The organism is Sphingomonas sp. 37zxx, from assembly GCF_000786205.1.
Lineage (GTDB): Bacteria > Pseudomonadota > Alphaproteobacteria > Sphingomonadales > Sphingomonadaceae > Sphingomonas.
This window is the reverse complement of record NZ_JROH01000022.1, coordinates 1-54,178: the sequence shown is the minus strand read 5'-3', so window position 1 is coordinate 54,178 and position 54,178 is coordinate 1. Positions and strand designations below refer to the sequence as shown.

51 protein-coding genes, 1 other RNA gene and 1 pseudogene are annotated in these 54,178 nt (G+C 64.1%); 16 read left to right on the top strand and 37 right to left on the bottom strand.

The window, feature by feature from the left end; translation table 11 throughout:
* Window positions 1-218 precede the first annotated feature (218 nt).
* Window positions 219-869: a TrmH family RNA methyltransferase gene (locus QU44_RS10440; RefSeq protein WP_231621706.1), complete on the bottom strand. Its 651-nt coding sequence runs from the start codon at window positions 867-869 to the stop codon at window positions 219-221.
* 186 nt (window positions 870-1,055) lie between these two features.
* On the bottom strand, window positions 1,056-1,925 hold the full coding sequence (galU, locus tag QU44_RS10435) for a UTP--glucose-1-phosphate uridylyltransferase GalU (protein ID WP_033922082.1): 870 nt from the start codon (window positions 1,923-1,925) through the stop codon (window positions 1,056-1,058).
* Between the two features lie 121 nt (window positions 1,926-2,046).
* Between galU and QU44_RS10430 the strand changes: the two genes are divergently transcribed.
* The 3 genes from QU44_RS10430 to wecC all read left to right on the top strand — a co-directional run bounded on the left by QU44_RS10430 (window position 2,047) and on the right by wecC (window position 4,897).
* Complete coding sequence (locus QU44_RS10430) at window positions 2,047-2,415, top strand: hypothetical protein (RefSeq protein WP_131601072.1); 369 nt, start codon at window positions 2,047-2,049, stop codon at window positions 2,413-2,415.
* A 66-nt stretch (window positions 2,416-2,481) separates the two neighbouring features.
* The gene (gene wecB / locus QU44_RS10425; protein WP_033922080.1) at window positions 2,482-3,606 is read left to right on the top strand and encodes a non-hydrolyzing UDP-N-acetylglucosamine 2-epimerase; all 1,125 of its coding nucleotides are present in this window, start codon (window positions 2,482-2,484) and stop codon (window positions 3,604-3,606) included.
* On the top strand, window positions 3,596-4,897 hold the full coding sequence (gene wecC / locus QU44_RS10420) for a UDP-N-acetyl-D-mannosamine dehydrogenase (RefSeq protein WP_033922079.1): 1,302 nt from the start codon (window positions 3,596-3,598) through the stop codon (window positions 4,895-4,897). The genes wecB and wecC overlap by 11 nt, the downstream gene beginning before the upstream one ends.
* Before the next feature lie 3 nt (window positions 4,898-4,900).
* On the opposite strand, the gene QU44_RS10415 is transcribed toward wecC, so the two are convergent.
* The gene (locus tag QU44_RS10415) at window positions 4,901-5,950 is read right to left on the bottom strand and encodes a M48 family metallopeptidase (protein ID WP_156141086.1); all 1,050 of its coding nucleotides are present in this window, start codon (window positions 5,948-5,950) and stop codon (window positions 4,901-4,903) included.
* A gap of 436 nt (window positions 5,951-6,386) precedes the next feature.
* Here QU44_RS10415 and QU44_RS10410 point away from each other — a divergent pair, with 436 nt between their 5' ends.
* Complete coding sequence (locus QU44_RS10410; RefSeq protein WP_197054293.1) at window positions 6,387-6,632, top strand: hypothetical protein; 246 nt, start codon at window positions 6,387-6,389, stop codon at window positions 6,630-6,632.
* Window positions 6,633-6,789: 157 nt separating this feature from the next.
* Here the strand turns inward: QU44_RS10410 and QU44_RS17790 are convergent, their stop codons facing one another.
* The 5 genes from QU44_RS17790 to rpsU all read right to left on the bottom strand — a co-directional run bounded on the left by QU44_RS17790 (window position 6,790) and on the right by rpsU (window position 10,767).
* Window positions 6,790-6,936, bottom strand: coding sequence for a DUF2474 domain-containing protein (locus tag QU44_RS17790; RefSeq protein ID WP_081987974.1), 147 nt, complete (start codon window positions 6,934-6,936; stop codon window positions 6,790-6,792).
* Complete coding sequence (gene cydB, locus QU44_RS10405; RefSeq protein ID WP_033922078.1) at window positions 6,936-7,943, bottom strand: cytochrome d ubiquinol oxidase subunit II; 1,008 nt, start codon at window positions 7,941-7,943, stop codon at window positions 6,936-6,938. The genes QU44_RS17790 and cydB overlap by 1 nt, the downstream gene beginning before the upstream one ends.
* Window positions 7,943-9,472: a cytochrome ubiquinol oxidase subunit I gene (locus QU44_RS10400; protein ID WP_033922077.1), complete on the bottom strand. Its 1,530-nt coding sequence runs from the start codon at window positions 9,470-9,472 to the stop codon at window positions 7,943-7,945. Before QU44_RS10400 ends, cydB begins: the two co-directional genes overlap by 1 nt.
* A 283-nt stretch (window positions 9,473-9,755) precedes the next feature.
* Complete coding sequence (locus tag QU44_RS10395) at window positions 9,756-10,394, bottom strand: FKBP-type peptidyl-prolyl cis-trans isomerase (protein WP_033922076.1); 639 nt, start codon at window positions 10,392-10,394, stop codon at window positions 9,756-9,758.
* Between the two features lie 166 nt (window positions 10,395-10,560).
* Window positions 10,561-10,767, bottom strand: coding sequence for a 30S ribosomal protein S21 (gene rpsU / locus QU44_RS10390; protein WP_033922075.1), 207 nt, complete (start codon window positions 10,765-10,767; stop codon window positions 10,561-10,563).
* Window positions 10,768-10,998: 231 nt separating this feature from the next.
* On the opposite strand from rpsU, the gene QU44_RS10385 reads away from it, so the two are divergent.
* On the top strand, window positions 10,999-12,297 hold the full coding sequence (locus QU44_RS10385; protein WP_052134677.1) for an MFS transporter: 1,299 nt from the start codon (window positions 10,999-11,001) through the stop codon (window positions 12,295-12,297).
* Between the two features lie 3 nt (window positions 12,298-12,300).
* On the opposite strand, the gene QU44_RS10380 is transcribed toward QU44_RS10385, so the two are convergent.
* From QU44_RS10380 to QU44_RS10370, 4 genes and pseudogenes are all read right to left on the bottom strand, one after another.
* Entirely contained in the window at window positions 12,301-12,693 is a 393-nt protein-coding gene (locus QU44_RS10380) for a response regulator (protein ID WP_033922074.1), read from the bottom strand.
* Between the two features lie 65 nt (window positions 12,694-12,758).
* Entirely contained in the window at window positions 12,759-14,267 is a 1,509-nt protein-coding gene (locus QU44_RS18675; protein WP_231621705.1) for a hybrid sensor histidine kinase/response regulator, read from the bottom strand.
* Window positions 14,268-14,675: 408 nt separating this feature from the next.
* Window positions 14,676-15,092 (bottom strand): annotated as a pseudogene (locus QU44_RS18975) (tetratricopeptide repeat protein); the annotation flags it as partial.
* Between the two features lie 160 nt (window positions 15,093-15,252).
* Window positions 15,253-16,584, bottom strand: coding sequence for an EAL domain-containing protein (locus QU44_RS10370; RefSeq protein WP_231621704.1), 1,332 nt, complete (start codon window positions 16,582-16,584; stop codon window positions 15,253-15,255).
* A gap of 447 nt (window positions 16,585-17,031) precedes the next feature.
* Here QU44_RS10370 and cysD point away from each other — a divergent pair, with 447 nt between their 5' ends.
* Genes cysD through QU44_RS10355 form a run of 3 tightly spaced genes read left to right on the top strand, consistent with a single transcriptional unit; the run spans window position 17,032 to window position 20,608 of the window.
* Window positions 17,032-17,946, top strand: a complete 915-nt coding sequence (gene cysD, locus QU44_RS10365) for a sulfate adenylyltransferase subunit CysD (protein WP_033922073.1) — start codon at window positions 17,032-17,034, stop codon at window positions 17,944-17,946.
* Entirely contained in the window at window positions 17,946-19,883 is a 1,938-nt protein-coding gene (gene cysN, locus QU44_RS10360; protein ID WP_052134673.1) for a sulfate adenylyltransferase subunit CysN, read from the top strand. Before cysD ends, cysN begins: the two co-directional genes overlap by 1 nt.
* The gene (locus tag QU44_RS10355; RefSeq protein WP_033922071.1) at window positions 19,865-20,608 is read left to right on the top strand and encodes a 3'(2'),5'-bisphosphate nucleotidase CysQ; all 744 of its coding nucleotides are present in this window, start codon (window positions 19,865-19,867) and stop codon (window positions 20,606-20,608) included. Before cysN ends, QU44_RS10355 begins: the two co-directional genes overlap by 19 nt.
* A gap of 24 nt (window positions 20,609-20,632) precedes the next feature.
* Here QU44_RS10355 and QU44_RS10350 read toward each other — a convergent pair whose 3' ends face one another.
* Window positions 20,633-22,432: a sensor histidine kinase gene (locus QU44_RS10350; protein WP_052134672.1), complete on the bottom strand. Its 1,800-nt coding sequence runs from the start codon at window positions 22,430-22,432 to the stop codon at window positions 20,633-20,635.
* On the bottom strand, window positions 22,429-24,297 hold the full coding sequence (locus tag QU44_RS10345) for a putative bifunctional diguanylate cyclase/phosphodiesterase (RefSeq protein WP_081987975.1): 1,869 nt from the start codon (window positions 24,295-24,297) through the stop codon (window positions 22,429-22,431). Before QU44_RS10345 ends, QU44_RS10350 begins: the two co-directional genes overlap by 4 nt.
* A gap of 109 nt (window positions 24,298-24,406) precedes the next feature.
* Between QU44_RS10345 and QU44_RS10340 the strand changes: the two genes are divergently transcribed.
* Window positions 24,407-24,835, top strand: coding sequence for a cupin (locus QU44_RS10340; protein WP_231621703.1), 429 nt, complete (start codon window positions 24,407-24,409; stop codon window positions 24,833-24,835).
* A 56-nt stretch (window positions 24,836-24,891) separates the two neighbouring features.
* Here the strand turns inward: QU44_RS10340 and QU44_RS10335 are convergent, their stop codons facing one another.
* Window positions 24,892-25,143, bottom strand: coding sequence for a hypothetical protein (locus QU44_RS10335; protein WP_033922068.1), 252 nt, complete (start codon window positions 25,141-25,143; stop codon window positions 24,892-24,894).
* Between the two features lie 452 nt (window positions 25,144-25,595).
* Between QU44_RS10335 and QU44_RS10330 the strand changes: the two genes are divergently transcribed.
* On the top strand, window positions 25,596-26,030 hold the full coding sequence (locus QU44_RS10330) for a hypothetical protein (RefSeq protein WP_033922067.1): 435 nt from the start codon (window positions 25,596-25,598) through the stop codon (window positions 26,028-26,030).
* An 83-nt stretch (window positions 26,031-26,113) separates the two neighbouring features.
* Here QU44_RS10330 and ffs read toward each other — a convergent pair.
* The 5 genes from ffs to QU44_RS10310 all read right to left on the bottom strand — a co-directional run bounded on the left by ffs (window position 26,114) and on the right by QU44_RS10310 (window position 29,677).
* Window positions 26,114-26,211: signal recognition particle sRNA small type (gene ffs, locus QU44_RS17785), an RNA gene on the bottom strand.
* 59 nt (window positions 26,212-26,270) lie between these two features.
* The gene (gene bla, locus QU44_RS10325; RefSeq protein WP_033922066.1) at window positions 26,271-27,128 is read right to left on the bottom strand and encodes a class A beta-lactamase; all 858 of its coding nucleotides are present in this window, start codon (window positions 27,126-27,128) and stop codon (window positions 26,271-26,273) included.
* A 1-nt stretch (window position 27,129) separates the two neighbouring features.
* On the bottom strand, window positions 27,130-27,465 hold the full coding sequence (locus tag QU44_RS10320; protein WP_033922065.1) for a 2Fe-2S iron-sulfur cluster-binding protein: 336 nt from the start codon (window positions 27,463-27,465) through the stop codon (window positions 27,130-27,132).
* The gene (locus QU44_RS10315; RefSeq protein WP_033922064.1) at window positions 27,462-28,574 is read right to left on the bottom strand and encodes a cysteine desulfurase family protein; all 1,113 of its coding nucleotides are present in this window, start codon (window positions 28,572-28,574) and stop codon (window positions 27,462-27,464) included. Before QU44_RS10315 ends, QU44_RS10320 begins: the two co-directional genes overlap by 4 nt.
* On the bottom strand, window positions 28,571-29,677 hold the full coding sequence (locus QU44_RS10310; protein WP_033922063.1) for a cysteine desulfurase family protein: 1,107 nt from the start codon (window positions 29,675-29,677) through the stop codon (window positions 28,571-28,573). Before QU44_RS10310 ends, QU44_RS10315 begins: the two co-directional genes overlap by 4 nt.
* Window positions 29,678-29,790: 113 nt before the next feature.
* Here QU44_RS10310 and QU44_RS10305 point away from each other — a divergent pair, with 113 nt between their 5' ends.
* Window positions 29,791-30,447: an alpha/beta hydrolase gene (locus QU44_RS10305; protein WP_033922062.1), complete on the top strand. Its 657-nt coding sequence runs from the start codon at window positions 29,791-29,793 to the stop codon at window positions 30,445-30,447.
* A 4-nt stretch (window positions 30,448-30,451) separates the two neighbouring features.
* On the opposite strand, the gene QU44_RS10300 is transcribed toward QU44_RS10305, so the two are convergent.
* The 3 genes from QU44_RS10300 to QU44_RS10290 are packed head-to-tail and all read right to left on the bottom strand — an operon-like array spanning window position 30,452 to window position 31,943.
* Window positions 30,452-30,745 (bottom strand): hypothetical protein, encoded by a 294-nt coding sequence (locus QU44_RS10300; protein WP_033922061.1) that lies wholly within the window; start codon window positions 30,743-30,745, stop codon window positions 30,452-30,454.
* Between the two features lie 6 nt (window positions 30,746-30,751).
* Window positions 30,752-30,922, bottom strand: a complete 171-nt coding sequence (locus QU44_RS18495; RefSeq protein WP_033922060.1) for a membrane protein — start codon at window positions 30,920-30,922, stop codon at window positions 30,752-30,754.
* A gap of 58 nt (window positions 30,923-30,980) precedes the next feature.
* The gene (locus QU44_RS10290) at window positions 30,981-31,943 is read right to left on the bottom strand and encodes a threonine ammonia-lyase (RefSeq protein WP_033922059.1); all 963 of its coding nucleotides are present in this window, start codon (window positions 31,941-31,943) and stop codon (window positions 30,981-30,983) included.
* 149 nt (window positions 31,944-32,092) lie between these two features.
* On the opposite strand from QU44_RS10290, the gene QU44_RS10285 reads away from it, so the two are divergent.
* Window positions 32,093-33,325 (top strand): type III PLP-dependent enzyme, encoded by a 1,233-nt coding sequence (locus QU44_RS10285; protein WP_033922058.1) that lies wholly within the window; start codon window positions 32,093-32,095, stop codon window positions 33,323-33,325.
* Window positions 33,326-33,403: 78 nt separating this feature from the next.
* On the opposite strand, the gene QU44_RS10280 is transcribed toward QU44_RS10285, so the two are convergent.
* Both QU44_RS10280 and QU44_RS10275 read right to left on the bottom strand, forming a co-directional pair.
* Entirely contained in the window at window positions 33,404-34,582 is a 1,179-nt protein-coding gene (locus QU44_RS10280; protein ID WP_033922088.1) for a carboxynorspermidine decarboxylase, read from the bottom strand.
* A 55-nt stretch (window positions 34,583-34,637) separates the two neighbouring features.
* Window positions 34,638-35,843 carry a saccharopine dehydrogenase family protein gene (locus QU44_RS10275; protein WP_033922087.1) on the bottom strand — a complete coding sequence of 402 codons (1,206 nt, stop codon included), beginning with the start codon at window positions 35,841-35,843 and terminating at the stop codon, window positions 34,638-34,640.
* 57 nt (window positions 35,844-35,900) lie between these two features.
* On the opposite strand from QU44_RS10275, the gene QU44_RS10270 reads away from it, so the two are divergent.
* A complete protein-coding gene (locus QU44_RS10270) occupies window positions 35,901-36,929 on the top strand; it encodes an alpha/beta hydrolase (RefSeq protein ID WP_231621702.1) in 1,029 nt (342 codons plus the stop codon).
* A 141-nt stretch (window positions 36,930-37,070) separates the two neighbouring features.
* Here QU44_RS10270 and QU44_RS10265 read toward each other — a convergent pair whose 3' ends face one another.
* The 12 genes from QU44_RS10265 to QU44_RS10210 form a co-directional block, all read right to left on the bottom strand.
* Window positions 37,071-38,954, bottom strand: coding sequence for an XrtA/PEP-CTERM system amidotransferase (locus QU44_RS10265; RefSeq protein ID WP_033922057.1), 1,884 nt, complete (start codon window positions 38,952-38,954; stop codon window positions 37,071-37,073).
* A 41-nt stretch (window positions 38,955-38,995) separates the two neighbouring features.
* On the bottom strand, window positions 38,996-40,531 hold the full coding sequence (gene xrtA, locus QU44_RS10260) for an exosortase A (protein WP_052134666.1): 1,536 nt from the start codon (window positions 40,529-40,531) through the stop codon (window positions 38,996-38,998).
* Window positions 40,528-41,712 (bottom strand): TIGR03087 family PEP-CTERM/XrtA system glycosyltransferase, encoded by a 1,185-nt coding sequence (locus QU44_RS10255; RefSeq protein WP_033922084.1) that lies wholly within the window; start codon window positions 41,710-41,712, stop codon window positions 40,528-40,530. Before QU44_RS10255 ends, xrtA begins: the two co-directional genes overlap by 4 nt.
* Window positions 41,712-42,752, bottom strand: coding sequence for a FemAB family XrtA/PEP-CTERM system-associated protein (locus QU44_RS10250; RefSeq protein WP_033922056.1), 1,041 nt, complete (start codon window positions 42,750-42,752; stop codon window positions 41,712-41,714). The genes QU44_RS10255 and QU44_RS10250 overlap by 1 nt, the downstream gene beginning before the upstream one ends.
* An 8-nt stretch (window positions 42,753-42,760) precedes the next feature.
* Window positions 42,761-43,603: an XrtA system polysaccharide deacetylase gene (locus tag QU44_RS10245; protein ID WP_033922055.1), complete on the bottom strand. Its 843-nt coding sequence runs from the start codon at window positions 43,601-43,603 to the stop codon at window positions 42,761-42,763.
* 11 nt (window positions 43,604-43,614) lie between these two features.
* A complete protein-coding gene (locus QU44_RS10240; RefSeq protein WP_033922054.1) occupies window positions 43,615-44,661 on the bottom strand; it encodes an ExeA family protein in 1,047 nt (348 codons plus the stop codon).
* A gap of 33 nt (window positions 44,662-44,694) precedes the next feature.
* A complete protein-coding gene (locus tag QU44_RS10235) occupies window positions 44,695-46,320 on the bottom strand; it encodes a hypothetical protein (protein ID WP_033922053.1) in 1,626 nt (541 codons plus the stop codon).
* Window positions 46,317-47,237, bottom strand: a complete 921-nt coding sequence (locus tag QU44_RS10230) for an AAA family ATPase (protein WP_033922052.1) — start codon at window positions 47,235-47,237, stop codon at window positions 46,317-46,319. The genes QU44_RS10235 and QU44_RS10230 overlap by 4 nt, the downstream gene beginning before the upstream one ends.
* 10 nt (window positions 47,238-47,247) lie before the next feature.
* On the bottom strand, window positions 47,248-48,783 hold the full coding sequence (locus QU44_RS10225) for an XrtA system polysaccharide chain length determinant (RefSeq protein ID WP_033922051.1): 1,536 nt from the start codon (window positions 48,781-48,783) through the stop codon (window positions 47,248-47,250).
* Window positions 48,783-49,427, bottom strand: a complete 645-nt coding sequence (locus QU44_RS10220) for an XrtA/PEP-CTERM system exopolysaccharide export protein (protein ID WP_033922050.1) — start codon at window positions 49,425-49,427, stop codon at window positions 48,783-48,785. Before QU44_RS10220 ends, QU44_RS10225 begins: the two co-directional genes overlap by 1 nt.
* Window positions 49,428-49,522: 95 nt before the next feature.
* Entirely contained in the window at window positions 49,523-50,758 is a 1,236-nt protein-coding gene (locus QU44_RS10215; RefSeq protein ID WP_033922049.1) for a pyridoxal-dependent decarboxylase, exosortase A system-associated, read from the bottom strand.
* Window positions 50,755-52,263 (bottom strand): acyl-CoA ligase (AMP-forming), exosortase A system-associated, encoded by a 1,509-nt coding sequence (locus QU44_RS10210; protein ID WP_033922048.1) that lies wholly within the window; start codon window positions 52,261-52,263, stop codon window positions 50,755-50,757. Before QU44_RS10210 ends, QU44_RS10215 begins: the two co-directional genes overlap by 4 nt.
* 113 nt (window positions 52,264-52,376) lie before the next feature.
* Between QU44_RS10210 and QU44_RS10205 the strand changes: the two genes are divergently transcribed.
* Genes QU44_RS10205 through QU44_RS10195 form a run of 3 tightly spaced genes read left to right on the top strand, consistent with a single transcriptional unit; the run spans window position 52,377 to window position 54,149 of the window.
* The gene (locus QU44_RS10205; RefSeq protein ID WP_033922047.1) at window positions 52,377-52,649 is read left to right on the top strand and encodes a phosphopantetheine-binding protein; all 273 of its coding nucleotides are present in this window, start codon (window positions 52,377-52,379) and stop codon (window positions 52,647-52,649) included.
* Between the two features lie 10 nt (window positions 52,650-52,659).
* On the top strand, window positions 52,660-53,367 hold the full coding sequence (locus QU44_RS10200) for a hypothetical protein (protein ID WP_033922046.1): 708 nt from the start codon (window positions 52,660-52,662) through the stop codon (window positions 53,365-53,367).
* Window positions 53,355-54,149, top strand: coding sequence for a hydrolase 1, exosortase A system-associated (locus QU44_RS10195; protein ID WP_033922045.1), 795 nt, complete (start codon window positions 53,355-53,357; stop codon window positions 54,147-54,149). The genes QU44_RS10200 and QU44_RS10195 overlap by 13 nt, the downstream gene beginning before the upstream one ends.
* Window positions 54,150-54,178 lie beyond the last annotated feature (29 nt).

Below are 54,178 nucleotides of genomic sequence, written 5' to 3'. Positions count from 1 at the left end.
ACCGCCCCCGACCCGCTCACCCCCGACCTGCGAGCATTGGGCGTGCGGATCGTCGCCTGCCAGACCGGCCTGGCCGCGATCGGCCTGTCGCTCGACACGTTGGGCAGCGAGGTCGAAGCAGGCGGGCTGGTGTCGTTCCTCGCGGAGACCGGCGGGGACAGGCTGGTGGTGGTTTGAGCGACGGCGCTGCAGTTGACGCAAAAGGCAAAAATTTTGCATCACGGTTCTTGCATCAGGACGGTCGGCAGCGGCGTGGCACGCTCCCCTCGCCGATCGCGTAGCCTGTATTGGCTCTGATACTGGCGGCGCTGCTTAGCCACCTCGTAAAGAACAATTCCCGAGCTGGTGCCAAGGTTCAGGCTTTCGATCATACCAAACATGGGGATCGACACGCACCGTTCGCTTCGCTCGACCGCAAGATCGCTGATCCCCTTCGTCTCACTTCCAAACCAAACGGCGAGTTTGGCGTGCTCTGTGAAGTCGCCCTCGTGAAGGAACGTGTTTTCCTTGCCCTTCCGATGGGGTGACGTGACGATCGATACGAACCGGTTCTTTTCAAGGTGAGCAAGGCACTCTTCCGTGCTGTCGAACCGCTTTACAAAGGTCCATTTAACAGCGGACACTGAAAGCTTGGACAGCTTAGGCTCTTTGCGAAGGTCGTCCCAGTCATCAGGAAGTACCCGGCGAGGATCGATCACATACACCTTCTCGGCACCAAGGGCGTTCACGTTACGAATGACCGTCCCGATATTACGCGGGTTCTCGGGGTCCTCAATAACGACGATCAGATTTTTACAGCGGAAATCCCGTATCTCGTCGGCCCGCTTTCGCGCTGACCGTTTTTCTACTGGCATTTGCTCGGTCGTCACTTCCCAGCCCCTCAATCAATCTGGGAACACTACCGCAGGGTGACGCCGAATGCCACCAGCGGACCAAGTGATGCAAAACTCCCGTGCGCCGATGTCTGCCAGTCGAACGCCCCCTGCTCAGCAACCAAACCAAAAGCGGTGAGCCAAGGCCCACCGCTCCCAGCCAATCACCGCAACCGCTAAACCTTAGCCGAGCAACTGCTTGGCAAAGGCGCGGACCTTCGGGCCGATGTCATCGCGCGCCACGGCCAGCGCGAGGTTCGCCTGGATGTAGCCCGCCTTGTCACCGCAATCATAGCGATCGCCGCCGAATTTGAAGGCGTGAAACGGCTGCTTGCCGATCAGTTGCGCCATCGCATCGGTCAACTGGATTTCATTGCCCGCGCCCGGCCCCTGGGTTTCCAGGATCCGCATCACTTCGGGCTGAAGGATATAGCGGCCGGGGATCATCAGGTTCGACGGGGCGGTGCCGAGCTTTGGCTTTTCGATCAGGCTCTTCACCTCGACCAATTGGCCATCGACCGCGCCGGGCTCGACGATGCCATAGCGATCGGTCTCGTCGTCGGGCACTTCGTATCCGCAAACCACATTGCCGCCGACGCGGTTATACGCCTCGACCATCTGCTTCATGCAGCCGGGCTGGCCGACCATCAGTTCGTCGGCCAGGAAGATCGCGAACGGCTCGTCGCCGACGATGTCGCGCGCGCACCACACCGCATGGCCAAGCCCCATCGGCTCCTGCTGGCGGACATAGGCGACATTGCCCGGCGTCAGCCGCGTCGCATCGAGAATGTCGAGCGACTTGCCGCGCGCCTTCATCGTCGCTTCCAGCTCATAGGCGATGTCGAAATGATCCTCGATCGCCGACTTGCCCCGCCCGGTGACGAAGATCATCTGCTCGATCCCCGCCTCGATCGCTTCATCGACGGCATATTGGATCAGCGGCCGATCGACGACCGGCATCATCTCCTTTGGCACGGCCTTGGTCGCTGGCAGGAACCGGGTGCCAAGCCCCCCGACCGGAAACACGGCTTTACGTAGCGGCTTTTGCGACATGGACAATCTCCCGTTCACGAATGCCGGCTGCCCTACCGTGTGCGATCAGGCGAGGCAATCATGCCGATCAAAGCAGCGCCAAGGGGTGGCGAAAACGCGCTGCGCATGCGAAGGCGGCACGATGCAAATCGTCGCCCGAATGCTGTTCATCGTGCTGGTCATGGCGATGCTGTACCTTGCGCTCACGCCAGGACCGTTGGGATCGATCATCGCCGATGGCGAGCAGCGCCACGTGCTGGCGTTCACGATGCTGCCCTTGATCGGCAGCGTCGGGTGGCCGGGCCTGTCGTTACGCTTGCAGTTCGTGCTCTATGCGATGCTGGGGGGCACGATCGAAATTGCCCAGGAATGGATGGGTTTGGGCCGCGCGGGCGAATGGGCCGATTGGTCAGTCGATTGCCTTGCCACCGCCGCCGCGCTGCTCGTGGTGGGCATCATCAGGGGCAAGGTGTTTCCCAGACCGCCAGCTTCGGTTCCGGCGACCAAATAGCCTGTCGCGGCGCACGGCCTGAGTTCATTAGCGGATATTTCACCCACGCGCGCTAAATCCCGCCGCATGACCGATCGCCGCATCCTCATCGTCTTCGGCACCCGCCCCGAAGCCATCAAGCTGTTCCCCGTCGTCGCGGCGCTGCGTGCCATCCCCGGCCTTTCGGTCCGCACCTGCGTCACCGCGCAGCATCGCGGGCTGCTCGACCAAGTGCTGTCGATCGCGGGGCTGGTGCCCGACATTGATCTCGATTTGATGGAGCCGGGCCAGTCGCTCGACCGCCTCACCGCGCGGCTGCTGACCGGCCTTGGCGAGGTGATGGACGCCGAAAAGCCCGATCGGGTGATCGTCCAGGGCGATACCGCCACCGCGATGGTCGGCGCACTGACCGCTTATTATCGTAAAATTCCCGTCGCGCATGTCGAGGCGGGCTTGCGATCGGGCGACATCTATCACCCCTGGCCCGAGGAGGTGAACCGGCGAATCGTCGCGCCGATCGCCGACCTGCATTTCGCGCCCACCGAAACCTCGGCGGCAGCGCTTCGGGCTGAGAATATCGCGCCCGCATCGATCCACGTCACCGGCAACACCGTGATCGACGCCTTGCTGTGGACGCAGGCGCGGATCGCCGCCGATCCATCGCTGGCCGCCGCGCTTGATCCGCTCGCGGCGCGATTCGCGGGCAAGCGGATCGTGCTGGTCACCACCCATCGGCGCGAGAATTTCGGCGACGGCATGGCCAATATCGCGCGCGCGATCGCCCGTATCGCGCAGCGCGACGACGTCGCCATCGTCTTTCCGGTCCACCCCAATCCCAATGTCGTCGCGGTGATGGACGATTTGCTCGGCGATCGTCCCAACATCGCGCGAATCGAACCGCTCGATTACCCGCAATTCATTCGCGCGCTCGACATGGCGCATCTGGTGCTGACCGATTCGGGCGGGGTGCAGGAGGAAGCGCCGGCGCTGGGCAAGCCGGTGCTGGTGATGCGCGAAACCACCGAACGCCCCGAAGGCGTGACGGCGGGCACCGCCAAGCTGGTCGGCACCGGCGAAGACCGGATCGTTTCCGAAATCTTCAACCTTCTCGACGACAAGGGCGCTTATTCCGCGATGGCGCGCGCCCACAATCCGTTCGGCGACGGCCAGGCTGCGGCACGAATCGCTGGGGTGGTTGCCGATGCTTTCTGATGCCCAACTCACCGTCGCGGTGCTCGGCCTTGGCTATATCGGGCTCCCCACCGCTGCCGTGATCGCGCGCACCGGGGCCAAGGTGCTCGGCATCGACGTGTCGGCAACCGTGGTCGAGACGGTCAATTCGGGCCGGGTGCATATCGAGGAGATCGACCTCGACGGGCTTGTCTCAGGCGTGGTCGCGCGCGGTAATCTGCGCGCTTCGACCGCGATCGAGCCGGCGGACGTGTTCGTGATCGCGGTGCCCACCCCGTTCGGCGACGATCACGCACCCGACATCAGCTATGTCCTCGAAGCCGCGACGACCATCGCCGCCGCGCTGAAAGCCGGCGACGTCGTGATCCTCGAATCGACCTCGCCGGTCGGCACCACCGAAAAGGTCCGCGACCTGCTGGCGGGGCTTCGCCCCGACCTGAAGGTGCCGGGAATGACGCCGGGCACCCCAGACATCGCGATCGCCTATTGCCCTGAGCGCGTGTTGCCCGGTCGCATCCTGGTCGAGCTGATCGACAATGATCGAGTCATCGGCGGCATCACCCCGCGTTGCGCGCGCAAGGCGCTGCAATTCTACCGCCGCTTCGTGCGCGGTGCGTGCGTCACCACGACGTCGCGCGCGGCGGAGATGACCAAGCTGACCGAAAACGCCTTTCGCGACGTCAACATCGCCTTTGCCAACGAATTATCGGTGGTGGCCGAGGGCATGGGCGTCGATGTGTGGGAGGTGATCCGCCTCGCCAACCGGCATCCGCGCGTCAACATCCTGTCGCCCGGCCCCGGCGTCGGCGGGCATTGCATCGCGGTCGACCCGTGGTTCCTGGTGCATGGCGACCCCGAAAACACCCCGCTGATCCGCACCGCGCGCGAAGTGAACGATGCCAAGACCGGCTATACGATCGGCCGTGCCGAGGCACTGATCGAAAGCATGCCCGGCGTGCCGGTCGCCTGTTTGGGCCTGGCGTTCAAGGCCAATATCGACGACTTCCGCGAAAGCCCCGCGCTCAAGGTGGCACAGGCGCTGGCGCAACGGTTCGGCGATCGGATGCGGATTGTCGAGCCTTATGCGCAGGCGCTGCCCGCCGCGTTCGACGGCACCGGCGCGCGGCTGATCGACATCGACACTGCGATTGAGCAATGCCCGATCTTCATCGTGCTGGTCGATCACGACGTGTTCAAATCGGTGCCGCTCGAAGAGCGCGCAGCCAAGCGGGTATATGACACGCGCGGCATATGGCCCGATCAACCGACCGCACCTCAGCACGCAGCGCCGATGCTGGTGCGCGCGGGCTGAACCTTATCGCGCGCTGAGCAGCGCCCGCCAATCGCCGTCGAGCGGACGGGTTCGCACGCCGAGGATCGGTGGCGCGGCGGGATCGAGACGACCGGCGGCGATCGCCTCGCCTTCCTGCTGCATCCGCGCAGTCCGCTCACGCCAGCCTGGATGCGTCGCGCTGCGAAACCAGCCGCCGGCGTGTTCGGGTCCGAATTTGCGCCAGAATGTCGCGGCGGCAAGCGGCGGATAACCTGCATTCACCAGCAGATGGACGCTGAGTATATCCGCCTCCAGCTCGGTCTGGCGAAACAGGCGGGCGTTGCGCCCGACCCCCGATAGCAGCCCCCTGGCCACCCCCGACGCATCGAGCCGCTCGCGATGCCGCAGGATATTATGCGCGAGTTCATGCGCCACCAACACAGCAATTTCGGCATCGGGATATTGCTCGAACAGCCGCGACGAGATTTGCACCATCTCGCCATCGGCCTCGGCATTCACCGAATCGGATAGCTGCAGCTCAAATCGTGAGCGGCACACCGGCACCGGTTGCAGATCAGTGACCCGCAACTGCTCCTGGCGGCTGGTTTCAATTTTGACCGGCGCGCTGGGCGGATGTTCGGCGATCTCCGCGTACAGAGCGATCAACGGCGCGGTGGGCGGCGTGGCTGGCAGTGTTGCGATGTCGATCTGACCCCAGCGTATCAGCGCGGTATCCTTGTCGATCTTCCCGGCAGCGGGGCTACCATCGACCACCGCCAAAACCGCGACCGGCGTTGCAAAGCCGAAATATGCGCCGGCATCGCTGCGAACGTCGCCGCCATATTGTCCGAGGGCGTGGATCACCAAACCAGTGCCGGGAGCCTGCCGATCGCAAAGCGCGTGGTTGGCTCTGGCCAGCGAAAAGCCGATCGTCGCCAGGCGCAGGTCCATCGTGCGGATCGATTCGAATAGCGCCTGCTGGGTGGCACGCGGCGCGGATGACCCGTCTATTGCCGATACCGCAGCCGAATGAGAGCCGGGTATGCAAAGGGCGGTCACCATCACCCAGCGCCGCAGCGTCCACGCTCTCATGAAAGCCGCTCCACGCCACCTGCCTTCGAACCGCTATCCATCGCAGTGCGTGGTAGCCAGCGTTCGGCGCAATCACAAGCCGGGCTCCTGCCCGCTATAGCCAACGCACCTGTTCTCGGGGCTAAACTATCAACAATTTGTTACCGTCATGTTATCTGTCGTTACTATTTCTTTAACGCCGTCATGATCCGCCGGATCGCCAACAATGGCTGCTGCGCCATCGCGTCCAAAGCCGATCATTACGGTATCGAATAGGCCGAACCGTTCAGCCAGTTCCTTGCAATTCCTCAACCTTTATGGTCTATCGCCACCGTTGCTACACGGCAACAACGTGGCAACTTTCGCGGTTGCGTGTCGTTGTGCGCTTGCGAAGCGGTGTTGAGTATGCCACCGTAGAATTGCGTACTGACTGCGTTTAATACAAGGGAGTCTACCCATGCGTTTGGCCAAACTACTGACTGCTGCTTCGGCAGTTTCGCTTATTGCGTCGCCTGTCGTCGCTGCAACCAACACCGCCAGCAAGCTGTCGGTTTCGAAGTCGGTTCGCGCGTCGACGGCCGGTGACAAGTCGAACGAAGCCATTGCTGGCGGCGGCATCATCATCGGCGTTCTGGCAGCAGCTGCTGTCATCGCCGGTATCGTGATCGTCGCTGACGGTGATGACGATTCGGACAGCAACTAATCCTTGCTTATTTGAATGCTAGGACGGCGGCCCTCACGGGTCGTCGTTTTTGTTTGGCGTAACATCAGTATCAAATCATCGGTTCGCGCGATACCGCCGCGACCATTGTGCCTGTCCGATGGCGGGACAGATCAAGGCGATCCACTATCGCCCGGCTTCAACCGAGCCCCAGCCAGCCGCGAATAATCATCGCGACGATCCCCAGAAAACCGACGCTAGCGCCCCAGATCGCGGCCATCCAGGCCAACCGCTGCCAAAGCGGCCGAGCATCGCCGCCTGCCGCCCTGCTCTCATCGCGCCGCATCAGTGATACCCCTCGGTACCCACTTTGCCGCGAAACACCCAATAGGCCCAGCCGGTATAGATCAGGATCACCGGCACCAGCACCGCCGCCCCGGCCAGCATGAACAACTGACTCGATTCAGGTGCTGCGGCCTGCCAGATCGTGACGCTGTCGGGCACGATATAGGGGAACATGCTGATCCCCAGCCCGATAAAGCTCAAGGCGAACAGCCCCAGCGCCAGAAGGAATGGCCGCGCCTCGCGCCGCTGCTTGAGCGATCGGTAAAAGGCGAAGGCGAATATCCCGACCAGCAGCGGCACTTGCGCCGTCAGCAGAACGCCGGGATAGCCGAGCCAGCGCTGATAGTATTCATATTCCAGCGTCAATGTCGAAGCGCTCACCGCCGCAATCGCCGCCAATGTTAGCGCACCAAAGCGGGATGCGAGGCGGTAGGCACGCGCCTGCGTCCCTCCTTCGGTCTTCCAGATCAGCCAGGTTGCCCCCAACAGCGCATAGCCCGCGACCAGGCTTATGCCGGTCAACATGCTGAACGGAGACAGCCAATCGAGCCATGCGCCGCCATAGGCGCGGCCATCAACATCGATCCCCTGAAGCAGCGCCCCCAGCGCCACGCCCTGCGCGAAGGCTGCGATCAACGATCCAAAGGTAAATGCCAGATCCCACCAGCGACGATGCCCGGGGTCGCGCCAGCGCGCCTCGAAAGCAACGCCCCGAAAAACCAGCCCCAGTAGCATCGCGATGATCGGCGGATAGAGCGCGGGCATGATGATTGCATAGGCCAGCGGAAATGCGGCAAATAATCCGCCGCCGCCCAGCACCAGCCAGGTTTCGTTGCCATCCCATACCGGCGCTATCGAATTCATCGCCTGGTCGCGCTCTTCGCCGACACCGAACACCGGGAATAGGATGCCGATACCCAGATCGAAGCCGTCCATCACGATATAGGCGAAAATGGCAAAGGCGATGATGCCCGCCCAGATCGTCGCAAGGTCTGTGTTGACGTACATTATTCTGCCGGCTGCAACGCGCCGCGCTGCCCTCCCGAGGAACGACCGCCGCGTTGCCGCCCGCCCTGCTGCGTCGGCCCCGGCGTTATGCCGGCGCTGCGGATCGGCGCATCGTCCTGAATGTCGGGTTCGTTATCTTGCACGCCCTTCCCCATCAGCTTGAGGATATACCAGGTGCCGAAGCCGAACACGACGAAGTACACGACGACGAACGCGACCAGCGACGCCCCCACCGCCGGTGCCGCCAGCGGAGACACGCTGTCGGCCGTGGTCAGCAGGTTATAGACGGTGAAAGGCTGACGGCCGACTTCGGTCGTGACCCAACCGGCGATCACCGCGACGAAACCCGATGGCCCCATCACCATCGCCGCGCGATGCAGCCATGGCCAGTCGTACAACCTCTTGCGAAAGCGAGCAAAAAGGCTCCACAGGCCAAGCCCGAGCATTGCAAAGCCGATGCCGACCATGATCCGAAACGACCAGAACAAAATGGCCACCGGTGGTTCCCGATCATCGGCAACGGTATCCAGCCCGGCCAATGGCGCGTTCAGGTCGTGCTTTAGAATCAGCGACGAAACCTTGGGAATCTCGACCGCATAATCGATCCGCTTTGCAGCGGCGTTGGGGATACCGAACAGGATCAGCGGCGCACCATCGGGGTGGCTGTCATAATGCCCCTCCATCGCCATCACCTTGGCTGGCTGATGCTCGAGCGTGTTGATACCGTGCAAATCGCCTGCAAATATCTGGATGGGCGCAACGATCGCCGCCATCCACATCGCCATCGAAAACATCTTTCGCGCTGCCGCTTCCGAGCGGGGGAGTTCGGGGTGCGCCGAGGCGGCGGGGGGATCATTGCCCTCGACTTCGATCCGCCGCTTGCCCGCGCGTGCCTTGAGCAATTGATACCCGCCGACCGCACCGACGACGAAGGCGGTGGTCAGATATGCAGCGGTTACGGTGTGGAACAGGCGATAAGGGAAGCTAGGGTTGAAGATGATCGTCATCCAAGATCCCGCCGGCACGAACTGGCCGACATCGTTCATGGCGTAGCCGACGGGGGTGTGCATCCAGCTATTGACGCTGAGGATCCAGAACGCTGAGATGAAGGTGCCGATCGCGACCATGCAAGTGGCGGCGAAGTGCAGTTTCTTACCCACCCGATCCATGCCGAACAGCATGACGCCCAGGAAGCCGGCCTCGAGGAAGAAGGCGGTGAGCACTTCATACGCCATCAGCGGTCCGAGGATCGGGCCGGTGCGATCGGAAAAGACCGACCAGTTGGTGCCGAACTGATACGACATCACGATACCCGACACGACGCCCATCGCGAATGCGACGGCGAAGATCTTCACCCAGAATTTGAAGAGGTCGTGATACAGTTCCTTGCCGGTTTTCAGCCAAAGACCCTGTAATACCGCAAGGAAACTCGCCAATCCGATCGAGAAGGCGGGAAAGATGAAATGGAAACTGACAGTGAACGCGAATTGCATCCGCGCAAGGATAAGTGGGTCGAACGAATCGAACACGGCGATAGAACTCCGGGTCTGGCTGCCTGCTGCTCCGCAGGCGTGGCTTTCGCGGGTTCCGACTTTCCTATTTCGCGCTATCGATCGCGCCCCGTGTCCGGTCCCGTCGCCCCTATATGGGTGCGCCGCAACATGACTCAAGCGATTTGCGATCAGCAGGACTACGGGTAATCGGCCATGTCGCACCGTGCCTAACCCGGGAGCGGCGTTCTACGGCAGACAACGTTCTTTCAGGGCGTCAGCGCCGACCAATATCGGCGTCACGGCGCATAAGCAAAGTGCGCTACTGGCCCGGCATCGGCAACGGTGGTGCGCCCTGCGGACCACCCGGAGCGACCCCACCTGGCGCACCCTGTTGCATCATCTGCTGCTGTTGCATCTGGCGAACAACGGCCTCAGGCACGAAATCGACCATCTCGACATCGAAGACCAACAGCGATTCGCCCGGGATGACTTCCTGGCCGGTACGCGGATCACGCTGCGCTTCAGCACCATAGGCAAGCTCGGGCTTCAGCCAGAAGCGATATTTCGATCCCTTCGGCATCAGCTTTAGTCCCTCGCCAAAGCCAGGGACGACGCCCTTTGGCGACATCGGCGTCGGCTGCTCACTCGCGTCGAAGGTTTCGCCGTTACGGAACTTGCCGGTGTAATTCACCAGCACCAGATCATTATCGGTGGGGCGACCCTCACCTTCGCCGGCCTCGAGCACGCGATATTGCAGACCGCTTTCGGTCTGACGAACACCGGGCTGGCTGGCATTATACGCCAGGAACTGCGCGTTGGTGCCGGTATCGGCGACCACGGCGGCAGTACCCTTCCACGCCAACAGCCCGGCAGCCAGCACGGCAACCAGCACGCCGACCCACAGCCAGACGATGTAACCGCGCTTGGTAGGGCGGATCGGAACTGCGGTGGTCGACATGAGCGGGTGTCCTACGCGGCCGACGGGGAAGCAATGCTTCACTCCGTTCGGGCTGAGCTTGTCGAAGCCCCGTCCTTCTTGCGTCGCAAGAGATTCAGCCCTTCGACAAGCTCAGGGCGAACGGGGAAACAAGATTCGCCGGCTCACAAGCCGGCGAACCGATCAATTACCGTGCGCCGTCGCGCTCGACGCGCTTGCGCTCAAGCTTGCGGGCGCGGCGGATGGCCGCGGCACGCTCACGTGCGCGCTTCTCGCTTGGCTTCTCATAGTGCCGGCGCAGCTTCATCTCGCGATACACGCCTTCGCGCTGCAGCTTCTTCTTGAGTGCGCGCAAAGCCTGGTCGACGTTGTTGTCGCGAACGATGATTTGCATGAGGTCGGGAAACTCCGATTGCTTAACTGCAGATGACGGTTGATCTATAGAATCATTATCGCCGGAAACTAGGTTCCCGGGCGCTGGATGGCCACGTAGCAACATGCCGCGCTGGTATCAACCCATATGCGCCGCTTTGCTGCATTCAAGATGACGCGGCTTGTCCTGCCGGCTGTAGCATCGTTAAGTCGCAGGCCGAATAAGGATGCGGGACGGGGGCATGAAGCAAGCATGATCGACACGAATGCGCCGGCCCCACTCACCCGCGAACGGCTGCGATCAATTCTGGGGGGATCGGCGGGCAATCTGGTCGAATGGTATGACTGGTACGCCTATGCCGCTTTTACCCTATATTTCGCGCCGCGCTTTTTCCCTGGCGACGACCCCACCGTAGAATTGTTGCAGGCCGCCGCAGTTTTTGCGCTGGGCTTCTTCATGCGGCCGATCGGCGGCTGGCTGATGGGGGTGTATTCGGATCGCAAGGGGCGCAAGGCGGGGCTGACGCTATCGGTCACGCTGATGTGCGTCGGATCGCTGATGATCGCGGTGACGCCGACCTATGCATCGATCGGGGTAGCAGCGCCTGCATTGCTGCTGGTCGCCCGCTTGCTCCAGGGCCTGTCGGTGGGCGGTGAATATGGCGCGAGCGCAACCTATCTCGCCGAGATGGCCGGGCGCAATCGGCGCGGATTCTTTGCGAGTTTTCAATATGTCACGCTGATTGCCGGCCAGTTGCTGGCGCTGTGCGTCCTGCTGCTGTTGCAAGCGACGATGAGCGAGGCAGCGCTCGAGGCCTGGGGCTGGCGAATCCCGTTTGCGATCGGTGGCGCGCTGGCGGTGAGCGTGTTCTGGTTGCGCCGGGGATTGCTCGAAACCGAGAGCTTTGCGAACGTCACCGGCGAGGCGCGGGCACGGTCGGGCTTCATGACCCTGGTACGCGACCACCCGCGCCAAACGATGACGGTGATGGCGCTCACCGCCGGCGGCACCCTCGCCTTCTATGCCTATTCGATCTACATGCAGAAGTTCCTCGTCAACACCAGCGGCTTCGATCGCGAAACCGCGTCGGCGATCAATGCCGGCACCCTGTTTCTGTTCATGCTGCTCCAGCCCGTGGTAGGTGCGCTGTCCGATCGGATCGGGCGCAAACCGTTGATGGTGGCGTTCGGCGTGGCGGGGGTGCTGTTGACCTATCCGATCTTCACCACGCTGGCGGTGACGCGCGATCCCGGCACGGCTTTCGCGATCTGCTTTGGCGCATTGGTGATCGTCAGCGGCTACAGTGCGATTTCGGGCGTGGTCAAAGCCGAAATGTTCCCCGCGCACATCCGCACTTTGGGCGTCGCCCTGCCCTATGCCATTGCCAACGCCATCTTCGGCGGCACCGCGGAATATATCGCCTTGTGGTTCAAGGATTCGGGATTCGAAGAGGGGTTTTACTGGTACGTCACCGGCATGATCGGCGTGTCACTGGTCACCTATCTGACGATGCGCGACACTCGCCATCACAGCATGATCCTGGAGGACTGATCTTTATTCGATCATGCCGCCATTTTCGGTTTTGCGCGCCAGCACGCTGCCAATCGCATCGAACAGCGCGTCCATCGCCACCGGTTTGAACAGCACCGCATCGGCACCGATCGCCATGCAGCGTTCGCCCAGGTCGGGCGCAGTATCGGCAGTGACCACGATCAGCGGCAAATTGGACTTCGCGTCGGTACGTGCGCGAATCCTGCGGATCGCTTCAAACCCATCCATGCCCGGCATCCGCAGGTCGATCAGCACCGCGTCGAAATCTTCGGCACCGATCCGGCGCAATCCTTCCTCGGCGCGATCCGCCTCGGCCATCGTCGCCCCGGCGACGTCGAGCATGTCGCGCACGACCCGACGGTTCATCGGGTCATCCTCGATGAACAATATTTTCAACGCACCCGTCCCTTGCGGACGGCTGACGAACAGACCGGACCAATCATGACGCCGCCGCTATCTGCCTATGCTGCACGCGAAACAACCCCATGCGAGGGCTGTTTCGGCCCGGATGCGGCAAACAGTTGCGCGGCCAGCGCAACGCCGGCGATCGGCTTGGCAATCACCAGGTCGGCACCCGCCGCCAGCAGCGCAGCACGATCCTCCTCCGCAGGCTCACGCCACAGCACCGCACAGCGCGCGCCCGCCGCATGTGCCGCCTCGGCAATGGCTGCCAGGATAGACGGTGCGGTGGTGCCGGCATTGGGACGTAGGATCGAATCGTCGATCAGCACGCAATCGGGCTGCGTCTCGGTAATCACGACTGCCGCCGCCTTGGCACCATCGGCGAAATGCACAGCCCCGGCGCGCGGCGCGAGCAGGGTTCGCAACATCGCCCGCGCGATCGGATTGCCGTCGACGATCAGCAGACCGCCATGCTCGGCACCCGCTGCAACGCGCGGTGGCGCAACCTCGATCAAGGGCAAGTCGATGGTAAAGGTCGCCCCGGCCCCCGCCGCGCTGCTGACCGCAATCTCGCCACCCAACGCCAGCGCAAGATTGCGACAGATCGTCAGCCCAAGCCCGGTGCCGCCATATTGCCGTGTCGTCGTGGTATCCACCTGGCGGAAGGATTCGAAAATCTCGGCATGTTTGCCAGCGGGAATACCAATCCCCGAATCGCGCACCGACAGGATCAGCCGGGTGCCGTCCCCGCTTTTGCGCGCGCTCAGGCCGATCACCCCCTGAGCGGTGAATTTGATTGCGTTCGACAGCAAGTTGAACAGCATCTGCCGCAGCCGCCCCGCATCGGTTTCGATCCAGTGCGGCGCATCAACGACGTCCAGTTCAAAGACCAGCCCCTTGGCGCGCGCCGGCTCGGCCCACATCCGCGCGACCTCCTGCAATGTTTCGCGCAGGTCTGCCGCCTCGGGGGCGATGGTCAGGTTGCCCGTCTCCATCTTGGCGACATCCAGAATATCGTCGACCAGCGCGCGCATCGTCAGCCCGGCACCATGCACGACATTCACCCGCTCGCGCTGCTGATCCGCCAGCGCTTCATCGGCCAGCATCACCTGGGTCATGCCGAGGATGCCGTTCAGCGGGGTGCGAATTTCATGGCTGGTGGTGGCCAGAAACTCGGTCTTTGCGGCCAACGCCTTTTCCAGCGCGACATTGGTTGCACCCAGCGCAGTATTGGCCGCGCGGACCTGATTGCGGCTGCGGCGAAGGGTGAACAACCCGACGGTCAGCAACGTCAGGATCACCAGCGCGGCGATGCCGATGCTGGTGAACAAGGTCTGCTGATACCGCGCGCGCGATCGCTCGATCTCGATGCCGGTCCGCAGTTCATCGGCCTTTAGCCGGGCGATCCGCAATTCCTGATTGGCGAAATCGAAGCGCGCCGCCATCAGCGCGGTATTGGTCGAGGTAGCGATTTTGGTCTGCTCGTCGGTAAGGCGGCGTAGTGCCTCGAGATGGACCAGTGCCCGGCGGTCATCGCCAAGCTTGCGATAGATGTCATACGCGATCACATGGGCATCGCGTCGAGAACCTTGCGTCGCCGAAAGGTCGTCTCCTTCAAAGCTAGCGTCGATTAGACTTTTAGCTTTCGACAAATCCCCCTGCTGCAGCGCCGCTCGGGCGCCGATTGCTTGGACAAAAGGTGTCCAATGTTTGGCCTCCGCTGAATTTCGGGTTAAGAACCATGCTTGGTCGATCAGCGTGTTAGCTTGCTGTACGTTCTCGGATTCAAGGTATACCAAGGCAAGATTCGTAAGAATACGAGCCTGCAAAAACGCGCTATTTTCTTTGATTGCCATTGCGAGAGCCCGGCGATATTCCCTGCCAGACTCTTCGTATCGTTCCATTGAACGAAGCCCTGCGGCCCTGTTGTTATAGAGGGTCAATAGCAGTAAATTGTCACCATCATAGACCTGCTCCGACTGATCAAAATAGCGACCCGCCGTTTTGTGGTCCCCGCCATAGACATATAGATTTGCAATATTTTGCAATGCGATCGCTTGTCCGCGAGGAAATCCGGCTTTACGAAAAGCCTCATATGCACCCTGATATGATTGCAAGGCACCAGCGGCATCTCCTCGCGCTGAGTATATACCTCCGAGGGTAGTTAGCGTGTCGCCATACAGCCGCGGATTGCGAGATGCGTAGGCAATCGCCCCCGCACTACGGATCAAGCGCTCTGCTTGACTCACATGAGCCAGCCGAACCAATGCCTCAGCCCCAAGCCAACGCACAGTCGCTAGTGATGCTGCATTTGCTTCGACATTGCCTTTTCTGATAATAAAACGCTCTAATCGCTGAGAAGAATAGAATACGTTCGCTGGATCGCGTATCATATCGGCTTTTATGGCAACAATTTGTTCATCGATTGGCACCTCTGCCATCGCTTTAGGTGCAATTGCCAAAGATATTATCAAAATAAATGCAGAAAAAGACGAAATTGAAAATTTAGACGCTGGCAGAATTAGACGTCTGCAGCATCGTGTTCGCGTTGAATTATGCACGTTTCCAGAACGCCTCAGGCCGGCCAAACGTTGGACGCATCGCAGCCATGGCCGCAAGATGGCGATCTTCTTCCAAAAACTGGATCATCGCATCGATCACGATCGGTCGGCTGATGAGATAACCCTGCGCCATATCGCATCCCATAACACTCAACAGCGCCAACGCAGCCGGTGTTTCCACCCCTTCCGCGGTTACTTCCATATCGAGCGCATGCGCCAGATCGATTGTCGAGCGCACGATCAGCGGATCGCGATTGCTACTGGTCAGCTCGAGTACGAACATCTTGTCGATCTTCAGCTCACGCGCCGGCAGCTGTTTCAAATAAGCCAGCGACGACAGGCCGGCACCGTAATCATCGATCGCCAGCGTGACACCGATCTCGGCAAACGTTCGAAGATGCCGGATCGCCATTTCAGGGTCCTTGATCACCGCAGTCTCGGTAATCTCGAATCCGATCTTGGTCGGCAAGCTGCGCACCATCGCGCATACTTGATCGACAAAATGACTATCCGCCAGCAACATCCCAGAAATATTCACAAAAATCGGAATATCAAATCCGGCGGCTGCCAATAGGCGTTGATCGGCAATCACCTTGCGAATGGTCCATAAGGTCAGTGCGCCAATCTTCCGGCCTTCCTCAGCCAGCGGGATAAAATCGCCCGGCAGGATCAGCCCCCGCACCGGATGCTGCCAACGCACTAATGCTTCGACGCTGACTATCTCTTGCCGGCGCAGATGCACTTTGGGCTGATATTGCAGGAACACGTCGCCGCTGGCGATGGCACCGCCCAGGTCCGAGATAAGTGCCATCCGGTCATAGCTTTTCTCATTCTTGGTGAGATCGCGAACGACATCGACCTTGTCTGCTCGCGCTTGCGTCAGCGCCGCTTCGGCGGCTTCGATCAGCCGCACATCATTACTGTCCTTGGCCGGCATCGTCGCGCCAGCAAACACCATCTCGATTTCATGCCATTCACCGGCAATTTCGAGCGGAACCTCAAAACAAGTTCGCAATCGCGCAATTGCAGCATCCGCGTCGACCGGCGCGCTGCCATCGCAGGCAATCTCCAGCAGCGAACGGCTCGCTGCGACGATATGGGCCGCTGGCCACGCCCCGGCGACGATCGCCGCCACATCCTGAATCAATTGGTCGGCGCGTGGTCTCCCCAATGCCCGTCGCAAATCACCAAAATTGACGATCTCAGCCAACAGAAACAGCCGCCACCCGGCGCAGCCGTCGTCAGCGCCGCTACGAATCGCCAAATCACCGGACATCGATCCGCAATAATTGCGCGTTTGGGGATCGGTGGTTTCCTCGGCCATCAGGCGCAGGATAGCGAACGATCCCTTGCAGACCCGTTAACATTCCAATCCTTTAGCGATCGTCAACCCCCACAAACCGTACTATAGCGCTTGCAATGTAATTAACATCTTGTTAACTATCATCATGCGTGCACATTGCAGCGCTGGGAGACATTTGATGTTTGACCTGTTCCGCGAGACCTACGGCGAGCAGCTTCGCCCCTGGTAATTCAAACATCGGCATCGCACCAACACGGAATGTGTGGTGCGGTACCGGCCTTTCCTTCGGGTCGCTCGAGGGTTGAAAGCGCACCGGCAACGGTGCGCTTTCTTGGTTTTTGGGCCTTTGCGACTGATGGGCACAGCGACAAACCGCCACTGCACGATGGTGCCGGCAAAAGCTGAGCTTGCAGGCGGGGCGGCAAAGCTCGTTGGCGTGACAGCGCGGTCGCGCTTACTTCGTTTGACATGCAAGCCACCGACCAGCCCCAGCTAACCCATCTCGATCGGCTCGAAGCCGAGAGCATTCACATCCTGCGCGAAGTCGCCGCCGAATCCGAACGCCCGGTGATGCTCTATAGCGTCGGCAAGGATTCGGCGGTGATGCTGCATCTCGCCAGAAAGGCGTTCTTCCCCGCGCCCCCACCCTTCCCGCTGCTGCACGTCGACACCACCTGGAAGTTCCGCGCGATGTACGATCTGCGCGCCAAGGCGGCCGTCGACGCCGGCATGGAATTGTTGGTGCATCAAAATCCCGATGCCAAGGCGCGCGGGATCAATCCGTTCGATCATGGCACGCTCCACACCGATTTGTGGAAGACCGAGGGACTGAAACAGGCGCTCGACCTGCACGGCTTCGATGCGGCATTCGGCGGGGCGCGGCGCGACGAGGAAAAGAGCCGCGCCAAAGAGCGTATCTTCAGCTTCCGCTCGGTTAGCCACCGCTGGGATCCCAAGCAGCAGCGTCCCGAATTATGGCGACTGTATAATACCCGCAAGGCCAAGGGCGAGAGCATCCGCGTCTTCCCGCTGTCGAACTGGACCGAGCTCGACATCTGGCAATATATCCTGGCCGAGGGGATCGAGATCGTGCCGCTCTATTTCGCCGCGCCGCGCCCGACGGTCGAGCGCGACGGGATGCTGCTGATGGTCGATGACGATCGCTTCCGCCTGTTGCCGGGGGAACAGCCGGTCGACCGGTCGATCCGCTTCCGCACGCTTGGCTGCTATCCGCTCACCGGCGCGGTCGAAAGCGAAGCCGCGACGCTGCCGCAGGTGATCCAGGAAATGCTGCTGACGACGACCTCCGAACGCCAGGGTCGCGCGATCGATCGCGATCAGGCGGCGAGCATGGAAAAGAAGAAGCAGGAGGGGTATTTCTGATGGCGACCAACCCGGCTTCGGCCCCGCGCGACTATGTCCCCGACACACTGATCGCCGACGACATCGACGCTTATCTGGCGGCGCACCAGCGCAAATCAATGCTTCGCTTCATCACCTGCGGATCGGTCGATGACGGCAAATCGACGCTGATCGGGCGGCTGCTGTATGATTCGAAGCAGATTTTCGAGGATCAGCTCTCGGCGCTCGAAAGCGACAGCAAGCGCGTCGGCACCCAGGGGCAGAATATCGACTTCGCCCTGCTGGTCGACGGGCTCGCCGCTGAGCGTGAACAGGGCATCACCATCGACGTCGCCTATCGCTTCTTCACGACGACTGCGCGCAAGTTCATCGTCGCCGATACGCCGGGGCATGAGCAATATACCCGGAACATGGTGACCGGCGCATCGACCGCCGACCTGGCGGTGATCCTGATCGACGCACGCAAGGGCATATTGACGCAGACGCGGCGGCACAGCTATCTCACGCAATTGGTGGGCATTCGGCACATCGTGCTGGCGGTCAACAAGATGGACCTGGTCGGCTATGACCAGGCCACGTTCGACGCGATCGTCGCCGACTATCGCGCCTTTGCCAGCGAGATCGGCATCGACGCCTTCACCGCGATCCCGATTTCGGGCCTGGGCGGCGACAATATCGTCGATCGCTCGACCGCGATGGACTGGTATGCCGGGCCGACGCTGATGCACCATCTCGATACCGTCGAGATCGACGCCGATCGCGAAGCGGCGCGACCGTTCCGCATGGGCGTGCAATGGGTCAACCGCCCCAATCTCGACTATCGCGGGTTCGCCGGCATGATCGCAAGCGGATCGATCAGCGTCGGCGATCCGATCCGCGTGCTGCCATCGGGGCGTAGCTCAACCATCGCGCGCATCGTCACCTTCGGCGGCGATTTGTCCAGCGCGCGCGCGGGCCAATCGGTGACGCTGACGCTGGCCGACGAAATTGACTGCTCGCGCGGCGACATCATCGCTGCCGCTGACGATGCACCGCAAGTCGCCGATCAGTTCCAGGCCAAATTGGTGTGGCTCGATGCCGAGCCGCTGCTGCCCGGCCGCGCCTATTGGCTAAAGATCGGGACGCAGACCGTCAGCGCGACGGTGCAGGCCCCCAAATGCACGATCGACGTCAACACGCTGCAATCGCTCGCGGCGTCGACGCTGAACCTCAACGACATCGGCGAGACCGAGATCATCACCGATCGCCCGATCGCGTTCGAAGCCTATGCCGATAGCCGCGAGCTGGGCGGCTTCATCCTGATCGACCGGATGACCAACCGCACCGTTGCGGCAGGCATGCTGAACTACGCGCTACGCCGTGCGCAGAACGTCCATTGGCAGGCGGTCGAAGTCACGCGCGAGGCGCATGCGCGGCAAAAGGGGCAGACCCCCAAATTGTTGTGGTTCACCGGCCTGTCGGGATCGGGCAAATCGACGATCGCCAATCTGGTCGAAAAGCGGCTGCACGCGCTGGGCAAGCACAGCTTCCTGCTCGATGGCGACAATGTCCGCCACGGGCTGAACCGCGACCTGGGGTTCGGCGATGCCGACCGGATCGAAAATATCCGCCGCGTGGGTGAGGTCGCCAAGTTGATGACCGATGCCGGGCTGATCGTGCTCACCGCCTTCATCAGCCCGTTCCGCGCCGAGCGCGAACTGGTGCGCAGCCTGTTGCCCGCAGGCGAGTTCGTTGAAATCTTCGTCGACACGCCGCTAGAGGTCGCCGAACAGCGCGACGTGAAGGGGCTGTATAAAAAGGCCCGAACCGGCGAAATCCCGCACTTCACCGGCATTTCGAGCCCCTATGAAGCCCCCGAAACCCCCGACATCCGAATCGACACCACGCGCATGACCCCCGAGGAGGCTGCCGAGGCGATCGTCGAACAGGTCGTCGGGGTATGGAGCCCGATGTTGTGAACGACGCGCGACTGGCGGCAGACATCGCCACCGAAGCCGGCGCGCTGCTACTCGCGCTGCAAGGCACGATGGCCCCGTGCCGCGAACTCGGCACGGCGGGCGATGCGCAGGCGAACCGGCTGATCCTCGATCGGCTGCGCGATGCGCGGCCCGAAGATTTCGTGCTGTCGGAGGAAGCCGCCGACGATCCCGCCCGCTGTGCCGCGCGGCGGCTGTGGGTGGTCGATCCGCTCGACGGCACGCGCGAATATGCTGAGGGGCGCGAGGATTGGGCGGTGCATATCGGCCTGTCGATCGACGGTGTCGCGGTGACCGGCGCGGTCGCGCTGCCGGCGCTGGGGGTAACCCTCGCAAGCGACGCACCGCCACCGCTCGCCCCCCTGCCCCAGCGCCCCCGCATGGTGGTCAGCCGCTCGCGGCCTCCGGTCGAAGCGGTGACGGTCGCCGAAGCGCTCGGTGCCGAGCATATCCCGATGGGATCGGCAGGAGCCAAGGCGATGGCGGTGGTGCGCGGCATCGCCGACATCTATCTCCACACCGGCGGCCAATATGCCTGGGACAATTGCGCACCCGCCGCGGTCGCTGCGGCGGCAGGGCTGCACGTGTCGCGCATCGACGGCTCGCCTTTGGTCTATAACTGCGTCGACGTTTCGGTGCCCGACCTGCTGATCTGCCGCGTCGAATGGGCCGATCGCGTGCTGGCGTTGCTCGCCGACCGCCAATAGTTCGGCACAGCGGGGTCCGATCGGCTAAGCGGCGATGCCTTCGGACCAGACCTCCGCCGTCGCCAGCGTCAGCACCACGCGCGCGCCCGAACCGGGGCCATCGCTTTCGATCTCCAGCATGCCGCCCATCGCGTTCATCGCATTGGCGCACCAATGCAGCCCCAGTCCGCCCGATTTATGCGAGCGGGTGCTATAGCCGCGCTGGAACAGGCGCGCGCTGAACGTGGGGTCGAACCCCTCGCCGTCATCGGTAATCCTGATACGGGTTAAGCCGTTACCCACCGAGATGCTGACCGCAATGTTGCCGGGTGTCACACCCTTGGCCGCGATAGCTTCGGCGGCGTTAGCAAAGATATTGCCCACCACCTGGCTCAGGATCACCCGATTCGCCATCGCCCGAAACGGCAACGCCGGAAAACTGAAGGTGATCGAGCGATCCCCCGAATAGCGCGCAATCGCGGCGCTTCGGGCGACCAGTTCGGAGATGTTGCAGGCCGCCAGTGTCGGGCGATCCTGCGCCGGGGCATGCTGGCAGCCGATGATCTCTATCACATCGCGGATCGCTTCACGACCGACCACCAGCTGCCGGCGGCGTTCGTCGCGATCTACCGCCGCCGCATCTGCCGAGGCGGTGACAAAGGCCGCCAGCTTCTGGCGGCGCGCAGCCGAAACATCGTCGCGCGCCAGTTCGGCGATCGCGCGGTCGAGCATGGGTCGGTCGACAACGCCGGGCCGGAGCACCCCTTGCGATAAAATCGTGCTGACCGGGTTCAATGCATTGCGAACATTGTGGATCATCGCAGCGGCGTGATCCGATCGCCCAAGCGCGAATGACTGTGCCGCGACCTGCTCACGCAAATCCTTGAGCTGGCTGAGCATCAGGTTGAGGCTGGTGATCAGGCTGCCGATTTCATCCTCGCGCCGGTCTTCCATCAACATCGTCAATGCGCCCGAAGCGCGCACCTGTTGCATATGATTTTCGATCCGTTGCAACGGCTTGAATACCAGGATGCTGATCGTTCGGCGCAGCACCGCGAATACGATCGCCAACAGCAATATCGATCCCCCGACCGCGAACATCAGCATGCGCCGGCCCAACATCGCCAGGTCGCGGGGTATGTCGAAACTGGCGGTTGCGACCGGTTGACCGTCTGCCCCGGGCAAGGGGATCGCCGCCCGCAGATACCCATCCTCTGCCGGAGGCGCAACGCCAGCCATCGGTGCCGCGATCACGATCTTGCGCTGCAACGACTCGCCAAGCATATCCGCCGTCAGCAGGCGTGCCGCGACAACAAACCGCTCGGTCGTGCCGTCAATGCCAGCGCGCACCCGCGCAGCGCCGATCACCGCAACCTGATCGCCGATACAGATATAAAAGCTGCGCGATTCACTTGTCTTCAGCGCCGCGCCCAGATCGATGCGCGCCAACGCCGCCAGCATTCGCGCGCGCATCGCCTTGCCCTCGTCGCCCGCATCCCCCCCGATCCAGCGCGCGGCAGTTGCACGCTGGTACTTGTCGAGAAAGGCAATGCCATCGATGCCCGGGGCGCTCATCGTGCCGTTTGCAATACTGGTATCGGCCGCATCGCGCGCGCTGGTTTCGGCTTTGGCGGCAAAGTCGAGCAACACGGCCTCAGCGCGTTGGCGCTGCGCGGCGACCACGTCCGATTCCATCTTGTCGAAGCTGGGGGTAATGACCACCACCATCAGCATGGCGATCGCAATCGCGGTGACCAGGCCGACGCCGGCCAGGATCAGCACCAGCCTGGCGCATAGCGAACGCGGCAGCCACCGCGCCCGGCGATGCAAGGCCGCTTGCATCATGCGAAGGTTCCGGTTGCGACCTCGATCTGCATCGGCATCGACACCGGCTTTGCGACGACATGGCGCTGCCGCGCAATCTCGACCGATTCATCGGCATCGACCGGGCGCGAGAGATGATAGCCCTGTAAATGGGAGCATCCGGCGATCCGCAGCGCCTGCACCTGCGCGGGGGTTTCGACGCCTTCAGCAACCACCTCCAGGCCAAGCGCGCGGCCAAGATGGATGATCGACTGCACAATGGCGGCGCTTTCGCGTTCCCGGCCCATGCCATCGATAAAGCTCTTATCGATCTTAAGGCAGTCCAGGGCGAATTTGCGGATGTTGTACAGGCTCGAATAGCCAGTGCCGAAATCGTCGAGCGCGATGCGAAACCCCATCTGCCGCAGCCGGTACAGCGTTTCCGCAGCACGCTCGGCATCGTCGAAAATCGCGGTCTCGGTAATCTCGATTTGCAGCCGGGTCGGCGAAACGCCCGCCCGCTGCACCCGTTCGACGACATGCGCGACGAAATTCTGGCGACGGAACTGGCGCGGGCTGAAATTGACCGAGACATATTGCTCGGGCCAGCGGCGCAAAGTCGCCAGTGCTGTATCAAGCACCCAATCGCCCAGGTCGTGAATCTGGTTCGATTCCTCGGCGATGGGGATGAAAATGTCGGGTGAGATCATGCCATATTCGGGGCTGTGCCAGCGCAACAGCGCCTCGAACGCCACCACCGACAAATCGCCGTGTTCGACGATCGGCTGATAGACCAGCCGCAATTCATCATTGGCGATGGCATTGGCCAGCCCGCCCTCGATCCGCCGACGAAAGCGGATCGATTCGTCCATGCTTTCATCGAACAGCCTGACGATACCGCGCCCTCGCCGCTTGGCTTCGTTCAGCGCCAGATCGGCGCGGCGCATCACGTCGATGGGGTCGATCCGCACCCCGCCTTCCACCACCACCAGCCCGATCGAGGCGCTGCTTTGCACCGAATGGCCAAACAGCCTGAAATTGGTCGAACAGGCCTGCACCAGCCGCTCGCACGCCATCAGCGCGGCATCTTCGCTCGGCGCGGCAAACAGCACACCGAACTCGTCACCACCCAGCCGTGCGACCAGTGCGTTGTCGGGGCCGTGCTGCTGAATGAGCGCGCACATCATGCGGATCAGCTGGTCTCCCGCGACATGGCCGAACGTATCGTTGACCAGCTTGAAGCGGTCGAGGTCGATCAGCGCGGTCGCAAACCCGCGTTCGCCGCGCACCAGCCCCGCAAGCGAGCGCAGGAATGCAAGGCGATTGGGCGCATCGGTCAGCAGATCGTGATTGGCGATATGCACCGCCTTGCTTTCATTCATCGCCAGTTCGAGCTTTTGCTCCTCCAGCTCCTCGATCTTGGCGGCCAGCGCCGCGCGAGTTGCGGCCAGCGCCCGATCCGCCTGCCAGCGATGGCAAAGCGCTGTCGCGGTCTGGACGATCTCCTCCACCTCGAACGGCTTGGCGATGTAGAAAATCTTGTCGGGAGGCCCCGCCACCCGCGCGATTTCCAGCGGCGAGAAATCGGAAAAGCCAGTGACGATGACGATGTTGATCTCGGGATCGAGCGCCCGGATCTGCCGGGCAGTTTCGCGGCCGTCGATGCCGGGCGGCATCCGAACGTCGATAAATGCGACGGCGAAGCGATCTTCCCCTGCCCGCGACACCTGTTCGATCGCCTCCAGCCCCTGGCTGGCATAGGTTATGTCGAAGTCAAACCGTTCGTCGGCGGTCGCAGGAGCGGCAGTGCCATCTTGCCCGAACAATTCGCGAGCCATGACGTTAAGCGCTTTGCCACTATTGCTAAGTACCGAGGGCGCAAGGCATTCCCGGTATGATGCATGCATCGACTGTTCGTCATCAATGACGAGAATGCGCACGCACCTTCCCCCAGACTATATCTATTGCGATGCTGTAACCGTGCAGGGTTAAGCAGAAGTGAAATATAGGTCCGCAATGGCCCCGGTCGGCAGCCCGCGCAGCGCGAAGCGGCGCGATCTTGGCCAGGGGGCGCAACCTTGCCCCACTGCCACAGCCGCAGGTACAGACCCTGCACAACTGGCAAATACGGGGTTCGCGATCGACATGGGCGACGGCGATGAGACGTTCGAGGCGCTGCTGCGGCGCGACGATGTGGTGATCGAGCGGATCATCTCGCACGGCCATGTCACCCCGCTCGACCAGCCCCACCTGCAGCCGCACGACGAATGGGTGATCCTTTTGCAGGGTGCCGCGCGGTTGCTGGTGGAGGGGCAGCCCGAACGCAGGCTTGCCATGGGGGAGCATATGCTGATTGCGGCTGACGCTCGCCACTGGGTGACGTTCACCTCACCCAGCGAGGCTACGGTCTGGCTGGCGGTACATTTGATGCGCGCCGGCGGCTGAACCGCATCATTGTCCGGCAATCATAGGGCGCGGGGGGCACTGCCCCCCGCTTTCGATCAGTTGCTGTCTGAATCGTCGTCGCTGTCGACCACCAGATAGACGCCCCCGGCGATGATGGCCGCTGCCAACAATGCAGGGAACAGGTTCGCGCCGGCGACGCGATTGCTCTTGGTTGCGGGCGTGGCCGAGCGCACCGACTGGGTGACCGAGAGCTTGGCGGCTGACGCTGCTGCCGGAACGGTCGAGGCTGCGACCGGTGCCGCAACTAATGCGGTAGCGGCCAGGCCGGAAAGAAGGCGTGCGATCATACTGGATCTCCCAAAAGCGGACGCGACAATGCGCCCCAACCTATTATTCGCGGGAGAGCCGGTAAGTTCCTTGTTTTGGCACTAGTATCGACGAATTGGTGCAGATTGCGGAAAACTGTGTCTTTTGCGCCGCAACATGAAATGCCCGAGTTACGACGCCAGCGACATCTGCCCGGGTTAATGTTTTAATAATGCTGCAAGTCGTTCAACTCCAACATGAAAGACCATTCACCGCACCTGCACCTGACCGCGCGATCAAGCACCTTCATTTATGCCTGTTTTTTAGGCGGCTAAGCTTGAAAAACAGGCAGTGTTGCGCCATATTCCAGATGCGGGCCGGGCCCCTCTGACGACGGTCGCAAGACAGTCGTGATGTCGGACGTATCGAACGCGCGGGGCTGCCGCTTTTTTGGGCACGCGCTTCGATCCACTCAATTGGACGAGGAGCTTGTATGATCTACGCACTGGCAACGCTGATGGCACTGGCCACCCCCCCCCAAATGGAAATCGCGCATGTCGCGACGATCGAGCATGGCGGCGCACCCGTCAGCGCGACCTATCGCGCCGATGTCGACGTAACGACCCGCCAGATCGGCATGGCGGCTGGATCGCGCGCAAGCACCCAGCGCTGCTTGTGGGCCGCACGGATTGGCGTGATCCGCGAAATCGGCCGCGCCAATAGCGGCACGATCAGTCAGCGGATCGATGGTGAAAAAGTCCTGAAAGGCAGCCGTCCCGGCTCGTGCGCTGCATTAACGCAACAGATCGAGCGCGAGGTCGAAACCCAAAGCGCCGCGGTTCGCTCGCATGTGATCGACGTGGCACAGCGCGACGAAGGTTCGCTGCGGCGCGACCTGCAAAATATGGGTGCCCTGGCGCTCAGCTGAGCAGTATCGAGCGATGAAGGCGCGGGGGTAGCTCCCCGCGCTTTTTCGTGCGTGGAGCCGAAGCTGCGTCACGACGAAGTGGCAAGGGTGGGAGCCGGGACGACCCGTAGCGAAATCGTTGCGGCTGCTTCCTTCCGGACCTGACCGGGTTGGCGAAGACTACGTCCGCCCGACTCCCGATCGGGCATATGGCGAAGGATCGGCCGGGGTGCAAGCACCTCGCCGCCGGCGCGTTCCCACTCAGGCGAACAGATCGCCGATCAGCGAGCCGATACGGGCATGTGCTTCCTCGGCTTTGGCAGGCGCAAGCCCGGGCGCGTCGAGATAACAGGCGATGAAGATCGGCTTGCGGCCCGGGGGCGTGGCGATGGCGATGTCGTTGACATAGCCCTCGCCGCTGGTGCCGGTCTTGTCGCCGACCTGCCACGACTTCGGCAAACCGGCACGAAGCCGCGCAAGCCCGGTCGTGCTGACCCGCATCCAACCCAGCAGCTTGTCGCGCGAGGCCGGCGACAGGGTATTGGCGGTGAACAAATGCTCAAGCAACGCCGCCATCGCTTGCGGCGTGGTGGTATCGCGAACATCGCCGCCCCGCACCAGATTAAGCGAAGGCTCATCGCGATCGAGCCGGGTGACGGTGTCGCGCTGCTCGCGAAAGAAACGGGTCAACCCCGCCGGTCCACCAAGCTGTGGCAACAGCAGATTGGCCGCGCCATTGTCGCTGACGGTAACGGCGGCCTCGCACAGCGCCTCGATGCTCAATTGTCCGGCAGCCACATTGGCGCTGGTCGTCGGCGAATGGCCGACCAGATCGCCTTCACCGAAACGGATCATCTGGGCCAGATCGAGCCGCCCGGCATCGGCACGCGCTAGAATCGCGGCGGCAAGCGGTGCCTTGAAGGTCGAGCACATGGCGAAACGGCTGTCGGCATCGAGCGACAAGCGGCGTCCGGTGCCGCTGTCATGCACCGCCAGGCCGAGCCGCCCGCCGGTTTCAGCGCGGATCGCCTCGAACGGATTGCGCCGCGCTTGCGCGAATGCAGGGCCGCTCGCGATCGTCGCTGCGGTGCCGATCAACAACGTGCGACGGTCGATCATCTCAGCGCCCCCGCATGTCGCGGCGCTCGGGCGGAATTCGCACCGTCATGCCGTCGAGGGTTTCGTCGAGGTGAATCTGGCACGCCAACCGGCTGGTGCGGGTGGCGCTGGTGGCTAGATCGAGCATATCCTCCTCCTCTTCGGTGGCGCGGGGCAGGCGATCGAAATCTTCGGCGGCAATGATGACGTGGCAGGTCGAACAGGCCATTTGCCCCTCGCACGTCCCCTCTAGCGGCTGGCCGTCATGTTGCGCGACGTCGAGCAGGCGGTCGCCTACGGCAGCGGTGACTTCGCGGACGGCATCACCCTCGGCGGCGACGAAGCGGATGCGGATCATGCCGCGATCCGCTGCGCGCGTGCGGCGGCGTCGATCCGGGTAAGCGCGTCGATCAATTCTTGCTCCTTGGTATAGCGGCCAAAGCCGATGCGGATCGAGGACCGCGCCTGCGCTTCGGACATGCCGATGGCGCGAAGCACATGGCTCGACCGGCCCGATCCGCTGGCACAGGCCGAACCTGCCGAAAAGGCGATGTCACGACATTCGCTCATCAATCGCGCGACGTCGAGGCCGGGCCGACGCACGTTCAAATTGCCCGCATAGCGTGAGGAAGCCGGGGTGGTCGGTGCGTTTTGCGCCCAATTGCCTCCCGCGTCGGCCAGGTTCAGGCAATCGGCCGCCACCGCCGCCAGCCGATCGACATGCGCCCTATCCTCGCCCGCACGCTCGGCCATCAGCCGCGCCGCCGCCCCGAAACCAGCGCACAGCGCCGGCGACAAGGTGCCCGACCGCCCATCCTCCTGATTGCCGCCATGCATCAGCGGCGCAAGCTTCACCCCGTCGCGCAGCCACAATGCGCCGATGCCCTTGGGGCCATGAATCTTGTGCGCCGACAGCGCAATCAGGTCGCATTCGGCGGGCACGGGCACCCGGCCATAGCCCTGCACCGCATCGCATAGCATCAGCGCCCCGGCTTCGTGCGCCAGCGCCGCCAGCTGCGCGATCGGCTGGATCACCCCGATCTCGTTATTGACCAGCATCGCTGCAACCAGCCCGGTGCCGGGGGTGATCGCCGCGCGCGCGGCGTCGAGATCGACCAGCCCGCCGGGGCCGACCGGCAGGATCGTCACCCCCCTGCCCCGCGCAGCCTCGGCCTGCACGGTATCGAGTACCGCGGCATGCTCGCTCGCCAGCGTCACGATCGCGCCGGTGGTGCCCTTGATCGCCCAATTGAGCGATTCGGTCGCGCCGCTGGTGAAGGCGACGCGGCCATCCTCGGGCAACAGCCCCGCGACCCAATCACGCGCGACCTCGACCGCGGCCTTTGCCTTGCGTCCCGGCGCATGCGCCGAATGCGGATTGGCATGCTGCGACTGGAGCCAGGGGGCCATCGCCGCCAATGCTTCGGGAGCAAGCGGCGTGGTCGCCTGGTAATCGAGATAGGTCACAGCCGGTGTCCGGCCTCGGCAACCGGCGGGCGTAGCTGGCCCGCGATTTCGCGCCAAGTGTTCACGAAACGGCCAATATCATCGGCACCGATCTCCCGCCCGAAGCTTACTCGGATCACTTCGCCCGCCGCCGCCGCGTCGATGCCCATCTGCGCCAGGACATGGCTGGGCCGCATTGATCCTGATGAACAGGCAGCCCCCGCCGACACCGCAATTCCCGCCAGGTCGAACCGGATAAGCTGGGTCGCGGCGGCAACGCCGGGCATGCGATACGCACCGATCAGCGGCGTCCGGCGTTCGGCGGCGACGGCGATCGGCTCGCCCCCTGCCTCGGCGATCAACTGGTCGAGCCTTTGGCGAAGGTCGGCCATATACACCAGGTCTTCGGGGCTATCGAGCGCCGCCTGGAACGCCACCGCGCCGGGCATATTCTCGGTGCCGCCGCGATAGCCACGCTCCTGCCCGCCGCTGGGCAGCAACGTTGCCAGATCACGCACCAGCAGTGCGCCGACGCCGATCGGCCCGCCGCGTTTGTGGGCAGAGATGCTGATGAAATCGGCGTGATCCTGCGGCAAGTCTCCATCGTCCCACCCCACCGGCATCTGCGCCGCATCGGCCAGCAGCAACCCGCCTGCGGCATGGACGATCCGCGCAACCTCCGCCAATGGCTGCAGCACGCCGGTTTCGTTATTGCCCCATTGCACCGCCACCAAAGCAGGCGCGACCGCACGCGCGAGCGCAGCCTCTAGCGCGGCGCAGTCGATCGTGCCGTCGGCCAGCACCGGCAACCTATCAGCATCGGGCACCGCGCGCAGCACCGCTTCATGCTCGGTCGCCGATACCAGCACCGACGCGACCTGCGCGCGGGTGCAGGCAATCGCAATCGCTTCGGATGCGCCGCTGGTGAACAGGCACTCACCGGCCCAGCCATAGGCGGCATTGATACGGGTGCGCGCACCTTCAATCGCCGCACGCGCCGCGCGGCCCTCGGCATGCGGCGATGACGGGTTGGCCCAATGGGCAAAACCATCGGTCAGCGCCCGAAACGCGGCGGGCACCATCGGGGTAGTGGCAGCATGATCGAGGTTCAGGCGATCGCCCAAGGCGGCTTTCCTTCGATAACGGCGGATAGATTGCGTGTTGGCACCAGCCGCTTATATAGCCACGACGTTTCTATGCGCCACCGCGCCCATCCTTTTGCCGAACAGGTTTGCCGATGCCCGAAGTGATCTTTCCCGGCCCCGAGGGCCGTCTCGAAGGGCGATTCGCCCCCGGCCCCCGCCCCCGCGCACCGGTTGCGATGATTCTGCACCCGCATCCGCAATCGGGCGGCACGATGAACAACCGCATTACGCAGGAGCTGTACAAGACGTTCCAGCGGCGCGGCTTCGCCACGTTGCGCTTCAATTTTCGTGGCGTCGGCAAGAGCCAGGGCGTGTTCGACAATGGCATCGGCGAATTGTCCGACGCGGCAAGCGCGCTCGATTGGGTGCAGAGCTTCCACCCCGAAGCTTCGACCACCTGGGTGGCGGGCTTTGGCTTTGGCGCGTGGATCGGCATGCAGTTGCTGATGCGCCGCCCCGAAATTCGCGGCTTCATCTCGATCGCGCCGCCGGCGAACATGTTCGACTTCACCTTCCTGGCACCCTGCCCGTCATCGGGCATCATCATCCAGGGCGAGAATGACGAAGTCGTCACATCGGGCGCGGTGCAAAAGCTGGTCGACAAGTTGCGGACGCAAAAGCACATCACCATCCACCACGACACGATCCCGCAGGCGAACCATTTCTTTGAACATGAAATGCCGCAATTAATGGGCAGCGTGGACAAATATCTCGATATGCGGCTGGCACCGGATTCGCCGATCCGCTGAAGCGTTACAGCAGCGATATGGCCCGAGCACTGCCGATCAGTCGACGACCCTCGTAGATCTCCCATGTTGCCCCCAAGGCAATGGGAGGGTCTATGGCGGTCAAGAAATCGACATGGCACATGAATTCCGTGCCAGGCACGATGAGGTCTTCGCTATCGGGTTTGACTTGGCCAATATGCATCGGGCCTGCAGCACCAAAGAAGGCGTGGTTCGGGCGAAAAGCCCCTTTCAATGGTGTGTCCCGCCCGCCCTCCTCGGTAGACAAAAGCTTTAACAGCGCCCTTAGCTGGAACGACATATCCGCTCACACCGTCCAGATCAGGACGTTACCCACCACGACGATCGCAACGCCGATCATCAGCACACCCTTTTGCCGGTCGCCGCGGCGGATGATCGCAATGCCGCCAAAGACAAGGGCGAATGCACCGATCATGGCGATGGTGAGCAGGGTGGTGGCTAGGGTCGAGCTTGGCATGGCCGGGCTATAGCCATTCCCTCACCCAAGGGGGAGGGTTTTGCGGGCGACCCTGCCCCTACCCAGCCAACACCTTGGCATAAGCAGCCGGATCGGTGTTGCCGCCCGACAGCAGCACCAATGTTCCGGGTTTTGGCGCAAGCTTCCCCGAAAGCAGCGCCGCCAGCGCGACTGCGCCACCGGGCTCCAACACCAACCGCAGGCGGTGGGCGGCGAAACGCTGGGCGATGCGAACCTCTTCCTCGCTCACCGCGATGCCGGTCGCCCCGCGCCGCGACAGCACGTCGAACGTGCGTTCGGCAACGCGCAAGGTTTGCAGCGAATCGCATGCGGTTGGGGGCGGATTGCTCGAAACCGGCTCGATCCAGCCGGCCTCAAGGCTGCGGGTCATGTCGTCCCAGCCTTCCGGTTCGGCGATCACGATCTCGGCGTCGGGCAGCGCCAGCGCGATGCCTGCCGCAAGGCCGCCACCGCCGCAGGGAATAACGGCCCGCAGCGGATCGCCAAGCCCCGCCGCCTGCATCTGCGCCGCCGCCTCGACCCCTGCACTCCCCTGCCCCTCGATCACCCAGGCATCGTCGAAACTGGGAACCAGGACCGCGCCGCGCGCATGCGCCAGATGCGCGGCGATCTTGGTCCGGTCCTCGGTCATGCGGTCATAGCGGACCACTTCAGCCCCCAGCGCCAGCGTGGCGTCGAGCTTCACCGCAGGCGCGTCGGCGGGCATCACGATCACCGCCTGCATGCCCAGCCGCTTTGCCGCCCAAGCCACACCTTGCGCGTGATTGCCCGACGAGAAGGCGACGACCCCATTCGCCCGGTCGGCCTCGGCGATCGCGGTCAGCCGGTGCCACGCCCCGCGCAGCTTGAACGCGCCGACCGGTTGCAGCGATTCGGCCTTGAACGCAACGTCGACCCCGCCCAGCTCAAGGCGCAGCAGCGGCGACGGCGGCAGGATCGCGGCGACCTTCGCCGCCGCATCGCGGACCCCGGCGCGCGTTGGCTGTCGTAAAAACGTCACAAATCACCCCTGGCCGTGAAAATTCACCTAGAATCACTTTACATCGCGAAGGTGCGACCATAAATGCACCCCTCGCTGCCCCATGGGACTTCCAACCGCAAGGCAGTGTTTCTGTACTTATGCCGAAAGGCAATTGGAGGTCCCTTGAATTGGCCAAGCACTATAGCGCGCTGGGGTTAGCTACTTCCCCGTTCGCCAACGCCATCGGCGTTGCACACGACAATGCACCGGTACAGCCGGTGACCTTGGTTCGTCCCCACGCCGCACGTCGCGCGGCTCGGTTCTTCGTGGAGAAGTTTCCGGGCACCTCGATGTATGCGGTGAAGGCGAACCCGTCTCCAGACTTGCTGCAAATCCTGTGGGATAGCGGCATTACCCATTACGACGTCGCGTCGATCGGTGAGGTTCGGCTCGTCGCCCGCACCCTGCCAGAGGCGACCTTGTGCTTCATGCACCCGGTTAAGGCTGAAGAAGCGATTTCCGAGGCGTATTTCACGCACGGCGTTCGCACCTTCTCGCTCGACACGATGGAAGAACTCGACAAGATCGTGCGCGCCACCAAGGCCGCCGAGGATCTGACGCTATGCGTTCGCATCCGCGTCTCGTCCGAAATGTCGAAGCTGAGCCTCGCGTCGAAATTCGGCGCTGGACCCGGCGAGACCAAGGAATTGTTGTTCGCGGCGCGGCAGGCATCGGATGCCTTGGGCATCTGCTTCCATGTCGGCAGCCAGGCAATGTCGCCCGATGCCTATGCCCAGGCAATGGAGCGGGTTCGGCTGGCGATCGTCGAAGCGGCGGTGACGGTCGATGTCATCGACGTCGGCGGCGGGTTTCCCTCCTCCTATCCGGGCATGGAACCTCCCCCGCTAGAGCGGTATTTCGAGACGATCCACCGCGCGTTCGAAAGCCTGCCGATTTCCTATTCGGCCGAGCTTTGGGCCGAGCCAGGTCGGGCATTGTGCGCCGAATACAGCTCACTCATCGTGCGCGTCGAACAGCGGCGCGGCGACGAACTGTACATCAACGACGGTGCCTATGGCGCGTTGTTCGATGCGGCGCATGTCGGTTGGCGCTTCCCGGTCGAATTGCTGCGCGAACCCGAAAGCCACGCCCGGGACATGGCGTTCAGCTTCTATGGTCCGACCTGCGACGATATGGACCATATGGCCGGGCCGTTCATGTTGCCGGCGGATGTGAAGGCGGGCGATTATATCGAAGTAGGGATGCTCGGTGCCTATGGCTGCGCGATGCGGACCGGGTTCAATGGCTTCGGCGTGGAATCGATCATCGAGGTCGAGGATATGCCGATGGCGACCTTGTACGACGATCTCGACGAGGATGCCGGGCGCAGCAACGTGGTGCGATTGGGCGCGCGCGGCTGACGCTTTGCAGATCGGACATAAATCGGGCGGCGGAAGCAATTGCTTCCGCCGCCCTTTTTGTTGGTATCGCAAAGGCGATTACGACAATCGGTCGCGGAAGCTTTCCCAACCGAATTCGCGCACCATTTCCAGACTGTCGTCGCGGCTGTCCCACAGCGCGATTGCGGGCAGCGGGACGCCGTTGAAGGTCGTGGTCTTCACCATCGAATAATGCGCCTGATCTAGAAACGCGACGCGAGCGCCGGGCACGGGAGGCACAGCGAAACGATAATCGCCGATGATGTCACCCGCCAGGCAGGACGGCCCGCCCAGGCGGACGCTGAACCCCTCACCCACAGGCGGTTCGCCCAGCATCGCCGGGCGATAGGGTGCCTCGATCACGTCGGGCATATGACACGTCGCCGATATGTCGAGAATGCCAACCGGAATACCGTTTTCAAACCGGTCGAGCAGTTCGCCGACCAATATGCCGGCATCGAGCGCGATCGCCTCGCCGGGTTCGAGCACGACCTCCAGCCCGGTGGTTTCACGCACATCGCGAAGGAACGCGACCAGATCGTCACGCTGATAATCGGCGCGCGTGATATGGTGCCCGCCACCGAAATTGAGCCATTTGAGCTGGCCAAAATACGGCTCGATCCGGGGCCGCAGCGCTTCCCAGGTGCGGCGAAGCGGCGGGAAATCCTGCTCGCACAGCGAATGGATATGCAGACCATCGACGCCTTCGAGATCGGCGGCGACAAGCTGGTCGGCGGGGTGGCCCAGGCGCGAATGCGGCTGTGCCGGATCATATTTGGCGACCTCGCCCTCGGCATGCATCGGATTGAGGCGAAGCCCGACGTCGACCACCGCCCCGGCCTCGCGCGCGGCGGCAAGTTCGCCCGCGAAGCGCCTGTGCTGGCTGGGCGAATTGAAGATCACATGGTCGGACAGCCGGCAGACTTCAGCAATGTCACCGGCCTTATACCCGGCGCAAAAGGTAGCGATTTCGCCGCGATAATGCTCCGCCGCCAGCCGCGCTTCCCACAGCCCCGACGTCGCGGTGCCATCGAGATAGCGACCGACCAGATCGCCCAGCGACCACATCGAAAACGCCTTCATCGCCAGCAGCACCTTGATCCCCGCCCGATCGCGGACATCGGCAAGGATCGCCAGATTGCGTTCGACCGCCGCCTTGTCGACGACGAAACAGGGGCTGGGCACGCGCGCGAGATCGAAACGCGCGAACGCGCCGGGATCGCCCGCCTTGGTGGTCATGGTGGTCATCATGTCAGCCTTCAAAATCCTCCCCGGCGCGGGGAGGATTGGATCGTCAGAACCGAAGCGGCTCGGGCAGTTCCTTCACCTGCCAGGGCAGGCCATGCGCGTTAAGCATGTCCATGAACGGATCGGGATCGAGCTGTTCGATGTTGAACACGCCTTCGCCCTTCCAGGTGCCATTGAGCATCAGCGCCGCGCCGATCATCGCAGGGACGCCGGTGGTGTAGCTCACCGCCTGATTGCCGGTTTCGGCATAGGCATCCTCATGGTCGCAGACGTTATAGACATAGACGGTCTTTTGCTGGCCGTCCTTTTCGCCGGTGGCGATGTCGCCGATATTGGTCTTGCCCTTGGTCGTCTCGCCCAGTGTCGAGGGTTCGGGCAGCACCGCCTTGAGGAATTGCAGCGGCACGATCTCGCGCCCTTCAAACATCACCGGCTCGATCGAGGTCATGCCGACATTTTCGAGCACGCGCAGATGCGTCAGATATTGTTCGCCAAAGGTCATCCAGAAACGGATGCGCTTGATCTCGGGCAGATGCTTGGCGAGGCTTTCGAGTTCCTCGTGATACATCAGATACATGTTCTTCGCGCCGACCTGGTCGAAGATGAACACCTGACGCTCGCTCAGCGCCGGGGTTTCGACCCATTCGCCATTTTCATAATGACGCGCGGGCGCGGTCACTTCGCGGATGTTGATCTCGGGATTGAAGTTGGTCGCGAAATGCTGGCCGTGATCGCCGCCGTTGCAATCGAGAATGTCGAGCGTGTCGATCCGGTCGAGCAGGTGCTTCTTGATATAGGTCGCGAACACGCTGGTGACGCCCGGATCGAAACCCGACCCCAGCAGCGCCATCAGCCCGGCGTCCTTAAAGCGCTCCTGATACGCCCATTGCCAGCTATATTCGAACTTGGCCTGGTCGCGCGGCTCGTAATTGGCGGTGTCCAGATAATGGGTGCCGGTCTTAAGGCACGCCTCCATCAGGTTGAGATCCTGATAGGGAAGCGCCAGGTTCACCAGCAGCGCAGGCTTTACCTGTTCGATCAGCCGCGCGGTCGCCTCGACATCGTCGGCATCGACTTCGGCAGTGGCGATTTCGACGCCATAGCGCTCCATCACCGATTTGGCGATCGCATCGCATTTGAAGCGGCGGCGGCTGGCCAGCGTGATCTTGCCGAACAAATCGGGGTTCTTCGCCATCTTGTGCACTGCAACCGACGATACGCCGCCCGCACCGATCACCAGAACGTCTTTCACAGATGAGCCTTTCGGATAGAAACCAATTGCGCTGCCCATATGGGAGCGTGTCGAAGGATGCAAAGATTAGGCGGGCGGCGTGACGGCGCGGTGACAGGAGAGACAGCGATGATCGACCGGCGAACGATATTGGGCGCGGGTGCCGCCGTTGCGGTAACCGGCGCGGCCGCGAGCGTCGCTCGTGCCACATCATTGCAGCAAACCACGCTGCAATGGCCGACGCGCGAACATTTCAAGCTGTGGCCGGGCCGTGCGCCGGGTGCTCCCGCGACGCTGCCTGTGCCCAAGCGCGACGGCCCCGCCGATGGCCGCGAACTATGGATGCGCGGAGTCGCCGAGCCGACGTTGTCGGTCTATCGCCCCGCCAAGCCCAACGGCATCGGGGTGCTGTCGATCCCCGGCGGCGGCTATGGCTTCGTCTCGGTCGAGAATGAGGGCGCGGGCGTGGCGCGCGTGCTCAATCCGCTGGGCTATACCGTCTTCGTGCTCACCTATCGCCTGCCCGGCGAAGGCTGGAGCCAGCGCGCCGACGTGCCGCTGCAGGACGCGCAGCGCGCGATGCGGCTGATCCGCGCGCGGGCGGCATCGTTCGGGATCGATCCGGCGAAGCTTGGCATCCTGGGCTTTTCGGCGGGCGGGCATCTGGCGGCGTCGCTGACCATCGGCCATGCCGACCCAGTCTATACCGCGCTCGACGCAGCCGATCGGGTCGACGCGCGCCCGGCATTTTCGGGGCTGGTCTATCCGGTGACCGCGCTGACCTATGACGGCAAGCTCAACGGGTCGGGCCGCAACCTGGTGGGCGACGTCGCCGATCCGGCGATTCTGGCGCGCTACGACACCGTCGCGCGGGTCACCGCGCAGACGCCGCCGATCTTCCTGTTGCATGCCGCTGATGACGGGCTGGTGCCGCTGGAGATGGGACTGTTGATGCTGACCGCGGCGCACGCCGCGAAAGTGCCGGTCGAGGCGCATTTCTATGAAAAGGGCGGGCATGGCTTCGGGATGGCGGCAGATCCGGCGCATCCCGCGCACGGCTGGGGCGCGCTGTTCGCAACCTGGGTGGCAAGGCACATGGCAACCTAAAAGCCCTCTCCCGCCTGCGGGAGAGGGTTGGGTGAGGGCCTTCTTCTTCCACGCGCCACAACCGAAAAGCCCTCACCGCTGCGACTAGGGGCCGCAAGTGCGCCCCCAAGTCTCGCCCCCTCTCCCGCCTGCGGGAGAGGGTCAGCCGAACAACCGCGCGACGCTCTTTTCCAGCATCAGCAATTGCCACAGCGTCCGGCCATGCTCGGCCCTGCCCGCCTTGTGCTCACTCGCCAGCCGCTCGATCGCCGCCGGTTCGAACCAGGTCGCGAGCAACGGCGAGCGCGCCAGCCCGGCTGCATCATCGGCGAGTGGCCCACGGAACCACGCGCTGATCGGCGTCACGAACCCCATCTTTGGCCGATACAGGATGTCGCGCGGCAGATACGGCTCCATCGCCTTTTTCATCAGCCACTTGCCCTCACCCCCTCGCACGCGCAGCGAAGCCGGCAGCGTCGCGGCGAATTCGATCAAGCGGTGGTCGAGCAAGGGTTCACGCGCTTCGAGGCTGACCGCCATGCTCGTCCGATCGACCTTGGTGAGGATGTCTCCCGGCAGCCAATGCTTGAAATCGGCATATTGCGCGGCGTCGAGCCCGTCGCGCCCCGGCGCGGCGCGCATCGTTTCGATATAGCGCGTCTCGGCACGGTGGCCGCCAAGCGCGCGGCGGGTGGCGGCGTTGTACAGCCCCTCGCGGATCGCGGGCAGCGTCACCCCGACCGACTTGGCATAAGCGGTCGGACCATCCTCGGCCAGCGCGAGCAGCGTCGTCCTGGCGCGCAGCGGTCGCGGTGCCCAATCGGCCTTGGGGTAGATCGCCCCCAGCGCGCCCGCGCCGCGACGAAGCGCCGCCGGCAACAGCCCGCGCACCCGCTCTTCGGCGGCGTGAAAGCGATAGCGGCGATAGCCCGCCATCGCCTCATCGGCACCATCGCCCGACAGCGCCACCGTCACCCGCTCGCGCGCGAGTTCGCAGACGCGATAGGTGGCGAGCGCCGAGGCGTCGGCAAAGGGTTCGTCGAATGCCGCCACCAGCGTATCGATCAGCGCGAAATCGTCCGAGGCGACGGTGCGGACTCGGTGATCGGTGGCGAAACGATCGGCGATCGCCTGTGCGTGCGCGCGTTCGTCATGCCCCGCCTCGTCAAAGCCGATCGTGCAGGTTTGCACCGCGCGCGGGCTCGCCTCGGCCATCAGCGCGACCACCGCCGAACTATCGACCCCGCCCGACAGGAATGCGCCGAGCGGCACGTCGGCGACCATGCGCGATCGCACCGCTGCACGCAGATGGTCGGTAAGCTCGGCCTGAAGGTCGCTGACGCTGCCCTTGGTGCGCTGCGAGAAATCCACGTCCCACCATTTGCGCGGTTGCGGCACCGGGTGCCCGCGTTCGACGAGCAGGAAATGGCCGGCGGGCAGCTTCTTCACCCCGGCGATAAGGCAGGCATCGTCGGGGACATAGCCCAGCCCCATAAAATCCTCGATCGCGCGCACATCGAGTTCGCGGCGAAGCAGAGGATGCGCCAGCAACCCTTTGAGCTCGGACGCAAATGCAAGCGCGCCGTCGGCGAGCTCGACATAATGAAGCGGCTTCACCCCCATCCGGTCGCGCGCCAGGAACAGGCATTGGCGGCGGCTATCATGCAGCGCAAAGGCGAACATGCCGTTCAGCCGATCGAGAAGGTCCGGCCCCCACGCGCGCCAGCCGTACAGCAGCACTTCGGTATCGCCCGCGGTACGGAACCGTGCACCCTTGGCTTCGAGCTCGGCGCGGACTTCGGCGAAATTGTAAATTTCACCATTATAGGTGACGGCGATCTCGCCATCGTCGGCCGCCATCGGCTGACGCCCGCCCGCCAGGTCGATGATCGACAGGCGGCGATGACCGAAGCCGACCCCGGGCGCGGTCCAGATTCCCGATCCATCGGGCCCGCGATGCGCGAGCGCGTCGGTCATCGCGGCGATGCGCGCGGGTTCGACTGGCTTGGGAGTGCCGGGGTAGAACAGGCCTGCAATGCCGCACATCGCCCTGCCCTAGCCCGCCCGCGCCGAAATGTGGTGCGTAATCACCTGCGCCCCGAGGCGCGATCGGCCACCCGCTCGATCGGCCCCGCCGCCGCGACGAAACGCTTCAGCACCGCGCGGCTGTCCTGCCCCGGCACCCGCACCGTCGATGCCAGCACCGCCACTGCGCGGCTGTCGTCGCCCGTCAATTTCACCCGCAGCGTCTCCAGCTTCACGCGCCTTGCGTCGCCGGTCAGCGTAGCGCCGATACGATGCCACGTCACCGTCTCGCGCTCGATCGGGCCGGCATGGGTCATGCGAAGCGCCGCGCCGCCCGCCAGATCGGGCAAGTCGTGGACCCGAATCCAAGGATCATTCTCGCGGATCGCGCCGATGCCGAAGCCGACCAGTTCCTTGCCCTCGTGCTGGTTGGCGTACACCGCAATCGCCAGATCGACCGTCGCGCCCGATCCATCGGCATAGCGCGCCATCGCGAAACGGTCGGCACCCGGATAATTGGGGACCCAGGGCGCGGCGGTCGCGGGGGGAACGCGGGTCCATCCGGGAATTTGCGGCAGCACGATCCGGGTAGGCAGCGGCGCGGTTCGCGCGTCGATCGCGTGCGCCCAGCCGGCGGCGGCCACCGCAATCGCGATGACAAAGCCAGTCGCGCGGAAAACATCGGTCGTGCGGCGGGGGATCGCTTGCAGCGTGCTCGCATCAAACCACGCCGCATCGGGATCGCGATCGAACCAGCGCCAGCCGATCGCCAGCACCGCGACCATAACGAACGCGAAGAACACCCAGCCATAGACGATATGGTCGAAACCCGTCGCCGCCTCGACCGATGTCAGTTCGGCGGCATAGATCGTCCCCCAGGCGCGAACCCCGTTGGCGAGGATCGGCACGACGATCGCGACCGCCATGAACGCGATCCGGCGCGGCCACGACACGAAACAGACATTGGCGACCAGCACGCCATAAGCCAGCATCGCGATCAGGAATTTGGCCCCCGAACACGCCTCGGCAACCTCGAAATAGCCCTTGGGGGTGGTGATCAGCACGCCGTCGACGATCGCTGGCACCCCGGCGGCGTGGAGCATCGGCATCAACAGCGCTACCGTGACGTCCTGCAACGGCGCTTCGAACACCTCGCCAAAGGGCACCAGGAACAGCAAATACGCGATCGGGAACAGCAGCGCCCGCGCGACTTGTGGCCCCAGGATCGTGACGATCGCCCCCTGGAGCATCAGCACCAGCCCCAGATGCCGCGCCAGCGCGACCCCGGCGATATCGCCGACGAACCAGCCAAGACCGCCCAGGGCCACCAGCGCAAGTCCCGGCCACCAGCCGCAAACCGGCACGGCGGGCAAGCCATCCTTGCGCTGCCACGCCAGCCAGCCAACCACCGGCAGGATGAACAGGCAATGCCCGAAGGTGGTCGAGTTCCAATAGATGTACGCCAAATCACCGACGTCGCGCGCGAAGATCAGCAGGATCGCGGCACTGGCGAAGGCAAGGAACGCAGCATGGCGACGCCAGCGCGTTTCGAAACCGACTGGACGCGCAAAATCAGCGGCGGGGATCGCAACCGTCACGCCGCCACCCGCGCTTCTAACCCGAGCAGCGCATCGAGCGGCGCAAGCCGCGCGGACCAGGCATAGCGCCGCTCGACCTGCCGCCGCGCGGCTGGGCCGATGTCGCGGGGGTCGGCGATCAGCGCGTCGATCGCCGCAACATAATCGGCGGGCGTATCGGCGATCGTGATCGTGGCTTCATGGTCGATCCCCTCGGCGGCGGCGGCACTGGCCACGACCGGACGCGCCATCGCCATCGCTTCGAGCACCTTGTTCTGGATACCGCGCGCGATCTTGAGCGGGGCGACGACGACCGTAGCGGCGGCAAGCCAGCCGCGCACATCGGCGACTTCTCCGGTGACGATCACACTGTCGCTGGCGAGCCGCTGCACCTCGGGCACGGGTGCCCGGCCGACGATCGCGAAGCGTGCGGTCGGCTGGCGCTGGCGGAGCTGCGGCATCACTTCGCGCGCGAACCAGATGACCGCATCCACATTCGGGCGATAATCCATCTGTCCGGTGAAAACGATCAATGGTCCCGCCTGCCCTGCCTCGGCAAAGGGCGCAGCGGGGTCGAAGAAGCCGGTGTCGATGCCGTTTTCCATCACCTGCACCCGCGCCGCGCCGGTGTGCGCGCGGAACAGCGCGGCCTCGGCTTCGCTGACGAACAGGCTGGCGTCGGCGCGCGCCGCGACTTGCGCCTCGAACCGCGCGAGCAGCCGGTCCTCGCGGCGCATCATCATCGCCATCGGCAGCGAGGCACCCTCGGCATAATCACCGAACTTGGCCGAATCGACGTCGCAGAAATCCATCACGAAGCGCCCGGCGAAATCGGCGGGGACATATTGCGCCATTTGGCCCGAATAGACCAAGATCGCGTCGATCGGATGCTCGGCCAGCGCGCGCTGCACCGCTTGGGCATATTCGGGGTGTGCAAAGGCCGTGATCGAGATCGGCTGGCCCCGCAGCAGTGCGGTCGCTGCGGCGCGGGGGCGGCCCATTGAGCGCCAGATCACCGCATGGCTGGCGCAATGCTCGGCAATCGCTGCGTCGTGGTGCAGGTCGGCCTCGACATCAGCCATCGCGACCAAATGAACGCGCGCGCGCTTCGCCAGATGCTTGAGCACGTGATGCGCGCGGATCTTGTCGCCGCGATCGGGCGGGAACGGCACGCGATGCGCCAGGAACAGGATGTCGCGCATCAGCCAAGCCCCCGCGCGATCCACGGTCCCAGCCGGTTGGCGATCGGCAGCGGCAGCCTAGACCAGGCCTGCACTTGCAGCCGGTATTTGGGGCTTAGCGGATTGATCTCGCGCGGCGCGCTGCCGTCGGCGGTGCGGGTGTAATAGGTGCGCGGGGCTGCTTCGAACCCCCAATTCTTCTTGAATGCTGCCGCGCCGGTGCCGGTCTTCGATCGTCCGAAATCGAACCGGGTACAGCCCCTCACCCGCGCATGGCCCATCAGCGCGAAATACATCCGGTCATTGGCACGCAGCGCGCGCGCCTCAGCGGTGCCGCCGCCCCAATAAGGATAGACGGTGCCGCGCCAATACAGGCTCAGCACACTCGCGACCGCCCTGCCCTGATGCCGGATCGTCAGGATGTCGGCCGCATCGCCGAAGCCAGCAAGCACCGCGCGGAACAGACTGGCAGGGAATACCGGCGTGCCGAGGTTACGCACCGACTGCGCATAGACCGCATAATGATCGCGCGGATCGGCATCTATCGTCACGTCTAGGTCGAAGCCAAGCGCGCGCCGCACCTCAGCACGCTGCTTGCGCGGAATCGCCAGCAATTCGGCGTCATCATCGGCGGCGAGGTCGCGGGCAAAGCCGACATAGCTGGTGGTGTTGCGCGCAAAGCCGTCGCCCGGATCGCCGCCACCGCGCAGTTCCAGCGTCGGGCAGCTCAGGCTTTCGGCCAGCCGCCATGCCGCCTGCGACAGTGCAGCGCCGGCCTCCCCCACGACCCCGCCATCGACGCCGAACCCGGTCGAGACCAAGGCACGCCCGAACAGCGGCGAATGGACCTCGGTCAGCGGCAGCACGCCGACGATCCCGGCATCGCCGCGCTCGGCAACCAAGTAACGGGCGATCTGGCCGCAGCCTTGCGCGGTGGCGATGCTCCATTGCGGCAGATGAAAGGGGGTAGCATCGGGCTGTGCATCGACGAACGCGGTGATCCGCGCGCATTCGTTCGCGTCACGCAGGTCAGCGAGGCGAACACTGGCCACAGACAGCATCCTTGCAGTCACGCGATCTGTGCGGCTTGCGCGCTGACCACCGCGTCGACCCGGCCCCAATCATGCCCGCGCGCCAGCCGACGCAGCTTGCCCGCCATCGCGCCCAGCCGGCTATAGTGGCGGATGCGCGACTTCAGCGGCGCGGCCTTCACGCGCGGCTGCGCCGGGTCGATTTCCCAGGGGTGGAAATAAAACACCGCCGGGCGGCGGTCCTGAGCATTTGATCGCTCGATCGCCGTTTCCACCACCCGCGACGGCAGCAAGCGGAAAAACCCTCCGCCCGCAGTCACTTCCCGGCCCAAAACGCGCGCGATCGTGACCGGAAACTCGATCAGCGGCGAATCGGCGAGCGGGCGGTACAGCCCGCGCGGCGCATCGGGCCAGCCATAATGGTCATGCGCGATCGGGGCGATGCTGGAGGAATAGGCATAACCCTCCTCGGCCAGCACCTGGTGCGCCCAAGGCGTGCGCTTGTCGAACGAGAAGCTGGGCGCGCGATAACCGCTGACCCGCTGGCCGCTGGCGTCTTCGAGCGCGGCGCGCGCGCGGGCAAGGTCGGCACGGAATTGTTCGGCGGTCAGCGTGAATACGCGCGCATGGTCCCAGCCATGACTGGCGACCTCGTGCCCCTCACCCACGATTCGCCGCATCAGCGCGGGATTGCGCTGCGCGACCCAGCCCAGAGTGAAGAACGTGCCCTTCATGCCCGTCTCGGCAAACAGGTCGAGCACCGCATTGGTATTGGCATCGACCCGCTGGTCGAGCGTCGGCCAACTTGCCTTGTCGATCACCGTTTCAAAGGCCCCGACCTGGAACCAGTCCTCGACATCGACCGACATTGCGTTTTGCATCGGGCGTCCGTTCAGGCCGCCGTGCCGCGAAGCACCGTTTGTTCGGGGCGACCGCTATCGCCCTCGACCCAATCGACCAGCAGCGTCAGTACCCGGCGCAATGCGGCGTCCTGTTCCTCAAGCCGCTGTTCGAGTTCGGCCACCCGCGCTTCGAGCGAAGCGTCGTGTGAGGGCGGCGACGGCGGCGGCGGCGCGGTGTCGGCGCGGATCGGGCGCGAGGCTTCGGTGCGGCCCGAACGATCGGCCATGTCACTGTCGATGTCGCTGGTCACCGTCGCAACATCGTCGGCGGTAAAGCGGTCGATCCCCTCGATCGCGCCGTACAGCATCACCCGGCTGGCAAGCTGGTTGAGCAGGCGCGGTACGCCGCCCGACCAACGATGCAGCGCCGCAATCGCGTCGGCATCGAATTCGGGCCGCCCGTCCCACCCGACGATATTCAGCCGGTGGTTTAGATAGGGCTCGACCTCCTCGGGCTCCATCGGCTCGAGATGGTGCATCGCGATGACCCGCTGGCGGAGCTGCTCCAGGCTGCCGGCACCTTGCAGCACGCTCCGAAACTCAGGCTGGCCCAGCAGGAATATCTGCAACAGCGGATAGCCGCCCGCCTGAAAATTCGACAGCATCCGCAGCTCTTCCAAGCTGTCCAGCGGCAGCGACTGCGCCTCATCGATGATCAGCAGCGTGCGCTTGCCCGATCGTGCCATCGCGTGCAGCGCGCGCTCGATGCTGGCCAGCACATGCGCCTTCGACAGGTGCGACGTATCGACGTTCAGCCCGGCGGCGACCAAATGCAGCAGCTCAGACGCTTCGATCTGGGTCGAGACGATCTTGATGACGTGCAGCCGCTCGCGATCGATCTGGTCCATCAGATGGCCGACCAGCGTGGTCTTGCCCGCGCCCGGATCGCCGGTGATGACAATGAAGCCCTCGCCCTGGCTCAGGCCATAGCCAAGATACGCCATCGCCTTGCGGTGCGTTGCGGTCTCGAACCAGAATTTCGGATCGGGGGTCAGCTGGAAAGGCCGTCCGCTCAGTCCGTAATGTTCATCGTACATCGTCGAATCCTCGAAGAAGCATCGCGCTCCTATTCAGAACCTGTAGCCAAGGCCCAGCAGCCCCTGTGCCGAAACATCGCTCTGCCCGCCACCTTCCTGGTCGAAGGTATAAATGCCACCCGTCACCACCGCGTTAAGCCGGCCGATCTGGCGGAAATAGGCAGCCGTAGCGCCCGCGCCCCAAATATCGGTGCCAAGCCCGATGCCGCTATCGAAATAATTGACATAGACATCAGCGGTGATGCCGCTGTTGCGCCCAAGCGCATAGGCAGCGAATGTCTGCAGGTAATAACTCTGATCGCTCAGCCCGTCGATGGTGAAGCCTGCGTCAGGCCCCGGATCGGCGGCGAAGAAGCGGCGATTGGCATAGCCGGCCCCCGCGCCCAATCGGGTAGCGCCAAACGTACCGGCATATACGGCGTCGACACCGCGCGCGCGGAAGGTGGCGGTCGAAATCGACTGGAAGATGTTGTTGAGGCACCCGCCGACCGCGCCGCCCTGCGTGCCGAAGATGCAGCCATTATACTGGTCGCCAAACCCGTCGAACGGCGTGTTGAAGCTGGTCGGCAACGCCGCGAGGCCAGCGGTGAGCTGCCGTCCGAAGGTCTGCACGCTGTCATAGAGATTGACCTGGATGCCTTCGCTTGCCGACATCTGGAAGGTGGCGGTGCCTGTGACGCTGAGTGAGCCATAACGTTCGCCGACGCGCAGTTGCACGCTAGTGCGCGGGCTTGGCCGCCACAGGACGCCGGCGTCGTAGAAAATACCGTCAATGTCATAGCCCAGCCGGCGCGGGCTGCTCTCGTCGGTGACGAAGCGGCCATTGCCGTCGAGAACCGGCGTACCATTGGCATTGCGAAGCGGATCGCGCTGCCCCGATTCAATCGCTTCATAGCCGACGCCGGCGGTGAGCGCGAGCGTGCGGCTGACCGGCAACAGCGCCTCGGCCCGCCCGAAATAGCCCTCGAACCGCTGGTCGAGCTGGCCGGCATCCTCGCGGGTATAGGCACCGCTCAGCGTCAGCCCGACCGGCAGGACGCTGCCGGGGCGCGTGCCGATGCTGCCGGTCACCAGATGGTTGAGCGAATCGTCATACAAGTCGAGCGCGGGCTCGCCGGGCAACAGGCCGGTGCCGAACGTGGGTGCCTCCACCTTGGTATAGCCGACGCGATAGGCAGCGTTCACCGCCAGCGGGCCGAAATTATTGGTGTAGGTGGGACCGGCATAGGCCGAATAAAGCTGGCTGATATTGGCGACATTGCCCGCCAGAATGCCCGGCGCGGCCCCGCGAATGTCCGAACGGGTGCGCGTGGCCAGCGCCCCCGCCTCCAGGCTCAGCCCCGGTGCCAGCGCGACACCGATACGGGCGATGCCGCTGTGGATGTCATCGTCGCCAATATCGTCGTCCCAGGAGAAGCGATGCTCATATTGATAGCTTAGCTGCACCTGCACCCGCCGGGTGTTCACATTGGCATCGACGCCCGCCGATACGGTGGAATAGGTCAGCACATCATCGTTGCGAAGGTCGGCGGTCAGCACCTGACCAATCTGGATATAGGGCGACACCGTCACCGCGCGGTCGCCCTGCTGCTGCGCCAGCGCGGGGCTGGCGATGCCGCACAGGACGCTGCCCGCGATCCAGAATATACGATCCCTCATTCAGCGGCTCCATAGCCATAATAGTCGCCCAGGCGCGGCCCCCGCGGACGCAGCGAAACGCCGTTCAGGATCAACTGCACCAGATCGCATCCCTCGAGCAGTGCCACCGCCTCGCGCAGATCGGTCTCGCTGGTCCGATCGGCACGCACGACCACCACCGTTTGCCCCACCAACGTGGCAAGCACGCCAGCGGGCGACGCCGCAAGCGCCGGTGGCGAATCAAAGATCACGATGCGTGCCGGATTGGCACAGACCAGCGCCTCGATCAGGCGGCGGGCGCGGGCGCTGGCCAGCAATTCGGTATCGGCATGGCCGCGCGTGCCGGCTGGCAGCACCGTCAGATTGGGCACATCGGTGTCGATCACGCATCCCTCGATCGCGATCGATGGATCGGCGATGGCGTCGAGCAGGCCGGGGCCTTCGTCGATGCCCAGCGTCCGCAGTACGTCGGGCTTGGCGATGTCGGCATCGACCAGCAGGATTTCGACATCCTTTTCCGCCGCCAGCGACAGCGCCAGGTTGATCGCGGTAAAGGTCTTGCCCTCGCCGGGCTTGGCCGAACACACCAGGATCGCGCGGGCATTATCCCCCGCAATGCCGCGCGCATTGGCGAGCAACTGGCGTTTGACCAGCCGATATTCCTCGGCCAGCGGCGTCACCGGCGCACCGGGCACCAGCAGGCCATTGGCCTCGAGCAAGTCGCGATCGATGGCGGCAAAGCGGCGATCGGGCACGAAGGCGGACGCATCGCCAAAGCGCGGCACCTCGCGATCAAGGGACGGCGGGGGTGCCGGCGGTTCGGCCCGGCGTGGCGGCGCGGCAAACGGCTCCATCGGCGGCAACGGCGCATAATCATACAGCTTCACCGCACGTTCGAGCAGGGTGCGCTTGAACCGGCCGGGGGTCTGGTCGTTCATCGTTCAGTCCTCAAGCCACCAGGCCGCGTTGCAGGAACTCGACACCGATCAGCACCACGAAGGCGACGACCAGGCCGCCGATGCCGCCGGCAAACAGCTTGAGCTGGCGCTGGCGTATCGCGGTCTGCGCGGCGGTCACCACTTCCCCGATCGATCCGATCACCGGCAGCCCGCTCGCCTTTTCCAGCCGCCCGGCGGTGGGATAGGTGGTCTGCAATTTGCTCATCGCAAACGCCGCCGCCGCGCCGCCGCCCAAGCCGACGATCAGGATCGCGGTGAGGAACAGCGGGCGATTGGGCGCGGCGGGTGCCTGCGGCCGAGTCGGCGGATCGATCACCGCGAACTTCACCGCGTCGGTTTCGGTCTGCACCTGGCTGCGAAGCCGCACTTCCTCGCGGCTGGCGAGCAGTTTGTCGTACTGATCCTTCAGCACCAGATAGTCGCGGTCGATCGCGGCGAGTTCGCCGGCCATACCCGGTTCGCTGGCCATCGTGTCGCTCAGGCGCGACAAATCGCCCTCCAACTGCGCCTTGCGCTGGCTGAGCGAGGCGACCTGCGCGGCGCGATCGGCCTGCATCGCCTGCAGGCTAAGGTATAGCGGGTTCGATGCCCCACCGCCGCCGCCATAGAGCGGCTCGCTGCGCGCTGCCGCCTGTGCCTGTGCCAACTGGCTATTGAGCGCGATCACATCGGGATGGCTGTCGGTCCAGCCGCGCCCGCGCGCTTCGGCAAGCTGGCCCTGGATCGCCGCCAGCCGCGCGCGGGCCGGACCCGACACACCGGCCGCGCCCGCTGTCGATTGCGGCGTGCCCGCCATCTGGCCATTGACCGCGTTCAGGCTCGATTGCGCGGCGGCGAGGTCGGCATTGACCTGCGCCAATTGGGTACGCGCCTGCCCTACCCGATCGGCGATCGTGCCGGTGCCGGGCAGCGAGCCGAGGAAGCGCGACTGGAAATCGGCCTTCTTGGTTTCGGCGGCCTGCAACGCCTGTTGCCGCTGGTCGAGCTGTTGATCGAGGAACCGCAGCGACTGGCTGGTCTGGCCGCGATTATTGGCGAGATTATCCTCGACGAAGATGTCGATCAGCTTTTGCACCACGTCGCGCGCCAGCTTGGCGTTGGTCGCGTCCGACGCGCCGGCATTGGCTATCGTCGCCGAAATCTCGAAGATATTGTCCTGCTGCGGCGTGACCTTGATCGCCTTTTGCAGCGCCGCCACGCGATTGGCGATGTCCTGGTCGCTGGACACGGTGTTGGCCAGATCGGTAGCCAGCACCACTTTTTTGAGGTTCACTGCCGAAGTCAGCGTCTGGCGAACCCGCTCGATATCCTTTTCCTGCTCGTTGCGCGCGACCGATCCGTCCTGCGCCGGCAGGATCGATCGAAGCTGCACGTCGATCCGCGCGGTCGAAACATATTGGTTGGGGATTTGCGACACCACCAGCCACCCCGCCAGGCACAGCGCCCAGGCGATGCCCAGCGCCAGCCAGCGGCGCTGCCACACCGCATGGATCGCTGCCCGAACTTCGTCGTACAGGCCGTCCATCAGAACATGCTTTGCGGAATGATAATGACGTCGCCGGGGGCCAGCCGCACGTTCGCGCTGGTATCGCCGTCCTTGAGCAGGCTGTTGAGGCGGATGGTGAATTCGGTCTGTTTGCCGGTGTTCTTGTCGAACCGGATCAGCCGCGCGCGGTTGCCCGATGCGAATTCCGATAGCCCGCCCACCGCGATCATCGCGTCGAGCAGCGTCATGTTGGCGCGATAGGGCAAGGATGCGGGCTTCTCGGTCGCGCCGACGATGCGGATCTGCTGGCTGAACGTGCCCGAAAAATTCTCGACGATCACCGAAACGATCGGATCCTTGATATATTCGCGCAGCGCGATCTTCATATCGTCGGCCAGCATCGACGGCGTCTTGCCGGTGGCGGGCATGTCGGCGATCAGCGGCGTGGTGATGCGGCCATCGGGGCGTACCTGCACCTTTGCCGAGAGTTCAGGATTGCGCCAGACGAAGATCTGGAGCGAATCGAGCGGGCCGATGACATATTCCTCGCCCGGCCCTTCGGTCGCGCCGACGAATTGCGCGGGCGGCAGCTCAGGCCGCCCGCCGCCGCTGGCGCAGCCTGCCAGCAACATGCCGAGCATCACCGACGCACTCGCGCCTTTTGCACCATTGCCCAAACGCATTACCCCTCGCTCCAAGCTTGCGCGGCCCCCGCCGGCGGTAGCACCACCGGCAAATCGCGCAGGATCGCGAGAGCTATGGCTGGGTAGAGGTTAAATTACCGTTCAGCGTGCGGCAGGTTCACGAACAGCTCGCGCGCCGGCGGGTGGCCCAGGAACATCGCCGGGCTGGCGGTGAAGCCATAGGCCCCGGCCAGGAAGATCGCGACGACGTCACCCACATCGGCATGCGGCAGCGCGACTCGGTCGGCCAGTCGGTCGAGCGGGGTACATAGGCTGCCGACGACCGAGACGGTTTCGCTCTCCTGCGCCGCCATCCGTCCGGCAATCGCGGCGGGATAGTTGCGGCGGACGACGGTGCCGAAATTGCCGCTGGCGGCAAGCTGGTGGTGCAGCCCGCCATCGACCACCAGGAAAGTCTCCCCCTGGCTTTGCTTGCGATCGACGATCCGCGTCAGATAGACGCCGCACTCGCCCGCCAGCCAGCGGCCCAGTTCGATCGCATATTGCGTGGCCGGATCACCACCGCGCGCAAGACATTCGCCCAGCGCCGCGCCGACCGCTTCGACATCGACGGGCTGGTCACCGGCAAAATACGGAATGCCAAACCCGCCGCCCAGGTTGACATGCGCCGCCTGCGCGCCGGCTTCGTCGGCAAGTCGGCGGGCGAGCGTGACGGTTGCGGTCTGGGTTTCGATGATCGCCGCGGCCGACAGCGCCTGCGATCCGGCATAGATGTGGAAACCGCGCCAATCGGCCCCCGCCGACAGCAAATGCCGCACCAGCGCCGGCACTCGCGCTGCATCGATGCCGAAGGGCGAGGCACGCCCCCCCATCTTCATCCCCGACCCCTTCAGGTCGAAATCGGGGTTCACCCGGATCGCCAGCCGGGGTGTGATCCCTAGGGCGTCGCCGATCGCCAGCGCACGCGCCGCTTCGCCTTCGGATTCCAGGTTGAGCGTTGCCCCCGATCGCACCGCCAGTTCGAGTTCGTCGTCGCGCTTGCCCGGCCCGGCAAAGCTGACCACCTGCGCTGGCTTCACCGCCAGCGCCTTTTGCAGCTCGCCGCCCGATGCGACGTCCAGCCCATCCATCAGCGGCGCGATCGCCGCCAGCATCACCGGGTGCGGATTGGCCTTGATCGCATAATGAAGCTGCAACCGTTCGGGCATCGCCGCCCGCAACCGCGCCACCCGCGCCGCGACCACGGCGAAGTCGTATACGAACAGTGGCGTGTCGCCGGCCTTGGCGATCCAATGCTCGGCATCGTGGCCGGCGATCGTCAACGCATCGGTCCCGGCAAATTCGGGCGGGATCGGTCCCATCGGCTTCACGGCTTCATCTCCTGCTTCAGCGCGGCACGGTCGAGCTTGCCATTGGCGTTGCGCGGCATCGCCTCGCGCCAGACATAGCGTGCGGGCTGCATGAAGCTTGGCAATTCGCGGCGCAGCCGATCGCGCAAAGCCACCTCGGCGGTGGCGGCATCGCCGTGGGCGCGCGCGACCACGGTAATCGCCTGCCCCAGACGCGGATCGGCCACCCCAAGCGCCACCGCCTCCGCCACCTCTCCTCCCGACAACACCGCTTCCTCCACCTCGGTCGGGCTGATCCGGTTGCCCGAGGATTTGATCATCTCGTCATCGCGCCCGACAAAATATAACAGCCCCTCGCGATCGGCGCGAACAGTGTCGCCCGACCATACCGCCATCCCGCCCAGGCGCGACCAGGCGGGCGCTGGCTTGAATCGCTGCGCGGTGCGCTCGGCATCCTGCCAATATCCCTGCGCGACCAGCGGCCCGGCATGGACCAGTTCGCCCGGCTCATCGGGCGCGGCTTGGCTGCCGTCGGGGCGGACCACCATGATCTCGGCAAAGGGGATCGCCCGGCCCATCGAATCGGGATGGGCATCGACCAGTTCGGGGGCGAGGAAGGTCGAGCGAAAGGCTTCGGTCAGCCCATACATCGGATACAGCTCGGCAGCGGGAAAGCGCGCGCGCAATTCGCGCACCAGCTTGGGCGTCAGCGCCCCGCCCGAATTGGTCAGCCGCTGCATGCCCGCCGCAGCGGCATCAGGCCAATTGGCTTCGAGCAATTGCACCCAAAGCGGCGGCACCCCCGCCAGCCCGGTAATCGCATGCCGCTCGACCGCGCGCACCACGTCACGCGCGTTCAGATAATCGAGCGGCACGACACAGCCGCCGCCCGCCCAGGTCGAAAACAACTGATTCTGCCCATAATCGAAGCTCAGCGGCAGCACGCCGAGCACACGATCCTGCGGCGTCACCTTCAGATACCGCGCGACGCTGATCGCGCCCAGCCACATATTGGCGTGGCTCAGCATCACCCCCTTGGGCCGCCCGGTCGACCCCGACGTATAGAGGATCGCCGCCAGCGCTTGCGGATCGGCGGCGGATGGCGGCAGATGGCCGATGCCCTGCGCTTCGTCCTCGGTCACGATTCGGCAATCGGCGGGCACGTCGCCCGTCTCCAGTGCCGCCAGCCGTGCGCCTTGCGTCAGCAACAGCGCGGCACCGCTATCGGCAAGAATATGCGCCACCTGTGCGCGCTTGAGCACCGGGTTCACCGGCACATGCACCAGCCCCGCCCGAGCGGCGGCCAGCGGCATCAGGCAGGCGGCCCGCGTCTTGGGCAACCACGAAGCCACCCGCGCGCCGACGGCCAGCCCCTGCCCTGCCAGCCAGTGCGCCAGCGCACCCACTGCGGCTTCAAGCGCGACATAATCCAGCGTGCCGTCGCGCGTCGCCAGCGCGGGCGCGTCGGCAGCGCCGTTCAGCGCAACATGGTCGATCGGCAATGGGTGGGGTATATCGAGCAGCATCGTTCGCCTTTTTCGCGCCGCTGTCCCGCACCGGCAAGGGGCGCGGGGTTGGCAGCGCCCATTTGCGCCTCTAACGCGCCAGAGTAAGCAAATCGTGACGTTAGGGGACAAACTTGCTGCCCGAAAAACATGCGGAAGTCGAAAACGCGGTCCGCGCCGTGCTGCGCGACGTGTTGGGCCTCAGCGATGACCGTGTCGCCGCCTTTGACGATCACACCCCGTTGTTCGGTGCCTTGCCCGAACTCGATTCGATGGCGGTCGCGGGTGTGCTGACCGAATTGGAAGATCGCCTGGGCATCACCATCGACGATGATGACATCGACGGCGACACACTCGAAAGCTTTGGCGCGCTGGTGCGGTTTGCGCAGGGCAAAGCGCTGACGTGAAGGCGGCGGCATGATCGACCATTATGACTGGACCGGGGGGCGCGAAGCGATGTTGCGCTTCGGCCCTGTCACCGGCCCGGTCGTGCTGGCGGCGATGCCGCTGTTCGAGGAAGCCAATCGGCTGCGCGCCTTCATCGTCACGCTACTGCGGGCATTGGGCGATCACGGAATCGGCGGCGCGCTGCCCGATTTGCCCGGCACCGGCGAGAGCCTGGTGCCGACCCAGGCCGCAACGCTCGACGATTGGCGCAATGGCTTTGCCGCTGCCGAGGAACGGCTGACTCGGCAGGGCGCGCGCGTGCATGTGCTGGCGATGCGGGGCGGCGCGCTGGTCGATACCCGCGCCAATTGCAACGGCCGCTGGCATTTCGCGCCCGTCACCGGCGCGGCGCTGGTCCGCGACCTGATCCGCGCCAAACAGGCCGCCGCGAAAGAAAGCGGTGAGAGCTTTTCGGCCAAAACGATCCACGAGGATGGGCCGCCGATCGAGCTGGCGGGCAATCTGATCGCGCGCGCGCTGCTCGCCGAATTGCAGGGGGCGGTGCCGACGGTCGCGCCGCCGCTGCGGACGCTTCGGCTCGATACCGACGCTGGCGAAGCCGATCGCAAGATCGTCGCGCGGCCCTTGTGGCGACGCGCCGAGCCCGACAACAATCCGGCGCTGGCGCGCGAACTCGCCGCCGATGTCGCCCAATGGGTGCAGCAATGCGGGAGCTGATCGCCTTCCCCTGTGCCGGCGATACGCTGGTCGGCACGCTCGATGCGGCGGCGGGCGACACCGGCCTGCTGATCGTGTCGGGCGGCAATGAAATCCGAATCGGCGCGCATCGCGGCATGGCGCTGCTCGCCGCCGACATCGCCGCCACCGGACACCCGGTATTTCGCTTCGACCGGCGCGGAATCGGCGATTCGACCGGGGCCAATCGCGGGTTTGAATCGAGCCGTGAGGATATTGCAGCGGCACTGGCAGCGTTTCGGCGCGCGGCACCCGGCGTGGCGCGAATCGTCGCATTCGGCAATTGCGACGCCGCCAGCGCGCTGGCGCTGCACGGGCTCACCGGCATCGAAGCCTTCGTGCTCGCAAACCCCTGGGTGATCGAAACCGCCGATGCCCTGCCCCCCGCAGCGGCAATCCGCGCACGTTATGCGCAGCGGCTGCGTGACCCAAAGGCATGGCTTAGGCTGCTGACCGGTGGGGTGAATATGGGGAAGCTGGCGAAGGGCCTGTCGAAGGTGTCGAAGGCACCTGCCGAAGCGCCGGCCGGGCTTGCCGGGCGGCTAGCGGCGGGAATGGCGGCACGCGCCGAGCCGATCACCATCCTGCTCGCCAAACGCGACAATACCGCAGTGGCGTTCAACGAGGCGTGGCAGGCCAGCGCCTTTGATCCGCTGCGCGGCCGCGTGACGATCGAGGAACGCGATACGGGGAGCCACAGCTTCCATACCGCCGAAGACAAGGCGTGGCTGCGCGACCAGTTGCTAACGGCGATGGCCCCCTAAACCTTCTCCCGCCGGCGGGAGAAGGATAC

Coding starts and splice junctions, on each gene's coding strand:
- galU (WP_033922082.1), bottom strand. CDS start 1,925: ATGTCGCAAAAGCCGCTACGTAAAGCCGTGTTTCCGGTCGGGGGGCTT.
- QU44_RS10430 (WP_131601072.1), top strand. CDS start 2,047: ATGCAAATCGTCGCCCGAATGCTGTTCATCGTGCTGGTCATGGCGATG.
- wecB (WP_033922080.1), top strand. CDS start 2,482: ATGACCGATCGCCGCATCCTCATCGTCTTCGGCACCCGCCCCGAAGCC.
- wecC (WP_033922079.1), top strand. CDS start 3,596: ATGCTTTCTGATGCCCAACTCACCGTCGCGGTGCTCGGCCTTGGCTAT.
- QU44_RS10415 (WP_156141086.1), bottom strand. CDS start 5,950: ATGAGAGCGTGGACGCTGCGGCGCTGGGTGATGGTGACCGCCCTTTGC.
- QU44_RS10410 (WP_197054293.1), top strand. CDS start 6,387: ATGCGTTTGGCCAAACTACTGACTGCTGCTTCGGCAGTTTCGCTTATT.
- QU44_RS17790 (WP_081987974.1), bottom strand. CDS start 6,936: ATGCGGCGCGATGAGAGCAGGGCGGCAGGCGGCGATGCTCGGCCGCTT.
- cydB (WP_033922078.1), bottom strand. CDS start 7,943: ATGTACGTCAACACAGACCTTGCGACGATCTGGGCGGGCATCATCGCC.
- QU44_RS10395 (WP_033922076.1), bottom strand. CDS start 10,394: ATGTCGACCACCGCAGTTCCGATCCGCCCTACCAAGCGCGGTTACATC.
- rpsU (WP_033922075.1), bottom strand. CDS start 10,767: ATGCAAATCATCGTTCGCGACAACAACGTCGACCAGGCTTTGCGCGCA.
- QU44_RS10385 (WP_052134677.1), top strand. CDS start 10,999: ATGATCGACACGAATGCGCCGGCCCCACTCACCCGCGAACGGCTGCGA.
- QU44_RS10370 (WP_231621704.1), bottom strand. CDS start 16,584: ATGGCCGAGGAAACCACCGATCCCCAAACGCGCAATTATTGCGGATCG.
- cysD (WP_033922073.1), top strand. CDS start 17,032: ATGCAAGCCACCGACCAGCCCCAGCTAACCCATCTCGATCGGCTCGAA.
- cysN (WP_052134673.1), top strand. CDS start 17,946: ATGGCGACCAACCCGGCTTCGGCCCCGCGCGACTATGTCCCCGACACA.
- QU44_RS10355 (WP_033922071.1), top strand. CDS start 19,865: ATGGAGCCCGATGTTGTGAACGACGCGCGACTGGCGGCAGACATCGCC.
- QU44_RS10350 (WP_052134672.1), bottom strand. CDS start 22,432: ATGATGCAAGCGGCCTTGCATCGCCGGGCGCGGTGGCTGCCGCGTTCG.
- QU44_RS10345 (WP_081987975.1), bottom strand. CDS start 24,297: ATGCATGCATCATACCGGGAATGCCTTGCGCCCTCGGTACTTAGCAAT.
- QU44_RS10340 (WP_231621703.1), top strand. CDS start 24,407: ATGGCCCCGGTCGGCAGCCCGCGCAGCGCGAAGCGGCGCGATCTTGGC.
- QU44_RS10335 (WP_033922068.1), bottom strand. CDS start 25,143: ATGATCGCACGCCTTCTTTCCGGCCTGGCCGCTACCGCATTAGTTGCG.
- QU44_RS10330 (WP_033922067.1), top strand. CDS start 25,596: ATGATCTACGCACTGGCAACGCTGATGGCACTGGCCACCCCCCCCCAA.
- bla (WP_033922066.1), bottom strand. CDS start 27,128: ATGATCGACCGTCGCACGTTGTTGATCGGCACCGCAGCGACGATCGCG.
- QU44_RS10320 (WP_033922065.1), bottom strand. CDS start 27,465: ATGATCCGCATCCGCTTCGTCGCCGCCGAGGGTGATGCCGTCCGCGAA.
- QU44_RS10305 (WP_033922062.1), top strand. CDS start 29,791: ATGCCCGAAGTGATCTTTCCCGGCCCCGAGGGCCGTCTCGAAGGGCGA.
- QU44_RS10300 (WP_033922061.1), bottom strand. CDS start 30,745: ATGTCGTTCCAGCTAAGGGCGCTGTTAAAGCTTTTGTCTACCGAGGAG.
- QU44_RS18495 (WP_033922060.1), bottom strand. CDS start 30,922: ATGCCAAGCTCGACCCTAGCCACCACCCTGCTCACCATCGCCATGATC.
- QU44_RS10280 (WP_033922088.1), bottom strand. CDS start 34,582: ATGACCACCAAGGCGGGCGATCCCGGCGCGTTCGCGCGTTTCGATCTC.
- QU44_RS10270 (WP_231621702.1), top strand. CDS start 35,901: ATGCAAAGATTAGGCGGGCGGCGTGACGGCGCGGTGACAGGAGAGACA.
- QU44_RS10265 (WP_033922057.1), bottom strand. CDS start 38,954: ATGTGCGGCATTGCAGGCCTGTTCTACCCCGGCACTCCCAAGCCAGTC.
- QU44_RS10255 (WP_033922084.1), bottom strand. CDS start 41,712: ATGCGCGACATCCTGTTCCTGGCGCATCGCGTGCCGTTCCCGCCCGAT.
- QU44_RS10250 (WP_033922056.1), bottom strand. CDS start 42,752: ATGCTGTCTGTGGCCAGTGTTCGCCTCGCTGACCTGCGTGACGCGAAC.
- QU44_RS10245 (WP_033922055.1), bottom strand. CDS start 43,603: ATGCAAAACGCAATGTCGGTCGATGTCGAGGACTGGTTCCAGGTCGGG.
- QU44_RS10240 (WP_033922054.1), bottom strand. CDS start 44,661: ATGTACGATGAACATTACGGACTGAGCGGACGGCCTTTCCAGCTGACC.
- QU44_RS10235 (WP_033922053.1), bottom strand. CDS start 46,320: ATGAGGGATCGTATATTCTGGATCGCGGGCAGCGTCCTGTGCGGCATC.
- QU44_RS10230 (WP_033922052.1), bottom strand. CDS start 47,237: ATGAACGACCAGACCCCCGGCCGGTTCAAGCGCACCCTGCTCGAACGT.
- QU44_RS10225 (WP_033922051.1), bottom strand. CDS start 48,783: ATGGACGGCCTGTACGACGAAGTTCGGGCAGCGATCCATGCGGTGTGG.
- QU44_RS10220 (WP_033922050.1), bottom strand. CDS start 49,427: ATGCGTTTGGGCAATGGTGCAAAAGGCGCGAGTGCGTCGGTGATGCTC.
- QU44_RS10210 (WP_033922048.1), bottom strand. CDS start 52,263: ATGCTGCTCGATATACCCCACCCATTGCCGATCGACCATGTTGCGCTG.
- QU44_RS10200 (WP_033922046.1), top strand. CDS start 52,660: ATGATCGACCATTATGACTGGACCGGGGGGCGCGAAGCGATGTTGCGC.
- QU44_RS10195 (WP_033922045.1), top strand. CDS start 53,355: ATGCGGGAGCTGATCGCCTTCCCCTGTGCCGGCGATACGCTGGTCGGC.